General features: G+C 68.2%; 51 protein-coding genes and 1 tRNA gene (2 of these 52 only partly in view). 31 read left to right on the top strand and 21 right to left on the bottom strand.

Annotated elements, in window-relative coordinates:
* Positions 1 to 943 carry the 3' portion of a hypothetical protein gene (locus OG734_RS05795; RefSeq protein ID WP_330286374.1) on the top strand. It extends 20 nt beyond the left edge of the window, so 943 of the gene's 963 nt are visible here — the last part of the coding sequence; the start codon falls outside the window, past its left edge; it ends in the stop codon at positions 941 to 943.
* Positions 944 to 1055: 112 nt separating this feature from the next.
* Here the strand turns inward: OG734_RS05795 and OG734_RS05790 are convergent, their stop codons facing one another.
* Together OG734_RS05790 and OG734_RS05785 are read right to left on the bottom strand one after the other, a co-directional pair.
* Positions 1056 to 2039 (bottom strand): DUF3644 domain-containing protein, encoded by a 984-nt coding sequence (locus OG734_RS05790; RefSeq protein ID WP_330286373.1) that lies wholly within the window; start codon positions 2037 to 2039, stop codon positions 1056 to 1058.
* A 432-nt stretch (positions 2040 to 2471) separates the two neighbouring features.
* Positions 2472 to 2924, bottom strand: a complete 453-nt coding sequence (locus tag OG734_RS05785; RefSeq protein ID WP_330286372.1) for an NUDIX hydrolase — start codon at positions 2922 to 2924, stop codon at positions 2472 to 2474.
* A gap of 30 nt (positions 2925 to 2954) precedes the next feature.
* Between OG734_RS05785 and OG734_RS05780 the strand changes: the two genes are divergently transcribed.
* The 17 genes from OG734_RS05780 (at position 2955) to OG734_RS05700 (ending at position 21817) form a co-directional block, all read left to right on the top strand.
* Positions 2955 to 3734 carry a GntR family transcriptional regulator gene (locus tag OG734_RS05780; RefSeq protein ID WP_330286371.1) on the top strand — a complete coding sequence of 260 codons (780 nt, stop codon included), beginning with the start codon at positions 2955 to 2957 and terminating at the stop codon, positions 3732 to 3734.
* A gap of 139 nt (positions 3735 to 3873) precedes the next feature.
* The gene (locus tag OG734_RS05775; RefSeq protein WP_020133129.1) at positions 3874 to 4236 is read left to right on the top strand and encodes an SCO3933 family regulatory protein; all 363 of its coding nucleotides are present in this window, start codon (positions 3874 to 3876) and stop codon (positions 4234 to 4236) included.
* A gap of 2 nt (positions 4237 to 4238) precedes the next feature.
* Entirely contained in the window at positions 4239 to 5594 is a 1356-nt protein-coding gene (locus tag OG734_RS05770; protein ID WP_330293576.1) for an FtsK/SpoIIIE domain-containing protein, read from the top strand.
* Positions 5595 to 5679: 85 nt separating this feature from the next.
* The gene (locus OG734_RS05765; RefSeq protein WP_330286370.1) at positions 5680 to 5886 is read left to right on the top strand and encodes a hypothetical protein; all 207 of its coding nucleotides are present in this window, start codon (positions 5680 to 5682) and stop codon (positions 5884 to 5886) included.
* Entirely contained in the window at positions 5886 to 6545 is a 660-nt protein-coding gene (locus OG734_RS05760) for a DUF2637 domain-containing protein (protein WP_330286369.1), read from the top strand. The genes OG734_RS05765 and OG734_RS05760 overlap by 1 nt, the downstream gene beginning before the upstream one ends.
* Positions 6546 to 6564: 19 nt before the next feature.
* A complete protein-coding gene (locus OG734_RS05755; protein ID WP_055530619.1) occupies positions 6565 to 6756 on the top strand; it encodes a mobile element transfer protein in 192 nt (63 codons plus the stop codon).
* 9 nt (positions 6757 to 6765) lie between these two features.
* On the top strand, positions 6766 to 6921 hold the full coding sequence (locus tag OG734_RS05750; protein ID WP_107101053.1) for a hypothetical protein: 156 nt from the start codon (positions 6766 to 6768) through the stop codon (positions 6919 to 6921).
* Between the two features lie 20 nt (positions 6922 to 6941).
* A complete protein-coding gene (locus OG734_RS05745) occupies positions 6942 to 7259 on the top strand; it encodes a SpdD-like protein (protein ID WP_330286368.1) in 318 nt (105 codons plus the stop codon).
* Between the two features lie 88 nt (positions 7260 to 7347).
* The gene (repSA, locus tag OG734_RS05740) at positions 7348 to 8757 is read left to right on the top strand and encodes a replication initiator protein RepSA (protein ID WP_330286367.1); all 1410 of its coding nucleotides are present in this window, start codon (positions 7348 to 7350) and stop codon (positions 8755 to 8757) included.
* Entirely contained in the window at positions 8754 to 8951 is a 198-nt protein-coding gene (locus OG734_RS05735) for a helix-turn-helix transcriptional regulator (protein ID WP_330286366.1), read from the top strand. Before repSA ends, OG734_RS05735 begins: the two co-directional genes overlap by 4 nt.
* Positions 8951 to 10345, top strand: a complete 1395-nt coding sequence (locus OG734_RS05730) for a tyrosine-type recombinase/integrase (RefSeq protein ID WP_330286365.1) — start codon at positions 8951 to 8953, stop codon at positions 10343 to 10345. Before OG734_RS05735 ends, OG734_RS05730 begins: the two co-directional genes overlap by 1 nt.
* Before the next feature lie 658 nt (positions 10346 to 11003).
* Positions 11004 to 13223: a hypothetical protein gene (locus OG734_RS05725; RefSeq protein WP_330286364.1), complete on the top strand. Its 2220-nt coding sequence runs from the start codon at positions 11004 to 11006 to the stop codon at positions 13221 to 13223.
* A 635-nt stretch (positions 13224 to 13858) separates the two neighbouring features.
* Positions 13859 to 14827 (top strand): cyclase family protein, encoded by a 969-nt coding sequence (locus tag OG734_RS05720; protein WP_330286363.1) that lies wholly within the window; start codon positions 13859 to 13861, stop codon positions 14825 to 14827.
* A 130-nt stretch (positions 14828 to 14957) separates the two neighbouring features.
* A complete protein-coding gene (locus tag OG734_RS05715; RefSeq protein ID WP_330286362.1) occupies positions 14958 to 17819 on the top strand; it encodes a SpoIIE family protein phosphatase in 2862 nt (953 codons plus the stop codon).
* An 84-nt stretch (positions 17820 to 17903) separates the two neighbouring features.
* A complete protein-coding gene (locus OG734_RS05710) occupies positions 17904 to 19448 on the top strand; it encodes a sugar ABC transporter ATP-binding protein (RefSeq protein WP_330286361.1) in 1545 nt (514 codons plus the stop codon).
* 38 nt (positions 19449 to 19486) lie between these two features.
* Positions 19487 to 20584: an ABC transporter permease gene (locus tag OG734_RS05705; protein ID WP_443065066.1), complete on the top strand. Its 1098-nt coding sequence runs from the start codon at positions 19487 to 19489 to the stop codon at positions 20582 to 20584.
* A 69-nt stretch (positions 20585 to 20653) separates the two neighbouring features.
* On the top strand, positions 20654 to 21817 hold the full coding sequence (locus OG734_RS05700) for a substrate-binding domain-containing protein (protein WP_330286359.1): 1164 nt from the start codon (positions 20654 to 20656) through the stop codon (positions 21815 to 21817).
* Positions 21818 to 21876: 59 nt separating this feature from the next.
* On the opposite strand, the gene OG734_RS05695 is transcribed toward OG734_RS05700, so the two are convergent.
* Positions 21877 to 24438 (bottom strand): SpoIIE family protein phosphatase, encoded by a 2562-nt coding sequence (locus OG734_RS05695; protein WP_330286358.1) that lies wholly within the window; start codon positions 24436 to 24438, stop codon positions 21877 to 21879.
* 398 nt (positions 24439 to 24836) lie between these two features.
* Positions 24837 to 25862, bottom strand: a complete 1026-nt coding sequence (locus OG734_RS05690) for a glycoside hydrolase family 43 protein (RefSeq protein WP_330286357.1) — start codon at positions 25860 to 25862, stop codon at positions 24837 to 24839.
* Positions 25863 to 26021: 159 nt separating this feature from the next.
* Between OG734_RS05690 and OG734_RS05685 the strand changes: the two genes are divergently transcribed.
* Together OG734_RS05685 and OG734_RS05680 are read left to right on the top strand one after the other, a co-directional pair.
* Entirely contained in the window at positions 26022 to 27848 is a 1827-nt protein-coding gene (locus OG734_RS05685) for an ABC transporter ATP-binding protein (RefSeq protein WP_330286356.1), read from the top strand.
* Between the two features lie 99 nt (positions 27849 to 27947).
* Positions 27948 to 31322 carry a pyruvate carboxylase gene (locus OG734_RS05680; protein ID WP_330293575.1) on the top strand — a complete coding sequence of 1125 codons (3375 nt, stop codon included), beginning with the start codon at positions 27948 to 27950 and terminating at the stop codon, positions 31320 to 31322.
* A 144-nt stretch (positions 31323 to 31466) separates the two neighbouring features.
* On the opposite strand, the gene OG734_RS05675 is transcribed toward OG734_RS05680, so the two are convergent.
* The 5 genes from OG734_RS05675 to OG734_RS05655 form a co-directional block, all read right to left on the bottom strand.
* Complete coding sequence (locus OG734_RS05675; protein WP_330293574.1) at positions 31467 to 31994, bottom strand: NUDIX hydrolase family protein; 528 nt, start codon at positions 31992 to 31994, stop codon at positions 31467 to 31469.
* A gap of 91 nt (positions 31995 to 32085) precedes the next feature.
* A complete protein-coding gene (locus OG734_RS05670) occupies positions 32086 to 32802 on the bottom strand; it encodes a response regulator transcription factor (RefSeq protein ID WP_330286355.1) in 717 nt (238 codons plus the stop codon).
* Between the two features lie 127 nt (positions 32803 to 32929).
* On the bottom strand, positions 32930 to 34939 hold the full coding sequence (locus tag OG734_RS05665) for an ABC transporter permease (protein ID WP_330286354.1): 2010 nt from the start codon (positions 34937 to 34939) through the stop codon (positions 32930 to 32932).
* A 272-nt stretch (positions 34940 to 35211) separates the two neighbouring features.
* Entirely contained in the window at positions 35212 to 35898 is a 687-nt protein-coding gene (locus tag OG734_RS05660) for an ABC transporter ATP-binding protein (RefSeq protein ID WP_330286353.1), read from the bottom strand.
* A gap of 35 nt (positions 35899 to 35933) precedes the next feature.
* Positions 35934 to 36302, bottom strand: a complete 369-nt coding sequence (locus tag OG734_RS05655) for a DUF4333 domain-containing protein (RefSeq protein WP_330286352.1) — start codon at positions 36300 to 36302, stop codon at positions 35934 to 35936.
* Positions 36303 to 36455: 153 nt separating this feature from the next.
* Between OG734_RS05655 and OG734_RS05650 the strand changes: the two genes are divergently transcribed.
* The 8 genes from OG734_RS05650 (at position 36456) to OG734_RS05615 (ending at position 44712) form a co-directional block, all read left to right on the top strand.
* Positions 36456 to 37622 (top strand): sensor histidine kinase, encoded by a 1167-nt coding sequence (locus tag OG734_RS05650; protein WP_330286351.1) that lies wholly within the window; start codon positions 36456 to 36458, stop codon positions 37620 to 37622.
* A 100-nt stretch (positions 37623 to 37722) separates the two neighbouring features.
* On the top strand, positions 37723 to 38367 hold the full coding sequence (locus OG734_RS05645; RefSeq protein WP_330286350.1) for a helix-turn-helix domain-containing protein: 645 nt from the start codon (positions 37723 to 37725) through the stop codon (positions 38365 to 38367).
* 52 nt (positions 38368 to 38419) lie between these two features.
* Positions 38420 to 39754 carry a M24 family metallopeptidase gene (locus OG734_RS05640; protein WP_330286349.1) on the top strand — a complete coding sequence of 445 codons (1335 nt, stop codon included), beginning with the start codon at positions 38420 to 38422 and terminating at the stop codon, positions 39752 to 39754.
* Complete coding sequence (locus OG734_RS05635; protein ID WP_330286348.1) at positions 39754 to 40734, top strand: thiamine pyrophosphate-dependent dehydrogenase E1 component subunit alpha; 981 nt, start codon at positions 39754 to 39756, stop codon at positions 40732 to 40734. The genes OG734_RS05640 and OG734_RS05635 overlap by 1 nt, the downstream gene beginning before the upstream one ends.
* On the top strand, positions 40722 to 41735 hold the full coding sequence (locus OG734_RS05630; protein ID WP_330286347.1) for an alpha-ketoacid dehydrogenase subunit beta: 1014 nt from the start codon (positions 40722 to 40724) through the stop codon (positions 41733 to 41735). Before OG734_RS05635 ends, OG734_RS05630 begins: the two co-directional genes overlap by 13 nt.
* Before the next feature lie 33 nt (positions 41736 to 41768).
* On the top strand, positions 41769 to 43130 hold the full coding sequence (locus OG734_RS05625) for an amidohydrolase family protein (protein ID WP_330286346.1): 1362 nt from the start codon (positions 41769 to 41771) through the stop codon (positions 43128 to 43130).
* Positions 43127 to 44041: a cupin domain-containing protein gene (locus tag OG734_RS05620; RefSeq protein ID WP_330286345.1), complete on the top strand. Its 915-nt coding sequence runs from the start codon at positions 43127 to 43129 to the stop codon at positions 44039 to 44041. Before OG734_RS05625 ends, OG734_RS05620 begins: the two co-directional genes overlap by 4 nt.
* A complete protein-coding gene (locus OG734_RS05615) occupies positions 44038 to 44712 on the top strand; it encodes an SDR family NAD(P)-dependent oxidoreductase (protein WP_330286344.1) in 675 nt (224 codons plus the stop codon). Before OG734_RS05620 ends, OG734_RS05615 begins: the two co-directional genes overlap by 4 nt.
* Positions 44713 to 44758: 46 nt before the next feature.
* On the opposite strand, the gene OG734_RS05610 is transcribed toward OG734_RS05615, so the two are convergent.
* From OG734_RS05610 to OG734_RS05600, 3 genes are all read right to left on the bottom strand, one after another.
* On the bottom strand, positions 44759 to 45241 hold the full coding sequence (locus OG734_RS05610) for a Dps family protein (protein ID WP_330286343.1): 483 nt from the start codon (positions 45239 to 45241) through the stop codon (positions 44759 to 44761).
* A gap of 37 nt (positions 45242 to 45278) precedes the next feature.
* Positions 45279 to 45521: a WhiB family transcriptional regulator gene (locus OG734_RS05605; RefSeq protein WP_330286342.1), complete on the bottom strand. Its 243-nt coding sequence runs from the start codon at positions 45519 to 45521 to the stop codon at positions 45279 to 45281.
* 124 nt (positions 45522 to 45645) lie between these two features.
* Positions 45646 to 46506: an alpha/beta hydrolase gene (locus OG734_RS05600; protein WP_330286341.1), complete on the bottom strand. Its 861-nt coding sequence runs from the start codon at positions 46504 to 46506 to the stop codon at positions 45646 to 45648.
* A 203-nt stretch (positions 46507 to 46709) separates the two neighbouring features.
* Here OG734_RS05600 and OG734_RS05595 point away from each other — a divergent pair, with 203 nt between their 5' ends.
* A complete protein-coding gene (locus OG734_RS05595; RefSeq protein ID WP_330286340.1) occupies positions 46710 to 47492 on the top strand; it encodes a sulfite exporter TauE/SafE family protein in 783 nt (260 codons plus the stop codon).
* Here OG734_RS05595 and OG734_RS05590 read toward each other — a convergent pair whose 3' ends face one another.
* From OG734_RS05590 to OG734_RS05575, 4 genes are all read right to left on the bottom strand, one after another.
* Positions 47493 to 47996, bottom strand: a complete 504-nt coding sequence (locus OG734_RS05590; protein WP_330286339.1) for a hypothetical protein — start codon at positions 47994 to 47996, stop codon at positions 47493 to 47495.
* Between the two features lie 118 nt (positions 47997 to 48114).
* Positions 48115 to 50205 (bottom strand): MDR family MFS transporter, encoded by a 2091-nt coding sequence (locus tag OG734_RS05585; protein ID WP_330286338.1) that lies wholly within the window; start codon positions 50203 to 50205, stop codon positions 48115 to 48117.
* Between the two features lie 71 nt (positions 50206 to 50276).
* Positions 50277 to 51065, bottom strand: coding sequence for a precorrin-6A synthase (deacetylating) (cobF, locus tag OG734_RS05580; RefSeq protein WP_330286337.1), 789 nt, complete (start codon positions 51063 to 51065; stop codon positions 50277 to 50279).
* 47 nt (positions 51066 to 51112) lie between these two features.
* Entirely contained in the window at positions 51113 to 51646 is a 534-nt protein-coding gene (locus OG734_RS05575; RefSeq protein ID WP_330286336.1) for a DUF309 domain-containing protein, read from the bottom strand.
* A 102-nt stretch (positions 51647 to 51748) separates the two neighbouring features.
* Between OG734_RS05575 and OG734_RS05570 the strand changes: the two genes are divergently transcribed.
* A tRNA-Pro gene (locus OG734_RS05570) sits at positions 51749 to 51822 on the top strand.
* Between the two features lie 115 nt (positions 51823 to 51937).
* Here OG734_RS05570 and OG734_RS05565 read toward each other — a convergent pair.
* The 5 genes from OG734_RS05565 to OG734_RS05545 all read right to left on the bottom strand — a co-directional run bounded on the left by OG734_RS05565 (position 51938) and on the right by OG734_RS05545 (position 57446).
* Entirely contained in the window at positions 51938 to 53140 is a 1203-nt protein-coding gene (locus OG734_RS05565; protein ID WP_330286335.1) for a tyrosine-type recombinase/integrase, read from the bottom strand.
* A 90-nt stretch (positions 53141 to 53230) separates the two neighbouring features.
* The gene (locus OG734_RS05560) at positions 53231 to 53476 is read right to left on the bottom strand and encodes a helix-turn-helix domain-containing protein (RefSeq protein WP_330286334.1); all 246 of its coding nucleotides are present in this window, start codon (positions 53474 to 53476) and stop codon (positions 53231 to 53233) included.
* Positions 53477 to 54936: 1460 nt separating this feature from the next.
* The gene (locus tag OG734_RS05555) at positions 54937 to 55689 is read right to left on the bottom strand and encodes a ParA family protein (RefSeq protein WP_330286333.1); all 753 of its coding nucleotides are present in this window, start codon (positions 55687 to 55689) and stop codon (positions 54937 to 54939) included.
* 133 nt (positions 55690 to 55822) lie between these two features.
* Complete coding sequence (locus OG734_RS05550) at positions 55823 to 56674, bottom strand: helix-turn-helix domain-containing protein (protein ID WP_330286332.1); 852 nt, start codon at positions 56672 to 56674, stop codon at positions 55823 to 55825.
* A 19-nt stretch (positions 56675 to 56693) separates the two neighbouring features.
* Positions 56694 to 57446 (bottom strand): DUF6879 family protein, encoded by a 753-nt coding sequence (locus tag OG734_RS05545; protein WP_330286331.1) that lies wholly within the window; start codon positions 57444 to 57446, stop codon positions 56694 to 56696.
* Between the two features lie 172 nt (positions 57447 to 57618).
* On the opposite strand from OG734_RS05545, the gene OG734_RS05540 reads away from it, so the two are divergent.
* Positions 57619 to 57671, top strand: the beginning of a protein-coding gene (locus OG734_RS05540; protein WP_319129926.1) for a hypothetical protein. 154 nt of this gene lie beyond the right edge of the window; the window shows 53 of its 207 coding nt (coding positions 1-53); the start codon lies at positions 57619 to 57621; its stop codon lies off the right edge, out of view.

The raw sequence follows: 57671 nt of genomic DNA, 5'->3' as shown, positions 1-57671 counted from the left end.
GTTCGGTATGCCTGTAGCGGTTTTGGCCCTTATCGTGGCCGGAGCCGGATTCCTGGTTTCATTCATTGCTCTAGGATGGCAAATATCGAAGCACATGCTCGATGGCGGCCGCGTGCGGGTTTACCTCAATGCAGCCACGTGGGAACCGGATGTAAAGCTAACCACCAATAATACCGGAAAATGGAAAATGGCGGCGGGAGAGTTCGGGAGAATCGCGAAGGAGAATATAGAACTAGCGCAGCTCGTCGTCGAGAATCCTGGCCGTACAGCAATCACGATTCACCGCCCAAGCCTAGCGATCTCGACCAAGGGAAAGAAAGAATACTTCGTTACGCCGCGAATGTTCAAACTCGAAAATTATGGCTCGGACACGGCAACGGCGGAAACTGTCGTGCGCATAGACCCGTACGACCGGGTCACTTTTCTACTTGACTACTGGAGTGTGATCCACAGCCAGCTAGCCGATTCTCGTAGTATGCACATCAAAATGCGTGGATCCGTCTTGGTGGCAGGCCGTAAGCGTCCTCGCAGATCACCCAGGAGACTGACATGGAAGATACCCAAAGGAGCCTGGACGGCCTATTCAGACGCGAAAAGCCTGTCGCCATTTACGGTTATGTGGCGTGAGATTTGTAGATCTCTCCTGGGTGGAAGTAAACTCACTAGCGATGAATCCAGCCCCCCAGTAGGCATCCTCGGTGTAATTCTTTTTGAGGCGATGGGAAGGTTCGAGATGCGCCCCACTCAGGGAGACTTTAGATCCGCGCTCAAGGAGATTGCGGAAGAGTGGGAGATTAACCACCTTCCTCTCACTGTTGCTTCGTTTCGGATGTATGAATCCCTAGACCGGAATGATGAAATCCTAGGACCTTGGCCGCAAAAATCAGTCGATATCACATCGGAGGGCGAGACTCCGGTGTCTAGTGAGGCGGACCGCGATTGACGATTGCGGCGCTAGCCACGGCCTCGCGTTCCATGCTGAATCGATCGAGATTCTCGGGGAGAGCGAGGTCATTGGGTGTTCGATTTTGCAGGCTTTGGAAGCAAGCCGCAGCTCATTTCTTGAACCTGGCAGAGTATTCTTTTTTGGCGTTTTGGATGGCCTCCTCGCTGAGGCTGTTGAAGTAGCGTATTGCTTCCGGTGACCACTTGACGAGATGGGCATCCTTATCTTGCCAACAATATTTCGATTCCTCGCGCATTCCATGCGTAAAGGTGACGGCTTGCCACTCATATGTTGTCGTTTCCCTCTTTATTTTTGGTATCACATCTTTCTGCCTGTACGGATGTGAGACGTTAGGGTCGACCTTGCGGGAGACCACTATGGCCTCGGCCAACTCTTCAGACGTGACCCCGACGACGATGTCAGCTTTGTCGATCTTTTTGATGGACTGCAGGGAAACGTCGAAGACGGTCAGGAGTCGTTCGGTGTCGATTCCGTCTGATTCGAGCGCATCGGTCTTCTCTTTGAGGAATGCTAGGAAGTCTTGGACGGCACGACTTTGTGCTCCTTCCTTTGAGTTGTTCTTCATGAATTTGATTGGGTCAATGGGATTTTCAATGCCCAGCGGCATGATACGCCATGATATTTCGTCCGCAATGTCCTTCTCGAAAACCTGAGAGGCTACATCGCGATAATTTAGTATGGAGGTCTGAGCGAGGGAATATATCAATGTCGAAAATTGCTTATTGTTGTAAAAGTGCACGGCGCTGTCGCGGTAGGTGCTCAAGAGTTCGATGTTGGCGTCTACGGCTTGTATAGCTATCGATTTTGGCCATAGCTTCGAATTGGCGGCCCGCCAAAATGCATCTCTGCACGTTAGCGTCCGATATGGCTCGCCACGCTTCTTGGGGTAGTAAATTCGGGCGCCCGACTTTGAGACGATAGCCTTGAGTAGTAGTTCCCAAGCGTTCATTAGAAGTATTACAAAGACCTCGTCGCGATATTCGAATCGCGGCTTATTGTATATTTCGATGGCGCCTACCATGGCGGACTTGCTGTTTGCGAACAATCGTCGCCAAGAGCCTTTGTAGTTCATCGCTCACACCACCTGCGGCTATCTACAGTGCCTGTAGTTAGCAGATTACGGGATCTCGTGGGGTTTGACGCCCAAAGCGGCGAGGTCGGCGGAGCGGGTTTGGGCGGTGGCCTGCCCGGTCTGGGGTCGAGCATGGCCAGGGGTCGTACGTTGGTTGGCGACTCGGGCAGGCTTTGGGCCCGACCGCATTTAGTGCGAGTGCCCCTGGCCATGCTCGACGCGGGACTCTGATCGGGGAGGTGGTCGAAGCTGTGGAGCCGACTGCCCCAGTTGCGTCATGCCCCTTTTCTGACATCAGGTAGCTGATCGCCGAGAGCGCGGCACGGGCGCCGGCCGGGCTGGAGCGGGGCGGAGACAGGAGTGCAGGCCCGGCCGGGGGTCGGGCCGCGCGCGGGGAGCGGAGCGAGCCGCCTTGATGATGGAGAGAAGGTCTTATCCCGCTGGGGTCAGGTGCTGTCCGTCATGGCTCCGCACATGGGGCCCGTTGCCGTCCAAGGCGTCCAAGAACCTGATCGCGAAAGCCTCGGACATGCGCTCGCTGACCTCCTCGGGCGTGAGCCACGAGACCGCCGTGGACTCGCTGGAAGTGCGCTCGGTGCCGCCTGAGGGCTTGCAGCGGAAGACCAGGGCGATGATGCCGCGGGTCATGTTCTTGTAGACGCCGGTGAGTTCGTCGACCTCGATGTGGATGCCGGTCTCCTCCAGGACCTCGCGAGCGACGCCGGCTTCGGGGGTCTCGTCGAGTTCGAGGATGCCGCCGGGGAGTTCCCAGGTGCCGTTGTCGGCTCGGCGGATCGCCAGGAGGTGGCCGTCCTCGCGTACCACTACTCCGGCTACGGACACGGAGTGCAGGGGAGGGGCTGTCGCTTCCTGTGGTTGACTCATGTAGAGGAGCTTAGGAGGCAGAGAAGGACTATGGGAACTGCTGCTGGAGGGGGCGCGGCCGGGCCTCGGTACGTGCAGATCGCGGAAGAGATCGTGCAGCAGATCCGGGCGGGGATTCTCAAGCCTGGTGACATGGTGCCGAGTGAAGCGGAGCTGGTGGATCGCTACGGCGTGTCCGGCGGCACGATCCGTAAGGCCATGGTCGAGGTCCGGGCCAGTGGACTCGTCGAGACCCGGCACGGCAAGGGCTCGATCGTGAAGAACCGGCCTCCTGTGCGGCACCGCTCCTCCGATCGCTTCCGGCGCTCGCTCCGACAAGGAGGACAGGCGGCCTACCTCGCGGAGTCCGCGCAGTCCGGCGCCACCGCAAAGGTCAGCGTCCTCTACATCGGGCCCATGGATGCTCCCGAGGATGCCGCGCAACGGCTGGGAGTCCCCACCGGCACGCAGGTGCTGGCACGCCGGCGCCTCTACTTCCGCAACGGCATTCCGGTCGAGACCGCTACGTCCTACCTGCCGTGGGACGTCGTGAAGGAGATCCCGGAGCTGTTCGCCGAGAACCCCGGCGGCGGTGGCATCTACGCCCGACTCGAAGACCACGGACATGAGTTCGCCGAGTTCGCCGAGACTCTGCAAGCGCGGCCGGCCTCGAAGGCGGAAGCCACGGAGCTGACCCTCAGCCCGGGTGCGCCCGTGGTTCATCTGATCCGTGAAGCTCGTACAACCGCGGGTCTCGTGGTCGAGGTATGCGACACGCTCATGGCCGCTGACCAGTTCGTTTTCGAGTACCGCATCCCTGCTGACGACTGACGCCAGCCCAACTCCCCGCAGCCCGTCGCCAGTTCTTCTTCGCGGCGGGTTGACTCATGTACAGGAGTGATGCACTCTTCTTCATATCACTCATGTACATGAGTGACGGAGTTCAGCATCTATAGAGGAGTGATCTGCTGTGCGTCAGATTCCCGTCGACACCTCCGCCGCGATCGTGATGGTCGCCAAGACCCCGCAGCCCAAGGTCAAGGACCGCCGCACGGGTGAGATCGCCATGGACATCGAGTCCGGCTCGAAGCTGATGACGGTCGACGTGATGTTCGCGGCGAACGAAGAGGTGGAGATCCTGTCCATCACCGTCCCGGAGCCCGGGATCAGCGGTGAGCTGGCAATGGGCACGCCGGTCGCGCTCACCGGCCTGATCGCCCGGCCCTGGGAGAACGATTTCAACGGCCAGAAGCGGCACGGCATCGCGTTCCGCGCGGTCGCGGTCACCTCGCTCGCCAACGTCAACGCCGCCGCAGGCCCGAAGGCGGCGTGATGATGACCGGCTTCACGGTCGCTCTGGTGCTGGTCGTCGCTGCCGCAGGTCTCCTGCGGTGGCGGCGCCCCGCCTGGTACTGGCTGGCCTTCGGGGTCACCCTGGCCACGCTGCGGGTTCTGGTCCGGTACGGCGCCGTCATGGACGCGTGCGGGCTGACCGTACCGCCCGCGAGATGGCGGCTCGTCCTGGCACGGACCACCAACCGGCCGATGCCGGAGTCCCGTCCGCCGCGCATTCTGCGGCTGCGGCCGACTCGTACAGGCCTGGTCCTGCGGCTCAAGCTGCGCCCCGGCCAGGACGCCTTCGACGTCGCCGCCGCCTCGGACCGGCTTCGGCACTCGTTCTCGATGTACGGCGTGACCTCGCGTGAGCTGCGGTCCGGCGTCGTAGAGGTGCGGATGACCGGCTACGACGTGCTCAAGCGGGTGCAGATGCCCGCCGCGACCGAGACCCGGCCCATGCGGGTACCGGTCGCCCTGCGACAGGACGGCTCGGTGCACTACCGCGATTACCGGGCGATACCTCATGCCCTCACCCTCGGGGCCACGGAGTCAGGCAAGTCCGTCTACCAACGCAACCTGGTCGCCGGACTCGCCCCCATGGACGTTGCCCTCGTCGGCATCGACTGCAAGCAAGGAGTTGAGCTGTTCCCGCTGGCTCGTAGGTTCTCCGCGCTGGCCGACAACCCCGACACCGCCGCCGAGCTGCTCGACGCGCTCGTGGCCCGTATGGCAGACGTCTATCAGATCATCCGTGCCCAGCAACGGATCACCGTCGACGTGCCGGACGCGGAGATCGCCTCCGACATCTGGGACCTGCCCGACGAACTGCGTCCGACCCCGGTCGTCCTCCTGGTCGACGAGGTTGCCGAACTCGCCCTGTACGCCAACAAGGAGGAGGAGAAACGGCGGGACCGCATCATCACCGACCTGGTTCGCCTCGCCCAGCTCGGCCGTGCCGCCGGCATCTACCTGGAAATCTGCGGACAGCGCTTCGGCTCCGAACTCGGCAAGGGCATCACCATGCTCCGCGCCCAGCTCACCGGCCGTACCGCCCACCGCGTCAACGACGAGACTTCCGCCAACATGGCCTTCGGCGACATCTCCCCGGACGCCGTCCTCGCCGCCATCCAGATCCCGGCCGAGATGCGGGGGATTGCCATCGCGGGCGACTCCTCCGGCGGCTGGCACCGCATCCGTGCCCCGCACACCTCGCTCCGCCAGGCCGTGAACCTCTGTAACAGGCACGCCGATCGGACCCCGGACCTGCCCGAGCTGGCGCCGTTCCGGCCCGCCCTCGCCGGACCCGTCGCCGCTCCCGTGCCGTCGGCCAAGCCTTCTCCGGCCACCGCCTGATTTCTCGCTCGTCCCCATCGGTCGGCGTGACCGTCTTCGCGCCAAGTCCCTACCCCCGCCATGCCTGATGAAGGGAGAACTCGGCATGTGCCCGAACTGCGAGGACTTCGCCCGGACCGTGCTCCTCCTCGGCCAACTCGCCCTGTACGCCGACATGGGCGGCGCAGACCTCGACTTCGTGGAAGCGGTCAGCACGTCCCTCGCCGTCTCGTTGCCCGAGCCGTCGCCCGGCATGTTCCCGTCCGGCGACGACTTCGACGGCGGCCCTATCTACCCCGGTGAGGACTCCTGATGGGTGCCCGTCACGGCATCCGTGTCGACGCGGTGCTGATTCAGGCCGTGATCGCCGGTGCCCTGTCCTTCGCCCACCTGCACGACCTGGCCGCTGCTGCCGGACAGGACGGCTGGAAGGCGTGGGCCTACCCGGTCAGTGTCGACCTGCTCTTGGTCGCTGCCTGGCGGCGCCTGCGCAGTGAGGGCCCGTCCCGGCTGGCCTGGTGCTGGTTCCTCATCGCCCTGTTCGCCTCCCTCGGCGCCAACGTCGCCACCGCCGGGTTCCTCGACCTGGCCGACCCGCCCGCGCTGCTCCGTCTCGGCATCGCAGGGTGGCCCGCGCTCGCCTTCCTCGGCGGCACGCTCCTCGCTCACTCGTCGGCTGCTGCGCCGGAGCCTGTTCCGCCGGCACCCGTCCCGGACACGCCGGACACCCCGGACGCCGAGCCTCGGCTACCGGAAGCAGTCGTACCTGAGCCGGCCCCGGCTCCGGCCCCGGCCCCGACTCCCGCCCCGGCGCCCGTGCCGCCGGTCCCCGCCGTCCTGGTCGACCACGCCCGCAAGGTGGCCGACGACTACCGGGCTCGCACGGGCTCCCCGATCGACACCGACACCCTGCGCTCCCGCCTCGGCGTCCCGCCCCACCTCGCCGACGCCATCGCCGCTCACCTCGCCTGACCAGGAAGGAGACACCCCGATGCCCGCCCGCGACAACTTCCACTCCGTGATGCGGATCGGCCCCGTGCAGATCGGCACCCACCGCGACCGCAACGGGCGGACCGTGCACGCCGCCGTCTGCACCGCAGACCGCTGCGGCTGGTCCGCCGACTACTCCAGCCAGACCGCCGCTCAGCTCGCCGCCCGTACCCACCGCTGCCGCGTCCGCTAGGAGACCAACGTGCAGGTCCCGCTCTGGTTCGCGCTCCTCGCCGTCGGCTACCTCGGCGTGAAGCTCATCCGCCCGCCCTGGTGGCTCATCGCCGTACTGCTCCTCGGCGGATTCCTCCTCGCCGACAGCGTCCTGGCCCCCGTCATCGACACCGCCGTCAAGTAACCGCGAAAGGTCAACGGCCCATGTTCCGGCCCAAGTTCCCGACCATGCCTCAGCCCACCGGCCTGACTACCCCGCCCGCCGTCATCCAGCCGACCACCATCACCCCGGGCACCCCGTACACGCCGCCGATGCCCGTCGCCCCGGCCCCGTCCCGCCCGGTAGTTCAGCTCACCCCGGGCACCACGCTCGCGCTCGTCGGCGCCGGCACGGCTGTGGTCCTGGTCCTCGGTGCCGTCCTCGTTTCACTGCTTCTGGCGGTCGCTATCACCGGCGCGTCCGTTGCCGTCTGCGCCGTCGTCCTGCGTTCCCTGCTCGCCTCCGACGCCAAGCGACGCTGACCGGCCCCCGGGCGGCCCTGATACCGCCAAGCATCCGCCGCCCGGGAGCCGTCCCTGTCCGATCTCGCAACCGGAAGGAACCTCCAGCATGGCCCACCGGGCCTCACCCGCGACACAGAAGGCGCCTACGCCCGCCCAACCGCTCGACCCCACCGCCCTCCGAGACCTCCTCCGGGTGGCCTCGGCCTCCGACTACAGCCGCTGGGAAGACCAGATCCGCCGCACCGGCGGCTGCTCCGACCCGATCCACCTGACCGGCTGGACTCTCACCAAGGACAAGACCACCGGCGAGACCCTGCACCACTACTCCACCGAGAACGAGCCGGGTGGACGCCTCCGCCTCGCCTGCGGCAACCGTCGCGCCTCACGCTGCCCGGCCTGCGCCTGGACCTACGCGGGCGACACCTACCACCTCATCCGCGCAGGGCTCGCCGGAGACGACCGCCGCGACATCCCCGCCACCGTCCGCGACCACCCCCGCGTCTTCGCCACCCTCACCGCCCCGTCCTTCGGCCCGGTCCACAACCGGCCCGATCACGGCAACTCCTGCCGCTGCGGCACCCGACACGCCTCCGACGCACCGGAGTTGGGCACCGCCCTCGACCCGGACACCTACGACTACGCGGGCGCCGTCCTGTTCAACAATCACGCCGGACAGCTCTGGCAGCGCTTCACCACCCGACTCCGCCGCGAACTCGCCGCCCGCGCCGGCCTGGCCCGCCGGGAACTCGCCGACCATCTGCGCGTCTCGTACGGCAAGGTGGCCGAGTTCCAGAAGCGCGGGGCCCTGCACTTCCACGCTGTCGTACGCCTCGACGGCCCGGAGGGGACCGGGACACCGCCGCCCGCCTGGGCCACCGTCGACCTGCTCACGGACGCGATATGTGCCGCCGCCGCGCACTCGTACACGTCCGTCTCGGTCCCGGCTGCCGACGACCAACCCGCCCGAACGTTCCGATGGGGCCGACAGCTCGACGTCCGCCCGGTCAAGGCCTTCGGCGACGGCTCCGACGTCACCGAACAGGCCGTTGCCTCGTACGTGGCCAAGTACGCCACCAAAGCCGCGGAGAACACCGGCACCCTGGACCGCCGCATCGGTGAACTCTCCGAACTCGACCGCCACCAGGTGCCCGACCACACCCGGCGGCTCATCACCGCGTGCCGCGACCTGGACGGCCTCTATCCGGACCGGCGTCTTTGGGTCTGGGCACACATGCTCGGCTTCCGCGGACACTTCTCGTCCAAGTCGCGAACCTACTCAACCACCCTCGGCGCCCTCCGCCAGGAACGTGCCGACTACCGCGCCGCACAGGAGGCTTCCGTCCTCGGCCTGGACGACCGCGAGCCGGACACCGTCCTCGTCCTGACGGACTGGCAGTACGCCGGCCACGGCCACACCCCGGGCGAAGCCGCCCTCGCCGCGACCATCGCGCGAGACCTCCAGATCAACCGCGAGACAGCCCGCGAAGCCCTGCTCGGCGAAGGGAGCACGGCATGACCACGGCCATCCGGGCACGCAGCATGCTCACCCTCGCCGAGGTCTGCGAGGAGCTGAACGTCTCGCGCTCGACCTTCTACGACTGGCGGGCGAAGCGGCGTGCGCCCCGTTGCATCAAGCTCCCGAACGGCGACCTCAGGATCCGGCGGAGCGATCTCGACCACTGGCTCGACGACCGTGAGGACGCCGCCTGATGGAGACCACGTACGACGTGAAGGTCTACAAGATCCTCGCGTACAAGGGTGCCCGGAAGACCACGTACACGGTGCGTTGGGTGGTCGCGGACAAGCGCTGGCGTGAACCCTTCGGCACCGTTGCGCTTGCTGAGGGCTTCCGCTCCGAACTGATCCGGGCCACGGGGAAGGGTGAGGCCTTCGTCATCGCCACCGGGCTGCCGGTGTCCCACCGTTCCAAGTCGGCTTCCATGAGCTGGTACACGTTCGCCGTCGAGTACGTGGATGCCCGTTGGCCGGAGCTCGGCGGCAACAGCCGCAAGAACACGGCCAAGACCCTGACAGCGGTCACCATCGCGCTGCTGCGGGTCCAGCCGACTCAGTTCGCCCCGGTGGCCGTGCGGACCGCGCTGCGCGAATGGGCGTTCAACGCGACCCGCCGTGCGGACGCCCCGCGAGACGTGGTGACCATCCTGAGGTGGGTGGAGCGCAACTCCCTGCCGGTCTCGGCCTGGGAGGAGGCAGAGAAGGTCGATGAGGTCCTGCGAGCCGTCGACACGCGCCTCGACGGCAAGCAGGCGGCGGCCTGGTCGAAGAAGCGTCACCGCCGGATCCTCAACGTCGTCATGAAGCACGCGATCCGGCGGCGCATCCTGCGGACCAATCCCCTTCCCAAGGGGAAGGAGTCGACGACTGTCACCAAGACCAGCAACGCCGTGGACAAGCGGTCCTTGATGAATGCGGACCAGGCGGCGGCACTCCTCGACTGGATCCGGCGTCGGCCCCGTGGAGGAAAGCGGCTGCACGCGTGCTTCGCCACGCTGTACTACTGCGCTCTGCGACCGGAGGAAGCCATAGCCATGCGCGTGCAGGACGTGACGCTGCCCGGCCCCGACGCTGGGGACCAATGGTGTGAGCTGCTGATCCATACGGCGACCCCGGAGGTCGGCAAGCAGTGGACCGACACCGGAGAGATCCACGAGGAACGCGACCTGAAGGGCCGTGCCGAGGGCGAGACGCGCACCGTGCCGGGGCATCCCGCCTTGACGCGCATCCTGCGGCAGCACATCGAGGACGAACAGCTCAAGCCCGGTGATCTGCTGTTCCAGGGGGAGACGGGCGGCATCCTCGCGGGTTCGGTCATCCGCCGGGCCTGGCGCAGTGCGCGCAAGGCGGTCTTGGCCCCGCACGTCTTCGAGTCGCCCACAGGGAGGCGGGTGTACGACAACCGGCACACGCGCCTCACGAAGTGGCTCAACGACGGGATCCCGCCCGCCCAGGTGGCCGACTGGGCCGGGAACAGCGTGCCGGTGCTGTTGGCCACTTACGCTCGGTGCGTCGAGGGGCAGTTGCCTGACCTGAAAAGGCGCCTGGAGGCTGCGGGGGATCTCCCCGAGCTGCCCGACGCAGGCTGAGGTTTTCTCGCCGAGAACTTCGACACGTATTCGACACGGCCACCCGCGAAAACCCGGTGACAGCCGGACAGCCCCGGAACCTGCCCCTTGATCGTCGGGGGAGTGTCCGGGGCTGTGGCGTACGAGTGAAACTTGTTGTGACCAGCAAAAACGCCCTCCCGATGGGAGGGCGGAGACTTGCGCCCCCGGCAGGACTCGAACCTGCGGCCAAGCGCTTAGAAGACACCTGCTCTGTTCGGCTCTCGGGCATCCGCGCTGGCTGCTACGCCTGGTGCTTGTAACACGGGATCGCCGGTTGGCCAAACCGGTGTTTCTCCTGATCATTGTCTGCGTTCGTTGGCGGACGCCACGATCTTCTTGTCCGAGGCGCATGCATTTTCGGTGCTTCGCCGCTGAGGTCACGTTCTCGCAGTGCGGGTGTGTGCCTGAGTGTGCGCAGAGGTGCGAGAGATGCGGCGTCGACCTGGGGACCAAGGCTGGGGACCAGTGCCCGCTACACGCGGTGGCCTTGCGGTGTCGGTGTTGACGACGAGCGTGCAAATGATGAAGCGGCGTCTTTCGGCGGAGGCCGTTCTGACGTCTGGAAGGGGTGAAGGTGTTGCTTGGTTCTAGTCTTCGAGGAAGAGGGATGGGGGGACTTGTGGGTGGCAAGTTGTCGATGGCTGATGTTCCACTCGGGCCGTTCGAGGGCTCGTTGATCACGGTGTACTCGGCCAAGAGCAAGGGGGCCAGTCTGCATGTGGACAGGCAGTGCGGACAGCTGCGTACGTCCGACGTGAGAACTGTCGACGTGCCGCTGGAAGCGACGACGTTGCGACGGCTGTGCTCGCGGTGCGCCGCATGGGGTGTCGGGGGCCGGTCGACTACCGGGCTGGGCATGTTCCTGCGGGCTCTGGGCGGGGCCGGCCTGTTGTACCAGTTGCAGTCCTACACGGAGCCGGACGAGGACGAATGCTGGACCGACGAGGAGGCACGGGACGCCGCTGTGCTTCTTCGTGCTGGACAGAGTCTTGAAGGTGATGACGACGAGGAGGCGGAATGCGGCGCATCGGTACGGGATGCACGTGAAGACGCCGAACAACTGTGGGGCCTGGTCTTCTCCCATTGGCGCGGCGCGGGACGGAGCCTGTATCGGGCACGGGCCGTCCTCGCTCACTTTCCCTGGCTGGAGGAGTGGGCGAAGCCGTCGCTGACGGCGAAGATGCGATACCTGGAGACGTTGCGGGCCCAGGCGGCCCGGTTCGCGAACCCGGAGGAACTCGTTGTAGCTGCTGCCGCATCGACGCTCCGCATGCCCGAGCTGCCGTGCGCGGCCCCGGCCTTCGCGGTGCTCGGCGGCAACAGCCGGGTATCTGCGGCACTCGTGGACCTGTGGCGCCGGTGGCAGAACGCGGCCGGACGACCCTGGGAAGGGCCGAAGGCGCGTGCCTACCTCTCGTACGACATCGTGCGAGGCATCCGCAGTAACCGGAAGGGCTACGACGTGGCCCGAGCCGAGGCCGCGCGCCTGATCGAGTCCTGGGAGGAACGGGCCCGGGCGGCAGCGAAGTCGGCGGACGGGGCTCCGCCGCGTCGGGTGACGGCGCACGTGCCGGAAGCGTCCGAAATCTCGCGACGGCATGATGGGCGGGACTTCCTGGAGGGTCTGGACGCGTGGACGCTCGGTGTGCTGGTCACGTGGACCATCGATGCTGACTGGGGGAGCCGCGTCCTCACACTGGAAGTCCCTGATCTCGTCGCCGAACGGCTCCTTGGCCCGGCGGGCGACCTCCCGTGCAGCCCAGCCGACGGGGCAGCGGATCTGCCCGAGCGCGACAGTGGTCCGGGAACGCAGCCAGGCACCGTCCGCCCGGGCATCTTCGACGACACCCCGGTCTTCGACCGACGCCCTGTCACCCACGATCACATCCGTGCGCTGCGCACGTTGGCGCCTGGTGCCGACCAGCTGTACCTGGTCTTCTCGGCGAGCGAGGGAGCGGAAGTCCTGCCTCTCGACACCATCGAGAGACGGCTGGCCAAGGGGTGGCTGGGCGTCCTCATCGCAGGAGCCCGCGACCTGCCCGCAAGCGTGATCGGCCTGGAGGAGCCGGAAAGCAGTCCCGGGCCCGAGGCACGTGATGCTCAGCGGCCCGGTCCCGGCCGGCGCGACCATGATCCGCATTTCGGTGCAGGTCTGGGTCTCGCCGAGGGCGGACGCCAGACCCTCCGCCAGACCTACGGCACCGAAGACCGCGACCTGAATTTGCGTCTGCTTGCCCTGGCGCGCGGCGCGCACGACCTGCGGAGCCTGGACACAGACCGGGCCAGCGGGCTGCCGGTGGCGGTATGGCACGGCCTGCTCACGGAGGACCACCTCGACTTCGCGCCTTTCCGGCCGCGGAGCAGCGACCGCTGGCGAAGCGGCAGCGGCCTCCCTCTGGGGCCCCTGGCCGCCGTTCAGCTCTACACCACCAACGCCAACCCCCTGATCGAGGGCAAGGGTCACTCGCCACTTTGCCGGCACGCCCACGAACGCGCTGTTGTGGCCGGCGACGACCTCCTCACCGTTGCCGACCTCATGGCGCGCACCGACTTCGACTGGTGCAGCAAGTGTGGTGGCTACGCTCTACGCAGGCTCACCGACTCCCAGCTGTCCTACTACCGTGCGGCTCACCGCTTGCACGACATCAAACGGCGGCTCGACGGCAAGAGCGAAGTCCCCGACACCGACACCTCCACGATGATCACCCATCTGGAGGAGCTGGCGGCCTGGCAGCCGGTCGATGAGGAACAGTGGTGCGGCAGCGATTCCTGGCAATGGCAGGACATCATCCGCGAGCTCAGGCGCAAGGTCGCAAAGTCTCACGCCGTGACGAGCTCTGGCGAGCCGGCCTCTTGACCCGGCGGCGACCGTTGCACGCGTGTCACGGACATGCCCCATGGGGACCAGTTGGGGACCAGACGGTGTCCGCGCACCTGAACGGCACGCGCGCCACCGCACGCTGTGCACCCTGATTTCTCGCTGTATGTATAGACAAAAGGGATGCCCCCTGCTCCTGGGGGTCAAGGGGTCGCAGGTTCAAATCCTGTCGTCCCGACGGTGCGAAGGGTCTTCGCAGGCGAGAGCCTGTGGGGGCCCTTCTTCGCGTAGGTCTGGTCCCGGCTTCGGCGTTGAGCATGCCGCTCATCGGCCCTTGCTCGGAAGTCGGCGAAAGTAAGGGGTTGCAGCCGGTCTTCGTGCAGGCGAAGGTGTGCCGCACCAGTGCGTGCGCGTCCGCATCGCCGCCGGGCCGGGGTCGGGCCATGGCCCGACCCGCCCGGACCATGGAGCGGTGCTCTCCGCGCCGACGGGGGTACACATGGACGCAGCACGTCCCCGAAACTCCTCGCTACGCCGTCAACCTCTGGCCGCACACGATCAGACATCGATGACACGGGACAGTGATCACCGGTCGGACAGAGGCCTCGTGAACATGCAAAGCTGGATTTCTCGTCACGAGGATGACCTCTTCGGCCTGGGAACGGTGAGTACGGATGAGTTCGAGTTCCGGCGATGCCCCGAATCTCAGGCCGACCCGTAGCCGCAACGGCCCTGCCGTCTCCCGTCGGGAGTTCGACGCACTCTTCGAGGCGGTTCGCACGTGGGGTCGCTGGGTCCCGGCCGACCGCGGTGCCTGGAACCGGGTGACCGTGGACCGCGTGCGGCGGGCCACGCACAGAGTGCGGTCCGGGAGGGTCGTCCAATTGGCGGTGCCCTGGAACACCCGGGCCGGCCCGGACAACCGCAAGCCCGCCCTGCACCACATGACCGATCTCGGTGACGTGGAGAGTCCGGAACCCTCCACCCTCAAGGACTTCATCGGCGCCGACTACCACGGCAAGGGCGTCACCCACCTCGACGCACTGTGTCACATCGCCTACCGGGGGCAGCTCTACGACGGCCGGACGGCACACGAGCTCGTCGATGCCGCAGGCGCCCGCTTCGGTGCGGTGTCGGCGCTCGGGCCCCTCGTCACGACGGGTGTGCTCCTCGACTTCCCCGCCGTCTTCGGGATCCGCTGGCTGGAGCCGGGACAAGCGGTGCACGCGAACGACATCATCGCTGCGGAGAAGGCGCTCGATGTGACGATCGGCGAGGGCGACGCGGTGCTGATGCGCTCCGGGCATGTCCGTCGCCGCGGGGAACTCGGTTCCTGGGACCCCGACACGGCGAGCGCCGGCTTCCACGTGGACGCCGTACCGCTGCTGGCCGAGCGTGGCATCGCGCTGCTCGGCGGGGACGGCGACAGCGATGTACGGCCCTCGCCCGTGGACGGCGTGCATTCGCCGGTCCACGCGCTGGCGGTGGCCGCGATGGGGGTGCCGCTGTTGGACAACCTCGACCTTGAAGAGCTCTCCGCGGCGACCGCCGAGGCGGGGCGGCACAAGTTCCTGCTCGTCGTGGCACCCCTGAACGTCCCGGGCGGGACGGGCTCGCCCGTAAACCCCGTCGCCATCCTGTGACAACCGACCAGTCCGGTTACCGTGCGTGAGAGATCTTACGAACCGTGACTCATATCCCGGATGCCCGTATCCTCGTCAATATCGGATAATTCCGAAATGTGGACTATCTAAGGTGTGAGCGAGGCTGAGCGTGGTTCCGTCCGGCGGCGAACCAGTACCCACGGGGCGTGCGACAGAGGGCACGGGACCCACCCGTTTCCGTGAGCGGTTCCTGCAGGGGGAGCCGGTCGAGGCGGGTGTGCGCACGTCGATCCTGAATTCCTGGCAGCGGTGCCGGTCCATGGGGCTGTCGCCGGACCAGTCCGACCTTCCCTTCCGGGAGGATTTCGATCCGGACGCCCGGCTCGTCCACGCGGCCGTGCCGGTGCTCGACCGCCTGCAGCTCCGGTTTGCCGGCAGCGCGATGAACATCTCCCTTGCCGATGCGAGCGGGACGGTTCTCCTGCGGCGTTTCGGAGAGCCGTCGCAGGCCCGAAGCCTCCCGGCGATTCAGAGCGTCCCAGGGTTCGTGTTCGCCGAGCAGGTCGCCGGTACCAACGGCATCGGTCTCGCCCTGGCGGAGCGGCAACCCATCCGGGTCTACGGTGCCGAGCACTTCGCCGAGCGCTCCCAGGGCAGCGCCTGCCGCGCGCTTCCCGTCCGCGACCCGCTCAGCGGCCGCATCGAGGGTGTCCTGTGCTTCGGCTATCCGCGCAGCGCCGAGGATCCGGAACTGGACATCGTGATACGCAGGGCGGCCGAGGCCATCGAGCGGGGGCTGCTGGGGCAGAGTTCCGCGCGTGAGCACGCTCTGCTGCGGGCGTACCAGGACACCGCAGCCGAAGTCGCCGTTGGCCTTTACCGCAGCATCGGCGTGGACGAACTGGCCCTCGAACTGCACCCCCGTGACCGGGCGATCATCATGGAGCAGGCCGCCGAACTGATCTCCCGCGCGCAGCGGGCCGCGGTCGACGTGTCCCTGCCCGACGGCCGGCAAGTCACGCTCGTGAGCCGGCCGATGACCAGCGCCTCCGGAGTGGAGGGCATCGCCATCGAGGCCGTCCTCTCCGCCTCCTCGCAGCGCGCGCCTTTCACCGTGCGGCACCAGGGCGACGTGCCGCCGGGCCTCCCCGCCGAACTTGCCGTCGCCCTCGCCCCCCTGACGTCCGGGGCCGTTCCCGGCGTCGTGGCGCCCGGGCATCTCTCCGTCACGGTACCCGGCCAGGTCGCCGCCGGCGGCGAGGGCGTCACGACCGCCGACGTCGACGGCGCGACGGACGGTCACCTCGAATCCCCGCTTCCCGCGAGAGGGCTCGTGATGGTGGGGGAGCCGCACGTGGGGATGTACGCCTTGGCCGCGCGCCGCCGCCTGGAGCTGCTGTCCGAGGCCAGCACCTGCATAGGCACCACCCTGGACGTGCGCCGCACTGCGGAGGAACTCGCCGAGACAGCGGTGCCGCAGTTGGCCGACTTCGTCACCATCGACCTGCCCGAGCCCGTACTGCGCGGCGAGGAGTCCGCCGATCCCCACAGTGACCTGCGCCGTACGGTAGTCCACGGCATCCGCGACGACTGTTCCTTCCACCCCGTCGGCAAGCAGATCGACTATGGCCCGACCACGCCTCAGCTGCGGTGTCTGACCAGCGGCGAGGCAGTGCTGGAGCCGGACCTGAGGGCCGCCGCGGGCTGGCTCGCGCAGGACCCCGAGTACACCGAACAGCTGCTGAGCCACGTCCACTCCCTCATCGCGGTGCCCCTGGTCGCCCGCGGTGTCGTCCTGGGCGTCGCCGCTTTCTACCGCTCGCAGGACCCCGCCCCCTTCGGCGACGACGACCGCTCGCTGGCCCAGGAACTCGCCACCCGCGCCGCGCTGTCCATCGACAACGCCCGGCGCTACACGCGCGAACGCACCATGGTCCTGGCCCTGCAGCGCAGCCTGCTCCCGCACGGTCTACCCGACCATGACGCCGTCGAGGTCGCCCATCGCTACCTGCCCGCCGAGTCCGACGTCGGCGGAGACTGGTACGACGTCATCCCACTGTCCGGCACCCGCATCGGCCTCTTCGTCGGCGACGTCGTCGGCCACGGCATGCTCTCCGCCGCCACGATGGGCCAGCTGCGCACCGCCGCACGCAGCTTCGCCGAACTCGACTTTCCCCCGGACGAAGTGCTCACTCACCTCGACAACCTCGTGGGACGCCTGGACCGGGAGGACCCCGCTTCCGACGGCGTCGGCACCATCGGCGCGACGTGTCTGTACGCCATCTACGACCCGACCTCGCAGCAGTGCGTCATGGCCCGCGCCGGACACCCCCCGCCCGCGCTGGTGCACCCCGACGGCAACGTGTCGTTCCCCGACCTGCCCGCCGGACCCCCTCTCGGCCTCGGGGGCCTGCCCTTCGAAACCGCCGAGATCCACCTCCCGGAAGACAGTCAACTGGTCCTCTACACCGACGGACTCATCGAGGACCGGCACCGCGACGTCGACGTCGTCCTCGACGAGCTGCGCGGGGCCCTGGCCCACCATCCAGAGCGCTCGCCCGAGGACACCTGTCAGGCGATCCTGGACACCGTGGCGCCCACCCATCCGTATGACGACGTCGCTCTGCTCGTCGCCCGCACCCACGCCCTCGACCCGGATCGGATCGCCACCTGGGACCTGCCCGCCGACCCGGCACTCGTCAGCGAGGTCCGCGCCTCCGCCACCCGACAGATGGCCGACTGGGGGCTCGACGAGGCCGCGTTCGCCGCGGAACTGATGCTCAGCGAGCTGGTCACCAACGCCATCCGCCACGGTGCCGGGCCCATCAAGGTACGGCTGCTCCACGGCCGCACCCTGATCTGCGAGGTCTCCGACACCAGCAACACCGCCCCGCACCTGCGCCGGGCGGCCACCACCGACGAGGGCGGCCGCGGCCTCTTCCTCGTCGCGCAGCTGTCACAGAGCTGGGGTACCCGCTACACCCCGGAGGGCAAGGTCATCTGGGCCGAATGCGGGCTCGACGGCGCGTGAGACCCGAGCGCGGCGCTGAGCCGTTGGGGGCACGAGAGACGGTAAATGTCTGATATCTAGCCATGTGTCCGGCTAGCATCGCTCATGACAGTCGGGAACAACTCGCCAGGCCGATCACCGGAGATGCCCGTGGAACCTCTGGTCCGCGTCCGCGGGCTCGCCAAGCGGTTCGGCGGGACCCTCGCGCTGGCCGGGGTCGACCTGGACGTCCAAGCCGGCAGCGTCCTCGCCCTTCTCGGTCCCAACGGAGCCGGAAAGTCGACGCTCATCAAGGTGCTCGCCGGCGTCCACCACGCCGACACAGGGCGGATCACGGTGGACGGGCACCCGCTCGGGAGTCATGCCGCTTCCCGCAGCATGTCCTTCATCCACCAGGATCTCGGTCTGGTGGAGTGGATGACGGTCGCCGAGAACATCGCCCTGAGCGCCGGGTATCCGCGGCGCGCCGGACTGATCTCCTGGCGGCGGAACCGAGAGCACTGCGCCGAGGCCCTGCACATCGTCGCCGGACACCTCGATCCCGACGCACCGATCGCCCGGCTCGCCCCGGCAGAGCGTTCACTGGTCGCCATCGCACGAGCCCTGGCGACTCGGGCGAAGCTCATCGTCCTCGACGAGCCGACCGCCCGCCTCCCCGCCGCGGACTGCGCCCGGCTGTTTCGTGTCCTGCACGCACTGCGCGACCGGGGGCACGGCATCCTCTATGTGAGCCACCGTCTGGACGAGGTCTACGAGGTCGCTGACACCTTCGCCGTCCTGCGCGACGGCCGTCTCGTCAGCCACGGCGCACTGGAGGGCCGGAGCCCTGCCCGTCTGTTGCACGACATCGTCGGCGAGGAGCTGACCGACCACCACCCCACCACGTCCCCGGTCCCCGGCCCGGCCGTCCTGACACTCGTCGGCGTACGGACCGCCGGCGCGGGACCGGTCAGCCTGGAGCTCAGGGCCGGGGAAGCCCTGGGCCTGGTCGGCCTCTCGGGCGCCGGACACAGGGACCTGGGCCGAGCCCTCGCGGGTTCCCGGCCCGTCCTCGACGGACGTGCCCTTCTCGGCGGCCGCCCGTACAGTCCCCGTACGGTCGCCCAGGCAGTCCGACTCGGTGTCGCCTTCGTGCCCGGTGACAGACAGCAGGAGGGCTGCCTCGCCGAGCTGACCGTACGGGAGAACTTCCTGGCCAACCCCCGGGCGGGAGGCCTGCCGGCGCTGCGCTGGATCAGCCCCCGCCGCGAACGTGCCGAGGCCGCCACTCTGATCGAACGGTTCACGGTGCGCCCCCGCGACAGCGAGGCCCCCATCGCCACGCTGTCCGGCGGAAACCAGCAGAAGGTCATGATCGGCCGGTGGCTCCGGGTGGGCCTGCGTGTGCTCATCCTCGAGGAGCCGACCGCGAGCGTGGATGTCGGCGCCAAGGCCGCGCTCCACCGCCTGCTCGACGAGGCACTGGCCGGCGGCCTGGCGGTCCTGCTCATCTCCACCGACTTCCAGGAGGTCGTGGACGTGTGCGGGCGCGCGCTGGTTTTCGCCCGCGGGTCCGTGACGGCCGAGCTGAGCGGTCCGGCCCTCACCGTCTACGGGCTCACCCGTGCGGCTTCGTCCATGCCCGCCTCCGGAACCGCGTCGAACCCGTGACCCCCTCGCCCCGGCCGCGACCGCATCGACAGGGCCGACTGAACCGACTCGGCCGACGAGGCAGGCCCGGTCTCCCGGCGCGATTGCCAGGCCCGGGTGGGCACCTCATCGGTGCCTACGGCCTTCTGGCACTCACGGCCCTGCTCTTCCTGATCTTCTCCTTCACCCTGCCGCGTACCTTCCCCACCCGGGACACCGTCGACTCGATCCTTTCCAACCAGTCGATCCCGGCCGTTCTCGCGCTCGCCGCCATGGTCCCCATCGTGACCGGCGCGTTCGACCTCTCCATCGGCTACGGCCTCGGCCTGGCGCACGTGATGGTGTTGCAGCTCGTCGTCGACGTCGGGTGGCCCTGGCCGCTTGCCTGCCTCGCGGTGATCGGTGGAGGGGCGGTCGTCGGCGTCCTCAATGGCGTCATCGTCGAGTTCGGCCGGATCGATTCCTTCATCGCCACTCTCGGGACCGGCAGCATGATGTACGCCGTGACCGGCTGGATCACCGGCGGCGGCCGGATCGTCCCCGGCCCGCAAGGCCTCCCGGCCGCCTTCACCGACATCTACGACTCGAGGTTCCTCGGCCTTCCGGTCCCTGCCTGGTACGTGCTCGCCCTGGCCGTCGTCCTCTGGTTGGTGCTGGAGCGGCTGCCGCTCGGCCGGTATCTGTACGTCGTCGGCTCGAACCCGCGCGCGGCCGACCTCGTCGGCATCCCGACCCGCAGGTACAGCGTCTACGCTTTCGCCGCGTCGGGGCTGATCGTCGGCTTCGCCGGTGTGCTGCTCGCCGCCCAGCAGCAGATCGGTAATCCGAGCGTCGGACTGGACTACCTGCTGCCCGCATTCGTCGGCGCCCTTCTCGGCTCCACCGCGATCAAACCCGGCCGCCCCAATGCGATGGGCACCCTCGTCGCCGTCGCTGTACTCGCAGTGGGCCTCACCGGCATCGGCCAGATGGGCGCCGACTTCTGGACGGTCCCTCTGTTCTACGGCGGCACCCTGCTCATCGCCGTCGGCCTGGCCGGCTACTCCGCGCGCCGCCTGCGCACCGGCGCCGTCGCGGCCCGCGATTCGCCTGCCGTACCCCCGGAGCCGCCGTCCGCCCCGACGCAGGACGGTGGCGCAGCGGGCGCCCCTCCATGAACGACGCCATGGGCACCACCTGAGTGCCTCCAGGCACATCCTCCCGCTCATCCCCGCGAGGAGCTCCCCGTGAACTGCAACCGCAAAGCCACCCCCGGCGCGCTCAAGGCTCGGTCCGTCACCGCCGCCCTGCTGGCTGCGGCAACCGTCCTTGCCGGCTGCGAACGCGGCTCGTCGAGCGCCCCGGAGGGCTCCACCACGGGACCGAGCGGCTGCCCCGCGGCCCAGGCAAGGGCCCAGGCCGCCGTCAGACAGGCGGAGAAGACGGACGTTCCCTGGAACGGACCGACCAGCGGCCCGTCGGCGGTGTCCGGCAAGACCATCGTCTACGTCGCCCAGACCATGACCAATCCCGGCGTCGCGGGCGCTGCGAAAGGCGTGAGCGCAGCTGCACGGGTCATCGGCTGGAACGTCCGGGTGATCGACGGTGGTGGTACCCCCGCCGGCATCCAGGCGGCAATGAGCGAGGCCGTAGCCCTCAAGCCCTCGGGCATCGTCATCGGTGGCTTCGACCCGGGCTCGACCTCGCAGCAGGTCTCGCGGGCCGACGCGGCACGGATCCCGCTCGTCGGCTGGCACGCGGTCGCTGCCCCCGGCCCCAGTCGGCAGCCCAGACTCTTCACCAACGTCACCACCAACGTCGAGGACGTGGCCGGAGTAAGCGCGCAATGGGTCATCTCGAACTCGGGTGGCCACGCCGGGGTCGTGGTCTTCACCGACGCCTCGATCCCCTTCGCCAAGAACAAGTCCGAACTGATCAGGAAGGGGCTCCGCACGTGTTCGGGCGTGAAGCTGCTGGCGTACGAGAACATCCCTATCCCGGACGCGAGCAGCCGCACCCCACGGGAGGTCTCCTCGCTCCTCGCCCGCTTCCAGGGCAGGTGGACCCACTCCGTCGCCATCAACGACCTCTACTTCGCCGATGCCGCCCCGGCCTTCCGCGCGGCCGGCAAGAAGGGTTCCGGCCCGCCCTTCAACATCGGCGCCGGAGACGGCGACCCCTCCGCCTTCCAGCGCATCAACAGTGAGCAGTACCAGGCGGCCACCGTGCCCGAGCCACTGTCCCTGCAGGGCTGGCAGATCATCGATGAGTTCAACCGAGCCTTCTCCGGCCGTCCCGCCAGCGGATATGTAGCCCCCGTCCACATCGCCACCGCCGACAACAGCGAGGGTGCCACCGCCTGGGACCCGTCGGGCTACCGGGAGGCGTACCGGAAGCTCTGGGGTACGTAACGGCGGCGCCATCACCGAGCAGGCGCGCAGCTTGCGTGGTTCATGGCGACGGGCCGAACTCAGCGCGTGTGGACGGTGGTTCCGCAGCCATCTCCGGGTGGCGGGGCGTACTCGGTGAGCAGGAGCGCGATGTCGTCCATCCTTTCGTGGGACCGGCAGGCATCCTGCAACAGCCGGTCGGCCAGCTCCTCCAGGCGGTCCCCGCCCATGGCGGCCAGCGAGGCCCGGAGCCTGCGGATGCCGGAACCGATGTCCGAGCCGCGCCTCTCGATGAGCCCGTCGGTGTACAGGGCGAGGATCGATCCGGGCGCGAGGTGCAGCTCCGACTCCGGATAGTCGGGCATTGCCTCGACGCCGATCAGAGGGCCGCCCGGTACGTTCAGGATGTCGGTGTGTCCGTCGGGCAGACGCAGCAGGGGCGGGCAGTGGCCCGCGCGGACGATGCGCACGACCCCCGAACGGGGGTGGAGGAGTGCGTAGCAGCAGCTGGCGAGCAGCGCGGGGTCGAGGTCCATATGGAGCCGGTTGGTACTGGCGAGGACGTCGCTCGGCCGATGGCCGGCGGTGACGAAGGCCCGCATCGCGCTGCGCAGCTGTCCCATGGCGGCCGCGGCGGCCACGTTGTGTCCCTCGACGTCCCCGACGATCAACGCGACCTCGTCACCGACGGGGATGACGTCGTACCAGTCGCCCCCGATGTCCATCCCCCTGGTGCCCGGAACATAGCGCCCGGTGACGCGGAGGCCCGGCAGCGTGGGCAGCCGGTGGGGCAGCAGGGCGTTCTGCAGGCCGCGGGCGAGGGCGTATTCGGCGTCGTAGAGCTTGGCGCGTTCGAGAGCCTGGGCGATCAGGCCGCCCAGCGCGGTGAGGAGGCCGCGCTCCTCGTCGGGGAACCGGTGGACGTCGTCGAAGGCGAGCATGCAGGCGCCGACCGGGCGGTTGGAGGCGATCAACGGCAGGAACGCCCAGGAGTTCGAGTGGCCGACCAGGGTCCCGGGGTAGGTCTCGAGGAGCTCCTCCCGGGTCTCGACGAACAGCGGGGCCCCGGAGGTCAGCGCGTCCGTCACCGGCAGCCGGGCATGCAGCGGGGTCCCTTCGAAGCCGGCGAGGAAGCCCTTCGAGTAGCCGCGCTGCGCGAGCAGGTGCAGGCGCCGCTCCTCCACGACGGCGATCGCCAGCTTCTGGCCGCCGAAAGCGGGCAGCAACTGGTCGGCGACGGCGTCGAACACCTCGTGCGCGGTGACCGCCTCGGTGAGGGCGCTGCCCAGCTGGAGCACGCGGTAGAGGGATCCCAGGCGGGGGGCCGTGGGCGGAGGTGACGAGGAGACGGGAGGACCCTCCTCCGCGACGAACGTCCCGGGTCCGGCCCCGTCGGGCAGCGGCTGCCTCACGGGTGCCGCCCATCCCGTCATGCCCTGCCCGTCGGGGTGCAGGGAGAAGGCGAGCCACTCGTCGGGTGGGCGGCGGACCAGGAAAGAGACCGGTTGCTGGGAGACCACGGCGGCCCGGTAGCGGTCCTCGTACACGGGATCGGCCAGCCAGGGCAGCACGTCCCAGGGGCGTTGGCCGAGCAGCTCGTCATGGCGGACCCGGAGCAGGCCCTCGAGGCTGTGGTTCGCGTAGGTGACACGGCCGTCCGGGGAGAGCGCGAAGAAGCCGTCCGTGAGCCGCTCGAGCGCCGCCACAGCAGCCATGCCGCTTCCGGAATCGAGCACGGCCCCGACCAGATGGGACGCCGTCCGCGGGTCGTGCAGGCTCTCGGGCACCCGGCCCCACAGCTCGACGGTGCGAAGCCTCCCGCCGCCGTCCAGGATGCTCACGCAGTGCGCGAGCACATGCCCCTCCTCGACCGCGGCATGCGCGGCTGACCGGAAGCCGGGCAGGTCCGCCGGATCGATTCTGGCCGCCAGGGTGGCCGCCCGTCCGTCGAACTCGCGGGGCGGAATCCCGAAGATCGCGCACAGTTCGTCGTCCGCCGTGAAGGACCCGGTGTCGAGGTTCCAGTCGAACAGGCCCACCCTTATCACCGGAGCGGACGCCAGCGGGACCACCATCGGAGCCGTCCGTTCGTCCCACTCGGCGAACAGCCGGCGTGCGCTCAGACCGGCGAGTGCGGTGCCCAGACGGTCGGCCGCGGAGCGCAGCCGCCGACGCTGCGCCCTCGACAGCCCTGTCCGGTCGGGCCCGGGCGTCCACAACACCGCCATCGTTCCGAAAGTCCGCCGGCCCGCTCTTACGGGCACCGAGGCAGAGCCGAACGGGTAGGGCACGGCGACCGAGAGCTGGGGGAAGCGCCGCATCGTCTCCTCCGCGTCGGTCAGGTGGACCATGCGCCCCGAGCGGTACGCCTCCGCCACCGGAATGCGGCTGTCCACCGGAATCCGACGCCAACCGCCCAGCAGTGAGGGCGGTGTCCCGCACGCCGCGGCCAGGAGGAGCGAGTGATGGTCGCCGGAGAGCAGGAACACACTTCCGGCATGCGCTCCGGTCACCTCCACGGCACCGACGACGGCGCTGACCAGCGCGTCGTCACGCTCGGGCGATTCGCCGACACGCGCGGCGCCGAACGGATACGAGCTCGATGCCACACCGTCGGCCGACACGTTGCCCTCGATCACCATTGGGTAATTTGTTCCATTTTAGTTTGATTTACGCTTCCTGGAGGCGAGTGCCGGGCCGGAACTGGGCAGAGTGGTGATCGGCGGGACCGAAGGCGACGATGGTCGAGCAGGGACTTCACACGGCGCGTGTGGTCGCAGTTACGCGCAGAGCAGCACCTGCTTCGACGTTCCGCTGAAGTCCACTCAAGCAACCGCAGCGGGCGGTTCACGGAGCGCGATGTCGGGTGTCATGGAGTGCTGCGCGCGGTTCTCGCGACTCCCTTACTCGGCTGAGTACGCTGGATCCCGACCTCGAAGAACGACCCGTTGCACGCCGCTCATCGACCACCCAACTGGGGGTCGAGGGGTCGCAGGTTCCGGCCTCCGGCGTTTCCGCACTGCCCGGCGTCAGCCAGATGTCAATCGCCGCCGTCGAGGTCGGCGCGTCGGCGGAGCACCCGCAGCTCGTCGCCACGGAACTCCATCTCGTACAGCTTGCCCCGCGCGTTGTCGAAGGGGCGGTGGACAACCAGCATCAGCCGGCCGTCGAACGTGTGGAAGAGCATGCCGTGACCGCTGTCGTCGCGGACCAACGGCCGGTGCTGCTGCCACGGTCCGGTGAGGGTGCCGGACTTCGAGGTGGCGTAGGTCTGTACATAGCCGCCGCTGATGTTCCCGTCCCGGCCGACGACGTTCTTCTCGTACGTCGACCACAGCATGATCAGAGACCCGTCAGGGGTGCGGTGGAGCTGAGGGCCGTCGGTGACATAGGGCGGGAGCTGGTTCGGCAGGCCGGCGGGGAGCTCCTCGGTGAGCCAGAACGCGTCCGAGCCCTTGAACAGGAAGACGGGATCTCCGATCGTCCGGGACAGGTCCGGGGCCAGCCGGATCGCCTCCATGGTTCCGTCGATGGTCTGCAGCCACTCGTGCGCGTACACCATCCACGGCTGTCCGGACGGGTCGACGTAGAGCGTGCCGTCGAGGGTCATGAGGTTCTCGGGCGGGGTGGGGCGTGAGGGGTCGACGACAGTGAACGGGCCCAGCAACGATGAGGAAACCGCCGTGATCGTGCCGCGCATGTAGGCCGGGACCTGGAACGGCGTACCCCACTGGTTGGGCGCGGGCACCAGAAGCGGCCTGTCCTTGTTGTGCAGCGTGGTGAACAGGTAGTACTTGCCGTCCCATTCGTGCACCTCCGGCGCCCATCCGCCGTCGGTCGCCCATATCTCCTGCTGCTCGGCAGCCAGGAAGACCACGACGGGGCGCGTCCAGTCACGCAGATCATGGCTGAGGTAGACCATCGTGCCGGTGCCGTCCACGCCCGATACGGACGGGTCGTTGGACGTGTAGAGGTGGTAGGCGCGGGTGCGCGGGTCGGCTACGACGAACGGATCGTGCAGCGGCATGTCGGGAAGCCGCATCGGTTCGGTGTCGGGGGCAGCCATCGTCGAAGAATACGTCGAACCCCTGTACGGCAGGCCGTTGGCCGGGAAAAACGCTTGGACTGCGCGGGCGGCGACGCGGGACACTTCGCTATCTGAAGCATGTGCGTGTTCTGAAGCACGTGCGCGGCGGGGCTGCAGTACGACAACCACAGGGCTGGTATGGGATCGCCTCAATCGCGCGAGGATTCACCGGGCAAAGGGTCCGTGCTCCTCGCACTTCGCTATTACGGACGGGAGTTGGCCAGACTCCGGCGGCTGACGGTACCCGCGATGCTGCTCCCGGCGCTGGGCAACATCGGCATCAACTACATCGCGCCACTGGTCGTCGCGAAGCTCGTCGGCCGAATCGCCGACGACGACGGAATCACCGTCGCCGCGGCGCTGCCATACGTCCTCGGCTTCGCCGGAGTCCTGCTGCTCGCGGAGGTGCTGTGGCGCGTGGGCCTGCACTGCCTCAACCGCGTCGACGCCCGCGGCATCGAGCAGCTGTACGTGATCGGCATGGACGAGTTGTTCGCCAAGGACGCCGCCTTCTTCCACGACAACTTCGCCGGGTCGCTGACCAAGCGGGTCCTGAGTTTCGCCTCCCGGTTCGAGGAGTTCGTCGACACGCTGACGTTCCAGGTCGTGGGCAGCCTGGTGCCGCTCGTGTTCGGCTCGGTGGTGCTGTGGCGCTACGAACCGCTGCTTGTCGTCGGCCTGTTGGCGATGATCGCACTGACGGCGCTGTGCGTGGTGCCCCTCGTCCGTCGCCGCCAGCGAATCGTCGACAAGCGCGAGGAGGCCATCGCCCGGGTGTCGGGCCATGTCGCTGACAGCCTGATGAACATGGACACCGTCCGGGCGTTCGCAGCCGAGGAGCGTGAGGCCGCCGAGCACCGGTCCAGGGTCGCGGCGTCACGACGGCTCATGCTGAGGTCGTGGGACTACGGCAACCTGCGCATCGACACGCTGGTGGCGCCGCTGTCCGTGCTGACCAACGCCCTGGGCCTGTTGCTCGCGGTCACGCTCGGCGGGGGCGGGCACGGCGTGGAGGCGGTCGTGGTCGCGTTCACGTACTACACGAACGCCACGCGGATCATGTTCGAGTTCAACCAGATCTACCGCCGGCTGGAGAGCTCGATGACGGAGGCCGCGCAGTTCACCGAACTGCTGCTGACGTCACCGACGGTGCTCGACCCCGCGTCGCCGGAGACACTGCAGTCCCGGGCCGCCGACGTCCGCTTCGAGAACGTCACCTTCGCCCACGCGGGCGCGCAGCCGCTCTTCCAGGAACTCGACCTGGCGGTGCCCAGCGGGGCGAAGATCGGCCTCGTCGGCCGCTCCGGCGGGGGCAAGACCACGCTCAGCCGGCTGCTGTTGCGGATGACGGACATCGACGCCGGCCGGATCCTGATCGGGGGGCAGGACATCAGCCGGCTGCGCCAGGCGGATCTGCGCGGCCTGATCGCCTACGTGCCGCAGGATCCGGCGATGTTCCACCGCACGCTGCGGGACAACATCGCGTTCGCCCGGCCGGACGCCACCGACGCCGAGATCCGCCGGGCGGCGGAGGCGGCGCACGTCACGGAGTTCGCCGACGCGCTGCCGGAGGGCTTCGACACCATGGTGGGCGAGCGCGGAGTCAAGCTGTCCGGCGGACAGCGCCAGCGGGTCGCGCTCGCCCGGGCGATCCTGCGCGACGCGCCGATCCTGCTGCTCGACGAGGCCACCAGCGCCCTCGACTCCGAGAGCGAGATCCTTGTCCAGGAGGCCCTGTGGCGGCTCATGGAGGGGCGGACGGCGCTGGTGGTGGCGCACCGGCTGAGCACGGTCGCCACCATGGACCGACTCGTCGTCCTCGACCGCGGCCGGATCGTCGAGCAGGGCACACACCAGGAACTGCTCGCCACGGACGGCGCGTACGCGAAGCTGTGGCAGCACCAGTCGGGCGGCTTCCTGGACGACGCTGTCGATGACACCCCCGAGCGGGCCGACCTGCACTGAGCTCGGCCCCGGTGGGTAGGAGTGGCCCGGTTCACATGGCGCGAGCCGGGCCATACCGACACCATGGTGCGCGTCACCGGCAGGCTGAAGGGATCCATGATGTTCCGCAAGGTGCTGGTCGCCAACCGTGGTGAGATCGCGATTCGGGCGTTTCGTGCCAGCTATGAGCTGGGCGCGAGGACCGTGGCCGTCTTCCCGCACGAGGATCGCAATTCACTGCACCGGTTGAAGGCCGACGAGGCCTATGAGATCGGCCGGCCGGGCCACCCGGTGCGCGCCTACCTCTCCGTGGAGGAGATCGTCCGCGCGGCACAGCGGGCGGGCGCGGACGCGGTGTACCCGGGGTACGGGTTCCTGTCCGAGAACCCCGACCTGGCGCGCGCCTGCGAGGAGGCCGGCATCACGTTCGTCGGGCCGAGCGCCGACACACTGGAGCTGACCGGCAACAAGGCACGTGCGGTGGCCGCCGCCCGCGCCGCCGACGTACCGGTGCTGGGCTCCTCTGCCCCCTCCACCGACGTGGACGAGCTCGTCCGCGCCGCCGAGGACGTCGGCTTCCCGCTGTTCGTCAAGGCCGTCGCGGGCGGAGGAGGGCGCGGCATGCGGCGGGTCGAGGAGCCCGCCCTGCTGCGTGAGTCCATCGAGGCGGCGTCCCGTGAGGCGGCCTCCGCGTTCGGCGACTCCACGGTCTTCCTGGAGAAGGCCGTCGTCGAACCCCGTCATATCGAGGTGCAGATCCTCGCCGACGGCCAGGGCAACGTCATCCACCTCTTCGAACGCGACTGCTCGGTGCAGCGACGCCACCAGAAGGTGATCGAGCTGGCCCCCGCCCCGAACCTCGACCCGGAGCTGCGCGACCGCATCTGCGCCGACGCCGTGCGGTTCGCCCGGGAGATCGGCTACCGCAACGCGGGCACCGTGGAGTTCCTGCTCGACCGCGAGGGCAACCACGTCTTCATCGAGATGAACCCTCGCATCCAGGTCGAGCACACGGTGACCGAGGAGGTCACCGACGTCGACCTCGTGCAGTCGCAGCTGCGCATCGCCTCCGGCGAGACGCTGGCCGACCTCGGGCTCTCGCAGGAGACCGTCACCCTGCACGGTGCGGCACTGCAGTGCCGTATCACCACCGAGGACCCGGCCAACGGCTTCCGCCCGGACACCGGCAGGATCAGCGCCTACCGTTCACCAGGCGGCTCCGGCATCCGGCTGGACGGCGGCACCACCCACGCCGGTACGGAGATCAGCGCGCACTTCGACTCGATGCTGGTCAAACTCACCTGCCGGGGCCGCGACTTCGGGACCGCGATCAGCCGGGCCCGGCGGGCCGTGGCCGAGTTCCGCATCCGCGGTGTGGCCACGAACATCCCGTTCCTCCAGGCCGTGCTCGACGACGCGGACTTCAGGGCCGGCCGGGTCACGACGTCGTTCATCGAGCGGCGGCCGCACCTGCTCACGGCACGCCACTCCGCCGACCGCGGAACGAAACTGCTCACCTATCTCGCCGACGTCACCGTGAACAAGCCGCACGGTGAGCGGCCCGAGCTGATCGACCCGGTCAGCAAGATCCCGCCCCTGCCGAACGGGGAACCGCCCGCGGGCTCCCGGCAGCGGCTCGTCGAACTCGGGCCGGAGGGTTTCGCCCGGTGGCTGCGCGAGTCACCGACCATCGGCGTCACCGACACCACCTTCCGCGACGCCCACCAGTCGCTGCTCGCCACCCGGGTCCGCACCAAGGACATGCTCGCCGTCGCCCCCGTGGTGGCGCGGACCCTGCCCGAGCTGCTGTCCCTGGAGTGCTGGGGCGGCGCCACCTACGACGTCGCGCTCCGCTTCCTCGCCGAGGACCCCTGGGAGCGCCTGGCCGCGTTCCGCGAGGCCGTGCCGAACATCTGCCTGCAGATGCTGCTGCGCGGCCGCAACACCGTGGGCTACACGCCGTACCCGACCGAGGTGACCGACGCCTTCGTGCAGGAGGCCGCGGCCACCGGCATCGACATTTTCCGGATCTTCGACGCGCTCAACGACGTCGGACAGATGCGGCCCGCGATCGACGCCGTACGCGAGACGGGAACGGCGATCGCCGAGGTCGCCCTGTGCTACACATCCGACCTGTCCGACCCGTCCGAGCGGCTCTACACCCTGGACTACTACCTTCGGCTGGCCGAGCAGATCGTCGAGGCCGGTGCGCACGTCCTGGCCGTCAAGGACATGGCGGGCCTGCTGCGCGCTCCGGCCGCCGCGACCCTGGTATCGGCGCTGCGCCGCGAGTTCGATCTGCCGGTGCACCTGCACACCCACGACACCGCGGGCGGTCAGCTCGCCACCTACCTCGCCGCGATCCAGGCCGGCGCGGACGCGGTCGACGGCGCGGTGGCGTCGATGGCGGGCACCACCTCGCAGCCGTCGCTGTCGGGCATCGTCGCCGCGACCGACTACTCCGAGCGGCCCACCGGGCTGAGCCTGAAGGCCGTGGGCGACCTGGAGCCGTACTGGGAGAGCGTCCGCAAGATCTACGCACCCTTCGAGGCGGGCCTCGCCTCGCCGACCGGGCGGGTCTACCACCACGAGATCCCCGGCGGGCAGCTGTCCAACCTGCGCACCCAGGCGGTCGCGCTGGGCCTCGGTGACCGCTTCGAGGCGATCGAGGCGATGTACGCCGCCGCCGACCGGATCCTCGGCAGGCTGGTGAAGGTCACCCCTTCGTCGAAGGTGGTCGGAGACCTCGCACTCCACCTGGTGGGCGCCGACGTCTCCCCGGCGGACTTCGAGGCGACGCCGAACAGGTTCGACATCCCCGACTCCGTCATCGGCTTCCTGCGCGGCGAACTGGGCAACCCGCCCGGCGGCTGGCCGGAGCCGTTCCGCACCAAGGCACTGGAGGGCCGCGCCGCACCCAAGCCCATGGCGGAACTGACCGCGGACGACCGTACGGGGCTGGCGAAGGAGCGGCGGGGGACGCTCAACCGGCTGCTGTTCCCCGGGCCGACGCGCGAGTACGAGACGCACCGTCAGACCTACGGCGACACCAGCGTGCTGGACAGCAAGGACTTCTTCTACGGGCTGCGTCCCGGGAAGGAGTACGCCGTCGACCTCGAACCGGGCGTACGGCTGCTCATCGAGCTGGAGGCCGTGGGCGAGGCCGACGAACGCGGTATGCGCACCGTGATGTCCACGCTGAACGGCCAACTGCGGCCGATCCAGGTGCGCGACACCGCCGTGTCCTCCGACATCCCGGCGACGGAGAAGGCGGACCGGGCCAACCCCGGGCATGTTGCCGCTCCGTTCGCCGGGGTGGTGACCCTAGCCGTCGCCGAGGGGGACGAGGTGGCGGCCGGCGCCACGGTGGCCACCATCGAGGCGATGAAGATGGAAGCCGCGGTCACCGCCTCGAAGGCCGGGAAGGTGACGAGGCTGGCCATCAACAGGATCCAGCAGGTGGAGGGCGGCGACCTGCTCGTCGAGATCGCCTGATTCCGGGGCGTCCCGGTTCCCGAGCAACGGCGACAGCCTCTCGGGAGCCGCGGACCAAGCGCAAGGAGGGCCGGTGGAACACCACCGGCCCTCCCGTGTGAGCAGGGCTTCTACATCAGTTGGGGTTTCTATTGTCCGCTCTGTTCAGGACAGGCGGCCGACATGGGCCAGGGCCTGCTTGAGGAGGACTCCCTGACCGCCCGGCATCTCGTTCTGGACCACGGGGGAGGAGGCCTCCTCCGGGCTGAACCAGACCAGGTCCAGGGCATCCTGGCGAGGGCGGCAGTCGCCGGCCACCGGGACGATGTAGGCGAGGGACACCGCGTGCTGGCGCGGGTCGTGGAACGGGGTGACCCCCAGTGTCGGGAAGTACTCCGCGACGGTGAAGGGCTGTGGGGAGGCCGGGACCCGGGGCAGCGCCACCGGGCCGAGGTCCTTCTCCAGGTTGCGCAGGAGGGCGTCGCGCACCCGCTCGTGGTGCAGGACGCGGCCCGACACCAGAGCGCGGCTGACCGTGCCGTCCGATCCGATGCGCAGGAGCAGGCCGATGCTGGTGACTTCGCCGTTGTCGTCGACGCGCACCGGTACGGCTTCGACGTACAGAATCGGCATCCGTGCGCGAGACTGCTCGAGCTCGTCGGGTGCCAGCCAGCCGGGCGTGGTTTCGATCATGTCAGACATTGGCTGATCGTACTTTCAACTCGTCCTGTTTCTGCATAGCTGCACCACGTCGAACGCGCCACATCCGGGTGACCCGCCGCTCTCACGTCTCGGGGTGCGCGTGTCCGTTCTGCCATGCCCAGGCCGCGATCTCCACCCGGTTCCGCGCCGCCAGTTTCACCTGCACGCTCGACAGATGCGTCTTGACCGTGGAGAGGGAGACGTACAACGAGGCGGCGATCTCGGCGTTGGTACGGCCGAGGGCGACCAGTCGGACCACGTCGAGCTCCCGGTCGGTGAGCGGTTCCCTGAGCGTCACCGCGGAGACCGGGGGCGGCGGCGGGCCCGTCGGGCGTGACTCGGCGGCCTGCGGAGCGGTGATGTGCTGGAGCAGACGGACGGTGATCGACGGCGACACCAGGGAGTCACCGGCCGCGGCGGCCCGTACTGCCTCCGCGAGCAGGGTGGGCCCCGAGTCCTTGAGCAGGAACCCGCAGGCGCCGCCGCGCAGTGCCCCGTACACGTACTCGTCGAGGTCGAAGGTGGTGACCACGACGACCCGCATGGGGTCGGCGACACCGGGGCCGGCCAGCAGCCGGGTCGCCTCCAGGCCGTCGAGCCTGGGCATCCGGATGTCCAGCAGGCACACGTCGGGACGCTCACTGCGGGCCAGCGCCACGGCCTCCTCGCCGTCGGCGGCCTCGGCGACCACGGTGATGTCGGGCTGGGCGTCCAGGAAGAAACGGAAGCCTGTACGGACCATTTCCTGGTCGTCCGCGATCAGGACACGGATCGGGGGACTGGGCGGGGCGGGGGTCATGGCTCGATCATGCCTCAGGGGTGGGAGGGGAGGGTGGCGGGGAGATGGGCCGAGGAGGGGGAAGGGGCCGGCGTCCGGTCGACGGCCGTCTCCTTCCCGTCGTCGGCCGTCCTGTCGTCCTTCGTACTCAATCCGCCGTCTGCGTCGCGTCCTCCGTGACGGCCCGCAGCAGTGGCCTGCTCGCTCCGATCGCCGCGAACATGGCCAGCCCGCCCACCGTCACGCACACCGCCAGGGTCACCGCACCGGAGGTGCTGATCGTGCTGTCGAACAGCTTGTTGACCTGGAAGGCGGCATAGATGCCGGCGGCAGTGGTGCCGCCGGCGAGGACGACCAGTGGGAGGGCCGTCTCGCGGAACCTGGCCCGGTCGAGGAGCTTCAACGGGGTGCCGGCCAGCCGCAGCAGGGCGTAGACGCGTCGCCGGTCGAGCACGTTCGCGGCGGCGGTAAGCCCGGCGGAGGCGGTCGCGACGAGGAAACTGACCGCGAGGGCGGCGGTGCCGAGTTCGCCCAGCCGGCCTGTGAAGGCCTGGTACTCGGCGTTGACGTAGTCCTGGGTGTACGGGAGCTGGCCGGGCACCAGATCCGACAGGGCGGTGACCGCGGTGTCGAGTTGCGAGGTGCCGCCGGAGACATGGACGACCACTCCGGGGGTACCGATCAGTATCCCGTCGTCGTCGCCGTCGCTCGCGGTGACGGTCGCCTTCACCCCGGCCGCGTGGAGCAGCGTACGGGCCTCGGCGGTGGCGGTGCGGGCCGTGGCGGTGCTCGTGGTGGGTACGGCGACCTGACCAGGGAATTGGTAGTCCTGGATGCCCACGTTGCCCACGGTGAAGAACCCGGCCACGAAGCCGGCGAGGACCAGCCCGCTGACGGTGCGCCAGGAGCCGCGCGGGTCGTCGCTGAGCCGGCGCGCCGCCAGCAGGGTCGCCGGACGGCGGGCGAATCGGGCCGTGATCCGGCCGAGTTGGTCGACGACCCACGGGCCGACCAGCCAGAAGGCGCCGTAGAACATGAGCAGCATCGCGAGTAGCTGACGGGAGCCCGCGTCGCCCGAGGAGGCCGTCACGTAGATATAGAGCAGGACCGCCACGAAGAGGAGCAGGCGGATGAGCCGGGTGCGGCGCGGGTTCGCCTGCTGGGCCACGCCCAGCGGCGAGGTCGCCACCTGGCGCAGCGTCGTCATGGCGCTCACCGCGATGAGGCCGGCCAGGAACGCCACGATCCCCAGCAGCCAGGGCAGCCCCACCCACAGCCGACCGGTGTACCAGCTGCCGATACCGAACGGGATCTGCGCGAGCGCGGGCAGCAGCAGACAGTAGGCCAGCGCGCCCGTCAGGGCCCCGACCGCGCCGACTACCGCCGACTCCAGGCCGGTCATCGCGAGGATCTGGCGCGGCGTCGCCCCCGCCAGCCGCAGCGCGGCGAGCCGTTGCTCACGCCGGGCCGCACCGAGCCGTCCGGCAGCGGCCGCGAGCACGATCACGGGGACGGCGACGATCGCCACACCGATCGACACCGCGGGCTTGTCCGCCAACGTGAACACACTGGCCTCGGTGCCGTCGAAGCCGGAGACCACCGCGCGTGCGCTCTGACCGCTGAGCTCGCTGAACATGCCGAGCGGTTCGGCCGCGGTGGACACCGCCGGGTCGGACGCGCCCTTCCCCACGACGGCCACGAGCTCCTCGGGCGCCGCGAGACCGGCGTCGCCGATGGTGCCGTACGAGGACACCTTCGGGAAGCGGTCGGCGAGGCGATTCGCCGGCGTCCTGTGCAGCAGGTCGGCCAGGGCGGGCGAGACGTACACCTGCCCGGGCTTCGGGAACCCACTCAGTCCCGGGGGCGCCGGAGTCGCCTTGCGGCCGGGCAGCTGGGCCAGCGACACGACGGTGATCGGTTGGTTGCCGAGGTAGGTCGTGCCGAGCGTCTGTACGGCGGTGCCGTGCCGGTCGGGGGCAGGGGTGCGCCAGGCGGTGTCGTGGGCGCGGGCGCCGCTGCCGAAGTAGGCGGCCGTCAGCATCAGCAGGATCAGCGCGCCGACGGCCGCGGCGCCGGCCGCCAGCAACTGGCTGTGCAGGCCGCGGCGGCCGGAACGGCGCGCGAGGAACCACGTCAACTGTGGGACGGGCGAGGACATGAGGGCTCCGGGGGCGATCGGGAAGTGCGGAGAAGGCCGTGATCGGGCAGGCGTGAGGACAGGGGAATTGCCGGGAAGGGACGGGACGGCCGGTGAGCAGGGGGCCGGACGGAGGCTGAGGGGAGTGGGCGCGCGGAGTCGCCGGCGGTTCGCGGGGGTGAAGGGGGCGGCCCGTGGCAGAGGTGGAGGAACGGGAGGGAGCAGTGACAGCAGGAGGTCAGCGTGGCGGAATCGGCTTGCCGGGCAGGGCGTCGCAGCGGCGGGCCGTGGGCTCAGGGCGCCACGGTGTACTGGTCGTGGCCCGTTATACGGCCGTCGCGGACCTGGAGGACGCGGTCGCAGTGGGCGGCGACGTCCGGGTCGTGCGTGACCATCACCAGGCAAGCGCCCTGCTCACGGGTGACCGAGGTCAGCAGCCGGATGACCTCCTCGCTGGTGACCTGGTCCAGCGCTCCGGTCGGTTCGTCGGCGAAGACCACGTCGGGTTGGACGACCAGGGCGCGGGCTATCGCGACGCGCTGGGCCTGACCGCCGGACAGCTGACCGGGGCGGCGCTTCTCCAAACCGTCGAGGCCGAGCGGGGCGAACCAGCGACGGGCGAGGGAGACGGCCCGGCCACGGGGCATGCCGTCCAGCATCAGCGGCAGCGCGATGTTCTCCTCGGCGGGCAGTTCGGGCAGCAACTGGCCGAACTGGAAGACGAACCCGAACCGCTTGCGACGCAGTTCGCTCAGCCGGTTCTCGCCCAGTTGGTCGATACGCTCGCCGTGCAGCAGCACCTCGCCGCCGTCCGGACGGACGACTCCGGCCAAGGTGTGCAGAAGGGTCGATTTACCGGACCCCGACGGACCCATGATCGCCAGCGACTCGCGGACGCCGACCTCCACGTCCACGCCGTGCAGCGCGACGGTGGAGCCGTACTTCTTGACGAGGCCGAGACCGGCCAGGACGGTGCTCATGATCTTCTCGTTCTCCTCAGTCTCCCCGCCGCTGCTCAGCGCTCGAACTTCCAGGTCACGGAGGTGCCCGTCGCCTTGACCACCGTCACCGGTATGTCGATGTCCTTGCCCTTGCCGGTGCGACCCGTGCACGTGATGCGCGCGCCGGCCACGGCCTTCAGACCGGTCGGGCAGGACACCTGGGAGACCTTCGTGCCCACCCAGGGGAGTGGGTGGAACTTGCTCTGGGCGCGGCCCGCGACGATGTTGGCCGACAGTGCCTTGTGGCCGTCCACCGTGACCGTCGTGTGCGTGTCCAACGAAGTCGTCGACTCGGTGCCCGCGAGCAGATAGGTTCCGACGCCGGACAGAGCGACCGCGGCGGTCGCACCGCCGATCACGCTGATGAGGGCCTTGCGCTGCATCTCGTACTCCTGAAGGTGAGGCGTGGCGGGAAGTGGCTCCACTCTGTCCTGGGGGCACGGGTGCGCGCCTCGGCCGTCCGGCCACCCTTCACGGATCCGGCCTCGGCCTTTCGGCCGATCCGGCCGTGGCCGGCCGCGCATACGGTGATTCGCATGAGATCGGATTCGCCCCGCAGCTGCGCCCGGGCTTTCGTCGTCACGCTCCTGGTCATGGCCGGGTTGCTCGATGTGCTCAACGCGGACGACAGCGGCTACGCGCTCTGGCCCCACATGGTCGTCCTGGTCCTCGGGTTCGCCGCGCTGCTGTGGCCGGCCCGGCGGCGGCCTGAGTGGCTCACCCCGCAGCTGCGCACGGGCGCACCGGCCGTGGCCTCGCTGCTGTTCACGGTCGGCTCGCTGCTGTTGAGCCGGCAGGCCCCGTTCGGTCCGGGGGAAACAGTCGTCCTGCTGAGTCTGTTGTTCATCGCGGTACGGCACTGTCCCCAGCCCTGGGCCGTGGTCTGTGGTGTCCTGAACGGCGCCGCGCTGCTCGGCACGCCCGCGCGCTTCTACCAGGACGACAGTTCCAACCTGCTGGGCTTCATGGTGCTGGCGCTCGTCCTGATCGGCCTCGTCGGCGCTCTGGCCGCGTTCCTGCGCACGCAGGACTACCGGCGGGCTGTGGCAGTCGTCGAGACCCGGCGGGCGGAACGGGTGGCGATCGCCGCCGACCTGCACGACTTCGTCGCCCACCATGTCACCGGGATCCTCGTCCAGACCCAGATGGCCCGCATGATGGCGACCACCCGGCCGGAGGGTCTGGACGGCGTACTGGCGGGCATAGAACGCGCGGCCACGGAGGCCCTGGCGTCGATGCGCCGAACCGTCGGGGTGCTGCGCGACACCGGCCCGGACGCCGCAGACCGCCGGCCCGTCGGTGACCTCGCCGGCATCGCGGAACTGACGGACGGCTTCGCGAGCCCGGTCCAGCACGTCACCCTCGACCGCGACCCCGCCGTGCCCGACGATCTCCCGCACGAGGTGCAGGCCGCCGCGTTCCGGGTGGTGCAGGAAGCGCTGACGAACGTACGACGGCACGCGGCCGACGCCACCCGGATCACCGTCCGGCTCCGCCACGACGGCCGCCGACTGGAGGTGGAAGTGACCGACGACGGCCGGGGTGGCACCCAGCTCCCGGCCGCCGCTCACGGCGGTGGCTTCGGCCTGGTCGGCCTCACGGAACGCGTCACGGCCCTGGGCGGGGCCCTGCGCGCGGGGCCACCGGCCGGGCAGACCCAGGGGTGGGAGGTACGGGCGCTCTTCCCCACGGCGAAGGTATGACGCGGCGGAGTTCTCTGGTGGCACGGTCGAGATCTGCTGTTCAATGTCACTGCACATCAGGAGCGAACCGAGAGTGAATCGGCAGCGAGAGGAGCCGCCCGTGCCATCCGCCGTCGTGCCGCCCGTCGGGGCGCGGATCCGGCAGGCGCGCCTCGAACGAGGGGTGAGCCTGCGTGGGCTCGCGCGCGAGATCGGGGTCTCCGCCAGCCTCGTCTCCCAGATCGAGACAGGCAAGAGCCAGCCGTCCGTCAGCACGCTGTACGCGATCACCACGGCCCTCGCCATCTCCGTCGAGTCGCTCTTCGACGCCTCGGCGGACACTGCGCGGGAATCCCCGTCGGCCGCCGGCGCCACGGTGATGCACGCCCTCGCCGCGTTCGCCGCCGACCCCGGCCGGAGGATAGGACCACTGGTGGGGACGGGTGAGCGGGAGACGATCGAGCTGGACAGCGGAGTGGCGTGGGAGCGGCTCGGACATGTTCCGGGTACGGATGTCGACTTCCTGCTGGTGACCTACCGGCCCGGCGGTTCGTCGTCGAGCGGCGGCGGGCTGATGCGGCACGCGGGCACCGAGTACGGCTATCTGACCGCCGGTGAACTGGTCCTCACTCTCGGCTTCGACGAGCATGTGCTGCGCCCCGGAGACGCGGTGTGCTTCGAGTCGACGACCCCGCACCGGTACCGCAACGACAGCGCGGAACCGGCCGTCGGTGTGTGGTTCGTGTTCAGTCAGAGTGTTCAGTAGAGGTTGACACTCGCGCTCTGGAGTCGTTCACTCCGAAGTGGGGGTGGTCGCCATGGCGATCCGCACTTTCGGACCCAATGCCGTCGACTGGGAACAGCGCGTCGACCTGGAACGGCTGCGCAGGGAGCGGCTGGCCAGGCTCCACCAGACCCTGAACCGGTCCGAGCTGGGCGCCGTGCTCAGCTTCGACTTCGCCAACATCCGCTACATGACATCCACCCACATCGGCACGTGGGCCATGGACAAGCTGATCCGCTTCGCGCTGCTGGTGCGCGGCGGTGAACCGGTCCTCTGGGACTTCGGCTCCGCCGCCCGCCACCACCAGCTCTACAATCCCTGGCTCGACTACAGCGACGGCAAGGACGGCCCGCCCACCGGCGCCCGCGCCGGGATCTCCACACTGCGCGGCGCCTTCCACCCGGACGCGGGCATCGCCGAGGACGTGGCCCGCAAGATCGCCACTGAGCTGCGCGCCCACGGGCTGGCGAACGAACCACTCGGCGTCGATCTCGCCGAGATGCCGATCCTCATGGCGCTGCGCGCCGAGGGCATCGACGTCGTCGACGGCCAGCAGGTCTTCCTCGAGGCCCGCCGCACCAAGACCCCGGACGAGATCTCCCTGCTCACCCAGGCCTGCGCGATGGTGGACGCGGCCTACGAGGAGTTGTACGGGTACCTTCGCCCCGGCGTCCGCGAGAACGAGTGCGTCGGACTCGTCAGCAAGGTCCTGTACGACCTCGGCAGTGAGTACGTCGAAGGCGTCAACGCCATCTCCGGGGAACGTTGTTCACCCCACCCGCACGTCTTCAGCGACCGCCTGATCCGCCCCGGCGACCCCGCCTTCTTCGACATCCTGCACAGCCACCTCGGCTACCGCACCTGCTACTACCGCACCTTCGCCGTCGGCAGCGCCTCCTCGGCCCAGCGCGACGCGTACGTCCGCTGCCGGGAGTACATGGACGAGGCCATCGCCCTGGTCCGGCCGGGCGCGACCACCGCCGACATCGTCCGGGTGTGGCCGCGTGCCGAGGAGTTCGGCTTCCCGGACGAGACGGCCGCCTTCGCGCTGCAGTACGGCCACGGGGTCGGTCTGTCGATCTGGGAGAAGCCCATCTTCAGCCGCCTGGTCTCCCTCGACCACCCCGAAGTCCTCGAAGAGGGAATGGTGTTCGCCCTGGAGACCTACTGGCCGGCCGCCGACGGCTGGTCGGCGGCGCGCATCGAGGAGGAGATCGTCGTGACCGCCGACGGCTGCGAGGTCATCACCAAGTTCCCGGCCGAGGAACTCCTGGTGGCTGGCCGCAAGTACTGGACGGTCGGCGGCGAACTCAACACCCGACGCGAGGCCCAGTCCCATCTCAACACCCGGAAGAACGGCGGCGGGTGATGGTCACCCGGGACGAACTCCTCACCCTGTACGAGCAGATGGCCGTCATCCGCCGTACGGAGAAGGCCGCGCACGACCTGTTCCTGTCCGGGCTGGTCAAGGGCACCACCCATCTCGCCGCCGGTCACGAGGCGATCGCCGTCGGCGCGAGCGCCGCCCTGCGCGAGGACGACTACGTCTTCGCCACCTACCGGGGCCACCACCACGCCCTGGCGCGCGGCGCCACACCCGAGGAGTGCCTCGCCGAGCTGATGAGCCGCGCCACCGGGCTCTGCAAGGCCAAGGGCGGCTCCATGCACCTCACCAAGGCGTCCGCCGGCATGCTCGGCTCGTACGCGATCGTCGGCGCCCATCTCCCCATGGCGGTCGGCGCCGCCTGGTCGGCCCGGCTGCGGGGAACCGACCAGCTCGCGGTCGCCTTCTTCGGTGACGGAGCGACCAACATCGGCGCCTTCCACGAGGCGCTCAATCTGGCCGCCGTATGGAAACTGCCCGTGCTCTTCATCTGCGAGAACAACCTGTACATGGAGTACACGGCGATCGCGGACGTCACAGCGGTGCCCCGGCCGGCCGCCGACCGGGCCCCGGCCTACGGCATTCCGGGCGAGGTGGTCGACGGCAACGACGTGGTGCTCGTCCAGGAGGCGGTCGACCGGCTGGCGCGGCGGGCCCGGGCAGGAGACGGGCCCGCCCTCCTGGAGGCCGAGACCTACCGGCACTACGGTCACAGCCGCGCCGACCCGGCCACCTACCGGCCCGCCGAGGAGGTCGAACGCTGGCTCAAGCACGACCCGTTGGACCTCGCACGCGGACGGCTCGCCGAAATGGGCGTGCCGGAGGAGGAGTTGACGTCGATCGACGAGCGGGCAACCGCCGTCGTACGGGCGGCAGCCGAGGCGGCGAAGGCGGCCCCCGCGCCCGATCCGGCCGAGGCGCTGACCGACGTATGGGCGGACGGAGGTGCGGCATGGCGGACCTGATGGTCACTCAAAAGGCGGCTGCACAACGGCAGATCACCTATCGCGAGGCGGTCGCCGAGGGTATCGCGCGGGAGATGCGGCGCGATCCGGCGGTCGTGTGTCTGGGGGAGGACATCGGGGAGGCCGGCGGGGTGTTCAAGACGACCGCCGGGCTGTTCAAGGAGTTCGGGCCCGGGCGGGTGTGGGACACGCCCATCTCCGAGCAGGCCATCGTGGGCGCGGCGATGGGCGCCGCCATGACCGGAATGCGACCGGTCGCCGAGATCATGTTCTCGGACTTCCTGGCCTGTTGCTGGGACTACCTGGCCAACGAGATACCGAAAGTACGGTACATGACGGGTGGTCAGGTGACCGTGCCGCTCGTCGTCCGCACCGCGAACGGCGGTGGCCTCGGCTTCGGGGCGCAGCACTCCCAGGCCACCGAGAACTGGGCGTTCACCGTGCCCGGGCTGAAGATCGCGGCACCCTCGACGCCGGCCGACGTCATCGGCATGATGGCGTCCGCGATCCGTTGCGACGACCCCGTGATCTTCTTCGAGCACAAGGGGCTGTTCGCGAGCAAGGGCGACCCCGCGCCGCCGGACCATGTGGTGGAACTGGGGAAGGCGGCCGTCGTCCGCGAGGGCGCCGACATCACGCTCGTGGCCCTAGCCTCGATGGTCCCGGTCGCGCTTGCCGCCGCCGAACGGCTGGCCCGGGAGGGCATCGACGCGGAGGTCGTCGACCTGCGGTGCCTGGTACCGCTGGACGTCAGCACCGTTCTCGCCTCGCTGGGCAGGACCTCGCGACTTACCATCGTGGAGGAGAACCCGTACCAGGGCGGATGGGGCGCGACGCTCGTGTCCGTCGTCGCTGACGAGGGGTTCGGACTGCTCGACGCGCCGGTGCGGCGGGTGGCGGGGGAGTGCGTCCCGCTGCCGTTCGCCGACGCGCTGGAGGAGCGGGTCATCCCCACCGTGGACAAGGTCGTGACGGCCGTACGCGAGCTCTCGGCCTACTGAAAGCCGTACCAACTCTCCCTGGGAGGAAGGGCGATGACCGATCGACTGCTTCTGCGCTCCGGCCATGTGATCTCCATGGACCCCGACATCGGTGAACTGCCCCAGGGTGACGTCCTGATCGAGGACGGGAACATCACGGCGGTCGAGCGCGAGATCAGCGCGGACGCCGAAGTGCTCGACATGGCGGGCCGCATAGTGATCCCCGGCTTCGTGGACACGCACCGCCACACCTGGGAGGCGCCGATTCGCGGCTGCGCGCCCGATGCCACCCTCGACGACTACTTCGTGGACGTCCTCGACACCTTCGCCCCCGTCTACACCCCCGAGGACGTGTACGCGGGCAACCTCGCGGGCGCGCTGGAATGCCTCAACGCCGGTATCACCACCCTGGTCGACTGGTCCCACATCAACAACACCCCCGAGCATCCCGACGCTGCCGTACGGGCCCTCACGGAGACCGGAATCCGCGCCCAGTACGCCTATGGCAGCGCCAACACATCCCTCTCCGACTACTGGTTCGAGAGCAAGATCGCGATTCCGGGCGACGACGTACGACGCATCCGCTCCAAGTACTTCGCCTCGGACAGCGGTCTGTTGACGATGGCGCTGGCCACGCGCGGGCCCGGCTTCTGCACCAACGACGTCGTCACCTCCGAATGGGCCCTCGCCCGTGAACTGGACATCCCGATCACCGTGCACGTCGCCATGGGCCGGCTGGCCGGCCGCTTCGGCATGGTGAAGCAGCTCCACGAACTGGGCCTGCTGAGCTCCGACACCACCTACATCCACTGCTGTTACCTCAGTGAGGAAGAGTGGCGGATGGTCGCCGACAGCGGCGGTACGGTGTCGATCGCGCCGCAGGTCGAGACCCAGATGGGGCACGGCTGGCCGCCCGTGATGAAGGCGATCGAGCACGGACTGCGGCCGTCGCTCAGCATCGACGTCGTCACCACCGTGCCCGGCGACATGTTCACCCAGATCCGCGCGGCCTTCGGCGCCGAACGCGCCCGTGTGAACGCCGAGTGCTGGCAGGCCGATGTCCCCGTCCCCGCAACGATGTTGACGGCACGTCGGATGCTGGAGCTGGCAACGGTCAACGGAGCCCATGTCGCGGGCCTCGAACACCGCACCGGCTCCCTGACCCCCGGTAAACGCGCCGACGTCGTCGCACTCGACGCAACAGCACTGAACATGGCCCCGGTGCACGACGCCACCGCGGCGGTGACCCTGTCGGCGGACGTCTCCAACGTCGAGACGGTCATCGTCGACGGCGCCGTCCTCAAGCGTGACGGGAAGCTGCTCGCCGACACCGGACGGGCCCGGCGGCTCGTCGAGGAGTCCCGTGACCGGCTGTTGGCGGCGAAGGCGGAACAGGCGGCGAGGCGCGAGGGATGACGGACTTCGTGGTGCGGCGCGCCGCGGACGCGCCGCAACTCCCGTACGACAGCGGTGGGTTCCGGCGTCGCACGGTCATCGGGGAGGAGGGCGGGAGCGTACACACCGGCTTCGGGCTCTGCGAGTTGCGGCCGGACGGGATGGTGGGCGCCCATGTGCACTCGTACGAGGAGAGCTTCCATGTGCTCGACGGGAGCGTGATCCTGGATGTGCCTGAGGGCTCGTACCTCCTGGAAGAGGGCGACTACGGACTCCTCCCCACAGGCGTACCGCACGCTTGGCGCGGTACGGGCGGCCTCAACTCCATTGACATGGCTGCTCGTTGGGCCGACATGCTCGCGCCCGTGCCGCGCGCCCGGTACGGGTACGACACCTGGTCCGTGCCCGCGCTGCCGGAGCGCGACCCCGTCCGGATCGACGTACGCGACCCGCGCACCCGGTCGTTCGGCCACTTCGAGCCTGCTCAGATGGACCCCGGCAAGCAGTCCCAGGACCTGCTGGCCGTGTCCGCGAGCATGCGCACCGCGCTGCTCGTCTACAGCGGGATCACCGTGAAGATGATGGTCGACAGCGACCTGGGCGCCGTCGCTTCGACGATGTTCATGGTGCAGTACGCGCCCGACGGCGTCGCCGGAACACACGACCACCCCTTCGAGGAGACCTACCTGATCCTCGAAGGCGTGGTCGACGCCACCTTCGACGGCGAACGCCACCGGCTCGGCCCCGGCGATGCCGCCTGGGCGGGCGCAGGTTGTGTGCACGGCTTCACCAACGCCGGTGACGGGCCCGTCCGTTGGCTGGAGACACAGGCCCCGCAGCCACCGCCCCGCCACTCCTACCGGTTCACGCGGGACTGGGATCACCTGAAGGACGCACTGGGAGATATGAACGACGGGGAGGAACGGGCATGAGCAGTGTGGTCGTTGTCGGCGGTACGTCCGGAATCGGCCGTGAGTTCGCCCGTACCCGCGTCGAACGCGGCGACGACGTCGTCCTCACCGGCCGCGAGGCGCAGCGCGCGGACGCGGTGGCCAAGGAGATCGGCGCCCGGGGCCTGGCCCTCGACCTCTCGCGGCCCCGGGACATCGCCGCCGCGCTCGCCGACGTGGAGCGGGTCGACCATCTCGTCCTCGCGGGCGTCTCGCGGGACGAGAACCGGGTCACGGCGTACGACATCGAGGCGGCCCTCCATCTCGTCGGCTACACCGAGGTCGTGCACACCCTGAGTCCGCGTCTCCATGACGCCAGTGCCATCGTGCTGTTCGGCGGCCAGGCCAAGGAGCGGCCCTACCCGGGCGCGACGACGGTGGCGACCGTCAATGCCGGCGTGACCGGCCTCGTCCGTACCCTCGCCGTCGAGCTCGCGCCGATCCGGGTCAACGCCGTGCACCCGGGAGTCGTCGGCGACAGTCCCTACTGGCGCGACAAACCGGTGGGTGTGCTGGCCGGGCTGCGGGCCCGAACACCCGCCGGTCGACTCGCGACGATGGCCGACGTGGTGGACGCCGTGGACTTCCTGCTGCGCAACCGGTCCGTCAACGCGATCGACCTGAGCGTGGACGGGGGCTGGCTGCTCGGGTGAGGCGAGGCGAGGTGTGGAAGGCGGGACGGACTGAGGAGGGATCGGGTCAGTCGCCGCGGGTCACGTTCTCCGCCTCGAACATCCAGCGCTGCTTCTCCAGTTCGGCAGTGATGCCGATCAGCAGGTCCTGGGTCACCGGATCTGCCTCCGCCGTCGCCTCGACGCGCTTGCGCAGGCGCTCGATCGCTGTCGCCAGCGCCTCGACGAGAAGCTGCACGACCTCCGTGTCCTGTAGCCAGCCGTCCTTCGGGCCCTGGAACACGGAGGTCGAGGCGACGGTTTCGGGGCGGCCGTCCGGCGGCACGCCGAGCGCCGCCGAGCGCTCAGCGACCGTGTCGGAGAACGCGCGGGCCGCCGACACCACCTCGTCGAGGTGCAGATGGATCGAACGGAACCTCGGCCCCACGATGTTCCAGTGGGCCTGCTTCCCGATCAGTGACAACGCCAGCAGATCCACCAGAGTCTCCTGCAGGGCGTCGCCGGTGACCCGGCGCTCCGGCTCGGGCAGGCTGCTCTTCACGACGGTCATGGGGTTGCTCCTCCTCGTGACTCGGCCCGGACTCTCGCTACCGGACCCGTTCTCTCGCGGTACGGAGCAGTGCGGCGCGCTCGTCCTCGCAGGTGCCGCCCCACACGCCCGAGGTCTGACCGCTGCGCAGCGCCCAGTCCAGGCACTGCGGGGTCACCGGGCAGCGGGCGCACACGCGCTTCGCGGCGGTGATGTCCCGTACCGCCGGTCCCTTCGTGCCCACGGGGAAGAACAGTTCCGGGTCCTCTCCCGCGCAGGCTGCTCGCCGCAACCACTCCATGGGGACGCGGGTGCCCAGGTCGGATGGGCGGAAACGTGACGGAATCGGCCACTGGACGCGACGGAGAGCGATCAGTGGCCGGAGGGAGATGATCAGGCGGAGTGGAAGGCGATCACGAGAGTGATCATTCGGTCCGGGTCGCGAGGACCCGGTCCACGAAGGCGGTCAGTTCGGCGAAGACCGCTGCCTTGTTCGTCTCCAGGAAGACGTCGTGCCGGGCGCCGGGAAAGATCCGCTCGGTCCAGTCCGTGCCGCGCAGTTCCTCGACGCCGACGCGGCTCCCGGCGAGCGGCACGAGCCGGTCGTCGTCGCCGTGCAGCCACAGCAGCGGCAGCGGTCCGATGTCACCGCTCTTCGCCACGGTCTCCAGTGTCCGTACGAACGCCTCCAGCGTGGGCCGTTTCATCGGACCGTGCCAGACCAGCGGGTCCGCCGCGTACGCCGCCCGGACGGCGGGGTCGCGGGACAGCGCGGCCGGGTTGATGGGCCGGTCGGGGATCTCGTCGAGCTCCAGCAGCCGTTCCGGGAGGTCCCAGCTGCCGAGCACGGGCGCGGACAGGACGAGCGCGGCGAGTTCGTCACGGTACCGCTGTGCGAAGCGGGCCGCGATCAGGCCGCCGGTGGAGTGGCCGATCAGGACGACCGGTACGTCCGGATGGGCGCTCCGCGCGAGGGCGGCGACGGTGTGCAGATCGGTGACGACGTCCTCGAAGTCCACGATCACCGCCCGTTCGCCCGCCGACCTGCCGTGTCCCTGGTGATGGGGGCCGAGGACGGCGGCGCCGTGGGCCACGAGGACATCGGCGAGTTCCTCGTAGCGGCCCATGTGCTCGGCGTACCCGTGCGCGAGGAGGGCGAGGTAGCGGGGCGGTTGTTCGGTCGGACGGCCGAAATCACCGGGATCACTTCGGGCGGGACGGGGCCACTCTTGGACGGTGATCGTGCCCCGGGTGCCGGTCAGGACGTACTCGCGGGACTCGGCCATGGCTTCTCCGGCTGCGTCGTTGAAGGTGTGCGTGGTGTGCGTGGTGTGCGTGGTGTGTGTGGCGTGCGGGGGTGTGCGGGGTCTGCGTGGATCTTCCCAGGGGGCGGGCGACCGGTCCACGGTGACGCGTCGGTGTGGTTGGGGGCCACCTGGCGAGACGGTCCTTATGGTCGCAGTTAGGTGGGCATAGCATCGGTGTCCGCATGAACACGATGACGCTCTGGCACATAACGCACTGGGAATTCGCCGCGCTCGCCGCCGCTGCGGTGCTTGTCGGCTTTTCCAAGACCGCTGTCAGCGGGGCCAACACGGTCAGTCTGGCGATCTTCGCGGCTGTCCTGCCCGCCCGCGAGTCCACCGGCGTGCTGCTGCCGATCCTGATCGCGGGCGATGTACTCGCCGTCCTGACCTACCGCAGGCACGCTCACTGGCCGACCCTGTGGCGGTTGTTCCCGGCGGTCGCGGTGGGCGTGGTCATCGGCACGGTGTTCCTGGTGTGGGCGGACGACGAGGTGGTCCGGACCTCGATCGGGGCGATCCTGCTGCTGATGGCCGGGGTGACGGTGTGGCGCCGGCGGCGGGCGGAGGCGGAGTCCGAGGACGACGAACCGGATGCGGTGAGTACACCGGCCGGGCGCCTCAAGGCTCGCTCGTACGGTGTACTGGGCGGCTTCACGACGATGGTCGCCAACGCGGGCGGTCCGGTCATGTCGATGTATCTCCTGTCCGCCGGCTTCCGGAAGTTGGGCTTTCTGGGAACGTCGGCGTTCTTCTTCCTGATCGTGAACGTCTCAAAGGTCCCCTTCAGCGCCGGCCTCGGCCTGATCGACGGCCATTCGCTGCTGCTTGACGCGGCACTCGTGGCGTTCGTGGTCCCCGGTGCGTTTCTCGGCAAATGGGCTGTGAACCGAATCAACCAGCGACTGTTCGAGCAGTTGGTGATCGCGGCGACGGTGGTGGGCGGAGCGCAGTTGCTGCTGCGCTGATCAGCGGCCGTCCGGGTGTCGGCTCGCGCTGAGCGTGGCCCGGATCCGGTCGGCGGCGCGCAGCACCTCGTCCCGGTTCCTGGCGCTCTTGATCCATACCGGTAGCCGGGCTACCAGGGTCATCTTCCGGCCGGTGTCGTCGTACCAGGGCGCCCGCTCGCGCAGGGAGGCCGCGACGAACTGCCTGATATTGGTCAGGTGTTCGAGGTTGTACGCCCACAGCCAACCGTGGCGGGTCACCGTCTGCAGCCACAGATGGGCGCCGAAATACGGGTCGCGCGCCGGTACGGCCGTGCTGACCGAGAGATCGACCGACCCGCCGCACCACGTACGGGACAGACCGCAGCCGCCGCACACCAGGCGCCGGGCGCGAAGGTTCGGCCTGTGAGGGTTCCGCTGGACGTGCGCGGGCCGCTCACAGCGTGGACAGCGCACCAGGATCGAGCCGAGGAAGTCGTACACGGTGCTGCGGGGATCGTGGAAGCGAACCGGGGCCGGGGACATGACAGGAGTATGGGTGTGGCCCGAGTGACGGGGCACCTGGTTTCTCCCGCGCGATGACGGACTTCCGTAGGCGACACCAGGTACCTGACACCTGGCCCTCCCTCCCACGTGCCGCCGGCTACGAACCGGACGTGCCTCCGCCCGTTCCCGCCAGTGCCGCGGGCCGGTTCGGCAGGCTGCTGCTGAGGTCCTCCACCAGGAGGCGTTTGGAGATGGCGTCGACCGCGGTGCGCAGGTCTTCGCCCGAGGGGCGGCCGAGGTCCTGTTCCACTCGTCCGGCCAGCCAGGAGCCCCAGGCCTTGCCGATCACCTCGGCCTCGCGGGTGCCCGCCTCGGTGTGGGAGAAGAAGGAGCCGGCACGGGTCAGGTAGCCCTCCTCGACCATGCGGTCGAAGACCGGGACCAGTACCTCGGGCGGCATGTGACGGCGGGCGGCGATCAGGCCGAGGCCGGCGTGACCGACCATGCGGGTGAACAGCTCGACCTGCATCACCGCCCAGGCGCCCGCGATGTCGAGCCGGGTGTCGGAGTCGCTGACGATCCGACGCGCGGTGTCCAGATCCGTACTGCCGATGATCTTGCCCACGGACGCTTCCAGCAGGCGCCGCGAGTCCGCGCCGGCCGGCGTCGCGAACCCGTCGCCCATGTCCGTCGACGCCATGCGCGCACTGTCGCGCAACTGGACCTGCTTGAGGAACAGGGCGACGACGAAGCCGAGGAGCGCGACCGGCACGGTCCACAGGAAGACGGTCTGGATGGTGTCCGCGTACGCGTCGACGATCGGCTTGGCCGCCTCGGTGGGGAGATTGTGCAGGCCCTCCGGGCTTGTTGCCGCCCTGGTGATGGTGGCCTGGTCCGACGCGCCCGTGCGGGCCGCCGCGGCGATGCCCTCGGAGAGGTTCGGGGTCAGGGAGTTGGTGTAGAGCGTGCCGAAGACGGCGGTGCCGAACGAACTGCCCAGCGTACGGAAGAAGGTGACGCCGGAGGTCGCCGTGCCGAGGTCGGCGTACTCGACGGTGTTCTGCACGGCGATCGTCAGCACCTGCATGCCCAGGCCGATACCGGTGCCGAGGACGAACATGTACAGCGAAGCGAGCCAGGCGCTGGTCGACGCGTCCATGAGGGAGAGGAGGTACAGGCCCACCCCCATCACCGCCAGGCCGACGACCGGGAAGTAGCGGTACTGGCCGGTCTTGCTGACCACGTTGCCGCTGAAGACGGACGCGATCAGCAGGCCCAGCACCATGGGGAGGGTCCGGACACCGGACACCGTCGCCGAGTCGCCGTCCACGTACTGGAGGAAGGTCGGGAGGTACGTCATCGCGCCCAGCATCGCGAAGCCCACGATGAAACTGAGGATCGAGCAGACCGTGAACACGGGGTTGCCGAACAGCCGCATGGGCAGCATCGGTTCGGCCGCGCGCGACTCGGCCCAGCAGAACAGGCCGAGCGAGACCGCGCCGCCGACGAACAGCGCGATAATGACCCCGGACCCCCACGCGTACTGGTTGCCGCCCCAACTCGTCGCCAGGATCAGTGAGCTGGCGCCGATCGCCACGAAGGCGATGCCCAGATAGTCGATGACCGGCCGCACCGCCGACTTCACCACCGGAATGGTGCGGGCCGCCGCGACGACGACCAGGATCGCGATCGGAACGTTCACGTAGAACGCCCAGCGCCAGGTCAGGTGGTCGGTGAACAGACCGCCGAGCAGCGGCCCGATGACCGTCGCCACACCGAACACGGCACCGATCGCGCCCTGGTACTTGCCGCGCTCCCGCAGTGGGATGACGTCCGCGATCAGGGCCATCGCCGTGACCATCAGCCCGCCCGCGCCGACCCCCTGCATGGCCCGCCAGGCGATCAGCAGCGTCATGTTCGTGGCGAGCCCGCACAGAAACGAACCGGTGATGAAGACGATCGCCGAGACCTGGAAGACCACCTTGCGGCCGAACAGGTCCCCGAACTTGCCGACCAGCACCGTGGCCACGGTCTCCGCCAGCAGATACGACGTCACCACCCACGACATGTGCTCGGCCCCGCCCAGGTCCGACACGATCGTCGGCAGGGCTGTGCCGACGATCGTCTGGTCCAGGGCCGCCAGCAGCATGCCGAGCATGATCGTGACGAAGACGACGTTGCGGCGGCGGGAGTCCAGCACGGGTGGTTGCGCGGCGGTGGGCGGCGCGGTGTCCTCGGCGACTGTCACGAGGTCACGATCACACCGGTGATACACCCGTGCAAGGGGTGCGGACCGCCCAGGTGCCCCACCTGCGGTGCCTACGGTTGCCCGGGCCGGCGGTCTCCGGGGTTGCGGCGCAGCAGGTACGTGTCCATGATCCAGCCCTTGCGCTCACGAGCCTGGGCGCGCAGCCGCTCGATACGGGGCGCGGCCTCGGCAATCGGCCCGGAGACGAGGATCTCGTCCGGGGTGCCTATGTAGGCACCCCAGTAGATGTCGATGTCTTCGTCGGCGTACTCCCGGAAGGCCTGATGGGCGTCCAGCATCACCACCACGTCGTCGACCCCCACCGGAAAACCCCCGGCGAGCCGCCGACCGGTGGTGATCTGGACGGGACTCCCGACCCGGTTGAGTCCCGTGCGATGCCGGGCGACGAGCGCGGAGACGCTGCTGATGCCGGGCACGACGTCGTACTCGAACTCCACCGCGCCCCGCCCGAGGATCTCCTCCAGAATCCCCAGCGTGCTGTCGTACAACGACGGGTCGCCCCACACCAGGAACGCCCCGCTCTCGTCCGCACCGAGTTCCCCGGCGATCAGCGACTCGTAGATCCCGGCCCGGGCCCGGCGCCAGTCCCCGACCGCGGGGGAGTACGCGGCGCCCCCGGCCGTCCGGTCCCGGTCCGGATCGGGCACCTCGACCACGCGGTACGTCCCCTCCGGCACATGCGTGTCGAGCAGGTGCCGACGCAGCCCCACGAGATCCGACTTGGCCTCGCCCTTGTCGAGGACGAAGAACACGTCAGTGCTCCGCAGCGCCCTGACCGCCTGCAGGGTGAGCTGGTCGGGGTCGCCCGCGCCGATACCGATGACATGAATCTTCCGCACGCCCCGAGTCTGCCGCACACCACTGACAACGCGGCCGTCGGCCCAGGTCAGCCGTCGTCAATACGCCTCGACAACCGTGGCGCCCGAGCCCCCGCATCGACGGCCACGGCCTCCCGCTCCACCTCCGCCGCCAGCTCGCGCGCCCAGGTGACGACCCCCGCGAGGTTCATCCCGTACGGCTGTGACCGCGGACCCACGGCTGCCCACTCCTCGACCGCACCGGCCCCGCGCCGCAACAGCCGGACGCCGCCGGTGAAGTTCCCGCGGGCGGCATGCGTGAGCCCCACGGCCAGCTGCGCGAGCCCCCGCCACAGACCGCGCTCCTCCTCCGGCCCCGACTTCCAGGCGTCCTCGAACACCTCGTGCGCGTGGAACGGCTTCCCCGCGTCCAGCAACGCCTGAGCCTCGGCGACGCTCTCCTCGGGCCGGCGCACGACCCCTTCGGGCTGCCGGGCCACCCCACTCTCGCCGTACGGCAGCGGGCGCCCGAGGCCGTCCCGGGGCCGCGCGTTGCGCGCCCGTCCCTCCTGGTCCCGATCCCGCCCGCTCACTGCTGTCCGATCCTCTGGCGCACTGCTCATACCCCGATTGTCGCGCGAACCCTGTCGCCCTTCGGGGCAGCCCCTGACGTGGGGTAAAGTTCTGCAAGCGTGATCACGCGGGGCAACCGCGGGACGACGCACCGGGACGTGGCGCAGCTTGGTAGCGCACTTGACTGGGGGTCAAGGGGTCGCAGGTTCAAATCCTGTCGTCCCGACTGGAGTTTTACTCATAGTCGCAGATCAGAGCCCTGCTTCACTTCGGTGAGGCAGGGCTCTTGATCGTTTTGCAAGGCGACGTGTCACATTTGGTCACAAACCTTGTGGATCTTCTCAGGCGGCGAACAGCTCACCGAGCTTGTCCGAACCGGCCTTGAGGCTCTGCGGATCGGGGTGCACGTAGACCCGCTTGGTGAAGGACAAGTCACTGTGTCCGGCCCAGGCGGAGACCACGGTGTCGGGTACGTCGTTGTTGGCCATCCACGAGAGGCACGCATGGCGGGCGTCGTAGAGACGCACCTTGCGAACACCGGCCTCGGCCATCAGCCGGTGAGCCTCACGGCGCAGCTTGTCCGTCTTGAAGGGGCGTCCCATCTCGTCAACGACGACATAACCGCTGTCCTCGTACGCTTGACCCGCAGCGAGTTTCTCCTCCGCCTGCCGAGTGCGGAAGGTAACAAGCGCTGCTTGGAGAAGCGTGGGCAGCGGGAGGATACGCTTCCCGTTTTGAGTCTTGGGGTCTTTCTCGACCACCTTGTTCCGCTGCCCCTTCGGCAGACTCCGGTCATACACAATGGTGCGCGTATTCCCCACAGCGATGGTGCCATCCCCAGTGAGGTCAACGTCCTGCTCCCAGCGAGTACCGCACACCTCGGCGGGCCGCTCGGCTATAAGCGTCAGAAGCATCACGCCAAAGAGGCGGTCACCTTTGGTCGCCTCGATAAACGCCTTGACCTCTGATTCGTCCCAGGGGCGACGCTGAGCGTCATCCCGGGCGGCTTTGCGTACGGCGTCACGAGACACCCGAACGTGCTCGGCGACATTGCGCGCCACCCACCCTCGACGAACCGCAAGGTGCAGTGCAGACCGAAGCCGACCGAGGGTAAGCCGTACGGAGCGAAGGCTCAGACCCGTACCCGGCTTTCCCCCACGCTGTCGACCGCTCGTGAGCATCCAGTCAACAAACGCCTCAACGTCCTCCTCGGTCAGCAGCTGAAGCCGCTTGTCTCCAAGAAAAAGCCGAGCAGGGCGGATGGCGTTGTCGTAGTTGGAGGCGGTTGCGTCTTCGACACCTCGGGTCGCGCTCTTGAGCCACAGATCGAGAAGCTCGTCAACGGTGACCTTTGTCGGCACCACGAACGTACCGGTCGTGGACTGATGCCGAATGCGGGCCAGCTCCGCGCGAGCCTCTTTCTTGGTATCGAAGGTCTTTCTAATCTGGCGTCTTCTACCACTGCCCTGACGCGGGCCGTCGGTGACGAAGCGGTATCGCACCGTACCGTCCGCAAGCGTGATCTTCTTGATTGGATCACCCACGGTGTCACCTGCTTCTTAGGTTGACCCCCCGAGGTGGTGCTCAGATTGTGAGCCTGACGCGGGACAAAAGCAACAGGCTCCCCCGCCCTCTTAGAGGGCTTCGAGGTACCGAACCAAGGAGGCGGTTAGTACCCGGTAACGGCTGCCAAACGCCACAACCCGAAACGGTACTTCACCCCGCTTGATCAACTCGTACAAGTGAGATTTGGAAATTCCCAGGGCCAAAGCGGCCTGACACACATCAACCGTGGCTGCCCACGAGCGAATCTCATCAAGAGTGGGTTGCAAGGTGATCACTCCTTGGCGACACCGCCCAGTGCGGGTGGTGGCGAACATTCCCAACAGACCGTTGGTGGAGATATGAGGATGCTCGGCTGCACAAGAAGAGGGTCAGCCTACTCCTTCTATTTTATCCGGCCAGCTGCCAAAACCCAAGCAATATCGGGCGAAAAGGGACACGAGGGGAAGATTCTTTTGCTTTTGTGTCTCCTCCCCGTTTTTACCAGCCGCGCCGTACCACCGACAGAGGACGAAAACGCCCCGTGCGCCCGCCGGCAGGCTATCAACCCATCAGTCCCCTACTCGGGTACCGAGTCACCCTCGGTGTTCGCGAAGCGACCAATCTGGTGATCGCACCGCGATCCGTTCTACCGCGTTAGCGGCTTATAGCCACCCGACGGAAGGAAGGTCTGGAAGGAATGCCGTCGGGTGGCCACTGTGGCCCCCCTTGGGGGGTGGACTCGGAGCCGGCACACACCCGAAGGGCTGGTCGTAGACCTTGTGTGCTGGTGGAGAGGACGGGGGGAGTCAGCCGCGCCACCGACCGCAGGAAGGTTGGACTCACCTCGCGGTGCGGCTGACTCCCCCCGTCCGATGACCACCCCGAACCCGCTGGTCAGCGGGCCATTCCTTCCAGCTACAACCGTCCGCAGGACGTCTCCACTGACCCGCTTCTCGTGTACCGCCTGTCGTACCGGCCTGAGACGGTACGACACCCGACCTGCTCAAAACCGAGTACCGAAGATAAACGATCAATCTTGTGACTCACTACGAACCAAGCTCGTAGCCACGTGCACCGTTTTTGGGTACGACGAACCTTCCCCCTAAGGTCCCCCTTGGTGGCTCCCCTATTCCCCGTTCTCTTGGCTCTCTCGTTCCCTTCGCTTGCCTATCGACCTTCGGTCGATGAGGTAACTCAGATTGACTGGTAGTGAACCAGCGTCCTAGAAAGATCCAGTACTTACTGGATCGATCGTGTTTGCTTCGGTCAGTCGGTCACTTCGATCACGGCAGGCTAGTCCGTCTTTATTCGCAAACCCCACTTGCGCGGGGGAGACGGCGGCTGCCTGGTCTGCTTATTGATATAAGCAAATCGACATGGGCCTTGCCTAGTTCCGTACGGAGCGTACGACCCGTACGGGCCGGCCCGTACTAGAGGTACGGGGGGTACTAGGGGTACGGGTAGTACGGGGTAAGCGATATTGAGGTGAGCTATTTTGACGATTGACGTCTTTCAAGGAGAAGCTTGTCGATTGCCTCGCGAACAAAGGCGGACATGCTCCCTACCTCGCCCCGTCTTCTCTCTTCAAGGGAAAGCTGTTGCAGAGACTCATACTGATCTCGCCAGATATCAAACGGATGCCGCTGTTTCATCACTCGCTTGACGAGGGGTACGGGTAGTCCTGGGGGTACCTCCCGTACGGGGGGTACGGGTAGTACGGAATCATTCTTCCTTTGGCGAAAGAAGGCCGATTCTTCCAGATCGTTTTGTATTGCGTCGGTGTTGAGAATCTTGTTCATACATCAAAAAGCTCGCCAATCAACTTGTTATAGGCGAGTGCTGCTGTCGAGCGGGGATTGAACGAAAAGACATCCTGCCGGTTGAAATGCGCGTCACGTAGATCCGTATTGCGAGGGATCACCGTATTGAAAACCGAGCCGGTGTAGGTTTGTCGCAAGATCTGAAGCGAGGTTTTGCTGTTGACGGTCGGATCACTCATGGTAAACAGGAAGCCGGCGAGCTCAAGGTGCGGATTAAAATACTCCTTTACCTCTTTGATCGTCTTGCTGATCTGGACAATCGAATCAAGCTCGAAGTAGCCGGGTGATACAACGACAATCACTTTGTCTGAGGCGGTAAAGGCGTTGATGGTAAGCCACGAGAGAGTAGGGGGACAGTCAATAAAAACGTAATCATAGTTCCCTTTGAGTGCATCGAGTTCTTTTTTGAGCCGCTCCTCTCGGTGGTCGATGGCCGTTGTCAGCTCGACATCTGTGTTGGAGAGCAGGATATGTGACGGAACGATATGGAGGTTGGGAACGCCTGTCTCGTGATTAGGAAGGGGGCTGCGCTCAAGAATCGTCGCAAAAACGGTCTGCTGTTTGGTGATCTGCGGATAATTGTGAAGGAGCACCTTGCTACTGTTGGCCTGGGAGTCGATGTCAACAAGCAAGACGCGCTTGCCTTTGCGGGCCAGGCCTGCGGCCAATGAAATGGTGGATGATGTCTTTCCGACACCGCCTTTCTGTGATGCGATTGAAATGACCATAGGTAAGTTAAATTCACCGAAAACCCAAGCGGGTTATTCCGGCGCAATTTCTTATTCTGTATCAGAATACTGAAAAGTGGCCCCCGATGTCAATAACCAATGAGAAATGGAAATCCAATGGAATTAAGGTGCTTCATTTCAAGTTCAATGCCCGTCGCGAGGCGTTGATGACATTCTGCGCGTCGGCGCTGTAGACAGCGGACTCCTGGAGGGTGCGCCACGTTCGCAAGTAGGCGGCGATGGCGTCCGCGTCGTCAACCCACAGTTCTGCGTGCCAGGTCTCGACAGTGACCAGCCGTTCGTCATGAATCCAGAAGCCGCCTGTAGGCGGGATCTTCAGCGAAGCTGTGAACGGGATGATGCCGAGCTGTACTGTGTCTGTGCCGATGAGCCCTGTCAGTCTGTCCAGCTGAGCGGCGAGTACAGAGGGCGGGCAGATCAATGAGCGAAGCGCCGTCTCGCCAATGAGGATCTTGAAGCGCTTGCCCCTGGCGTACAGCAGCTCTTGTCGCTGAAGTCGCGCTCGCACGGCGTCTTCCGTGTCGCGCGGGGAGCGCTGGAGCTCCGCGTACCGCTGGAAGATCGATCGGGCATAGTCGGGGATCTGGAAAATACCCGGCACGGTGACGCTCTCAAAGCCGTGTACGACTCTGGACCGTGCGTATTCGGCTGCGATCGTCTGTTGCACGGGCTGATGCCCGGCGGCGAGCTGGCGCCGCCATGAGCGGATGTGCGACTCAAAACCCTTGAGCCTGGACAGCAGCTCGTCGTACGCCTGGGGCTGGCCGGTGCCGTCAACCCACAAGCGCAGATCGTCAGGAGTCGGGGTGATCTTTCCGTTTTCGAGCCTGCTGACCTTGGACTTGTGCCAGCCGTGTTGCTCGGCAAGCTGAGTACCGGTGAGCCGGCCTCCGGGGGCCGAGAGCCGCAGTTCCCTCAGGCGTAGCCCGAGCGCTTCCCGCGCCTGTTGATAGTCCGTGCCCACCGGCACTCACCTGCCTGCTTCACTCCTTCGCGGGCAGCAGGGCCGCGAAGCGCTCGTAGGGGATGGCGTGATGCACGGCGGCATCACGCAACATGGAATGCCGGACAACTTCGCCCGGTTCCGTGATGAGTTCAATGTCGGTCAACTGGTCGTCGTCGGTGAAGTTGAGGACGGCAACCAGGCGGCTGTCAAAGATCCAGAAGTCCTGATCACCGAGGTTCAACCGTTCTGCGTCCTCGCGCCAGACGTTGCACATGTTCTCGCCGAGTTGCGCGTTGCGCTCCGCGTTGATCATGAGGTAACGCTGCCCGTCGGTCGGCGGGTTGTCGACGACACGTACACGCCCGACGGACTTGCCCGCGGCGACCTGCGTCCGGATGGTGTTGCAGTACCAGGAGTCCATGTCCCAGGTGACACGGCCGGTAGCAGCGAACTGGGCGTAGGTGTCCGTAGCTTCGTCCGAGGCGTAGCGGCGCCGTGTCTCCAGACGCCATGCCGAGTGCTCGAAGATCTCGAACAGCCGGTTGAAGGCGTCCAGATCGATGATCTTAGCGTCGCGCGTCATGTCCTTGGGTCCCCAGTCCACGAGAAGTTCACGCGGTACCACGATCGGCACCTCACCAGGGCCCAGGTGCTGAAGCCGCGCGATGTCCTCGGGGTCCGTGAGCGGCGGACCGTGCACGATGACCTCTCGCGTGTCGAGATCTTCATGCACGGCAGGGCACCCGGTGTCACCGCTCCCTGTGCCGTTGAAGCGCAGTCGTCGCGCCATGATCAGTGCCTTTCGTCGGGGACTGATCTCCCAAGCTTCCCCGAGACCAACGCTGCGCGGGAGAAGTTCCGTTGCCCTGCGTCGACAACATCCCGCAACTTTCCCGAGTCGTCAAGCAACTTCATGCAACTTCCGTAGCCGTCCCCAACGCCCCTTTTCTAACGTCCTGTTCATGGCCAAAGACATGACGCGGGACGTCGACCCGCACACGGCAATGGAGTCCCT

The organism is Streptomyces sp. NBC_00576, from assembly GCF_036345175.1.
Classification (GTDB): domain Bacteria; phylum Actinomycetota; class Actinomycetes; order Streptomycetales; family Streptomycetaceae; genus Streptomyces.
The sequence above is the reverse complement of the archived record's forward strand: the minus strand, read 5'-3'. Positions and strand labels throughout refer to the sequence as shown.

Coding starts and splice junctions, on each gene's coding strand:
- OG734_RS05780 (WP_330286371.1), top strand. CDS start 2,955: ATGGGAACTGCTGCTGGAGGGGGCGCGGCCGGGCCTCGGTACGTGCAG.
- OG734_RS05710 (WP_330286361.1), top strand. CDS start 17,904: ATGACAGTCGGGAACAACTCGCCAGGCCGATCACCGGAGATGCCCGTG.
- OG734_RS05735 (WP_330286366.1), top strand. CDS start 8,754: ATGACCACGGCCATCCGGGCACGCAGCATGCTCACCCTCGCCGAGGTC.
- OG734_RS05785 (WP_330286372.1), bottom strand. CDS start 2,924: ATGAGTCAACCACAGGAAGCGACAGCCCCTCCCCTGCACTCCGTGTCC.
- OG734_RS05725 (WP_330286364.1), top strand. CDS start 11,004: ATGGCTGATGTTCCACTCGGGCCGTTCGAGGGCTCGTTGATCACGGTG.
- OG734_RS05560 (WP_330286334.1), bottom strand. CDS start 53,476: ATGTTCGCCACCACCCGCACTGGGCGGTGTCGCCAAGGAGTGATCACC.
- OG734_RS05595 (WP_330286340.1), top strand. CDS start 46,710: ATGAACACGATGACGCTCTGGCACATAACGCACTGGGAATTCGCCGCG.
- OG734_RS05600 (WP_330286341.1), bottom strand. CDS start 46,506: ATGGCCGAGTCCCGCGAGTACGTCCTGACCGGCACCCGGGGCACGATC.
- OG734_RS05745 (WP_330286368.1), top strand. CDS start 6,942: ATGTTCCGGCCCAAGTTCCCGACCATGCCTCAGCCCACCGGCCTGACT.
- repSA (WP_330286367.1), top strand. CDS start 7,348: ATGGCCCACCGGGCCTCACCCGCGACACAGAAGGCGCCTACGCCCGCC.
- OG734_RS05640 (WP_330286349.1), top strand. CDS start 38,420: ATGGCGATCCGCACTTTCGGACCCAATGCCGTCGACTGGGAACAGCGC.
- OG734_RS05670 (WP_330286355.1), bottom strand. CDS start 32,802: ATGACCCCCGCCCCGCCCAGTCCCCCGATCCGTGTCCTGATCGCGGAC.
- OG734_RS05630 (WP_330286347.1), top strand. CDS start 40,722: ATGGCGGACCTGATGGTCACTCAAAAGGCGGCTGCACAACGGCAGATC.
- OG734_RS05770 (WP_330293576.1), top strand. CDS start 4,239: ATGACCGGCTTCACGGTCGCTCTGGTGCTGGTCGTCGCTGCCGCAGGT.
- OG734_RS05690 (WP_330286357.1), bottom strand. CDS start 25,862: ATGGCTGCCCCCGACACCGAACCGATGCGGCTTCCCGACATGCCGCTG.
- OG734_RS05730 (WP_330286365.1), top strand. CDS start 8,951: ATGGAGACCACGTACGACGTGAAGGTCTACAAGATCCTCGCGTACAAG.
- OG734_RS05590 (WP_330286339.1), bottom strand. CDS start 47,996: ATGTCCCCGGCCCCGGTTCGCTTCCACGATCCCCGCAGCACCGTGTAC.
- OG734_RS05760 (WP_330286369.1), top strand. CDS start 5,886: ATGGGTGCCCGTCACGGCATCCGTGTCGACGCGGTGCTGATTCAGGCC.
- OG734_RS05615 (WP_330286344.1), top strand. CDS start 44,038: ATGAGCAGTGTGGTCGTTGTCGGCGGTACGTCCGGAATCGGCCGTGAG.
- OG734_RS05765 (WP_330286370.1), top strand. CDS start 5,680: ATGTGCCCGAACTGCGAGGACTTCGCCCGGACCGTGCTCCTCCTCGGC.
- OG734_RS05555 (WP_330286333.1), bottom strand. CDS start 55,689: ATGGTCATTTCAATCGCATCACAGAAAGGCGGTGTCGGAAAGACATCA.
- OG734_RS05620 (WP_330286345.1), top strand. CDS start 43,127: ATGACGGACTTCGTGGTGCGGCGCGCCGCGGACGCGCCGCAACTCCCG.
- OG734_RS05755 (WP_055530619.1), top strand. CDS start 6,565: ATGCCCGCCCGCGACAACTTCCACTCCGTGATGCGGATCGGCCCCGTG.
- OG734_RS05695 (WP_330286358.1), bottom strand. CDS start 24,438: ATGGTGATCGAGGGCAACGTGTCGGCCGACGGTGTGGCATCGAGCTCG.
- OG734_RS05650 (WP_330286351.1), top strand. CDS start 36,456: ATGAGATCGGATTCGCCCCGCAGCTGCGCCCGGGCTTTCGTCGTCACG.
- OG734_RS05675 (WP_330293574.1), bottom strand. CDS start 31,994: ATGATCGAAACCACGCCCGGCTGGCTGGCACCCGACGAGCTCGAGCAG.
- OG734_RS05680 (WP_330293575.1), top strand. CDS start 27,948: ATGTTCCGCAAGGTGCTGGTCGCCAACCGTGGTGAGATCGCGATTCGG.
- OG734_RS05610 (WP_330286343.1), bottom strand. CDS start 45,241: ATGACCGTCGTGAAGAGCAGCCTGCCCGAGCCGGAGCGCCGGGTCACC.
- OG734_RS05625 (WP_330286346.1), top strand. CDS start 41,769: ATGACCGATCGACTGCTTCTGCGCTCCGGCCATGTGATCTCCATGGAC.
- OG734_RS05635 (WP_330286348.1), top strand. CDS start 39,754: ATGGTCACCCGGGACGAACTCCTCACCCTGTACGAGCAGATGGCCGTC.
- OG734_RS05575 (WP_330286336.1), bottom strand. CDS start 51,646: ATGAGCAGTGCGCCAGAGGATCGGACAGCAGTGAGCGGGCGGGATCGG.
- OG734_RS05685 (WP_330286356.1), top strand. CDS start 26,022: ATGGGATCGCCTCAATCGCGCGAGGATTCACCGGGCAAAGGGTCCGTG.
- OG734_RS05720 (WP_330286363.1), top strand. CDS start 13,859: ATGAGTTCGAGTTCCGGCGATGCCCCGAATCTCAGGCCGACCCGTAGC.
- OG734_RS05660 (WP_330286353.1), bottom strand. CDS start 35,898: ATGAGCACCGTCCTGGCCGGTCTCGGCCTCGTCAAGAAGTACGGCTCC.
- OG734_RS05655 (WP_330286352.1), bottom strand. CDS start 36,302: ATGCAGCGCAAGGCCCTCATCAGCGTGATCGGCGGTGCGACCGCCGCG.
- OG734_RS05665 (WP_330286354.1), bottom strand. CDS start 34,939: ATGTCCTCGCCCGTCCCACAGTTGACGTGGTTCCTCGCGCGCCGTTCC.
- OG734_RS05605 (WP_330286342.1), bottom strand. CDS start 45,521: ATGGAGTGGTTGCGGCGAGCAGCCTGCGCGGGAGAGGACCCGGAACTG.
- OG734_RS05545 (WP_330286331.1), bottom strand. CDS start 57,446: ATGGCGCGACGACTGCGCTTCAACGGCACAGGGAGCGGTGACACCGGG.
- OG734_RS05790 (WP_330286373.1), bottom strand. CDS start 2,039: ATGAACTACAAAGGCTCTTGGCGACGATTGTTCGCAAACAGCAAGTCC.